Origin of the sequence: Superficieibacter sp. HKU1 (assembly GCF_029319185.1) — a bacterium.
Taxonomy (GTDB): Bacteria; Pseudomonadota; Gammaproteobacteria; order Enterobacterales; family Enterobacteriaceae; genus Superficieibacter.
Map to the genome: position 1 here is coordinate 4200840 of NZ_CP119754.1, position 57671 is coordinate 4258510.

A 57671-nucleotide genomic window follows, 5' to 3' on the forward strand; every position below is an offset into this window, starting at 1 on the left:
CTTGCTGTAAAGTCGGTTGCAATGGTACTGCGAGGACTTCACTTTTACGCCAGTTGGAGCTGTTGCATCCAGCAAGCGTAAGAGCTGTTGCCACGAAACACCAGCGCAAAAAAGGCTTCATTTCCCACTCCCGAAGACAACAAAAGGATGAACGTCCCGTTCCCCAGTTGCAAACAAGGCGTCCAGCCAATGAATTAGCCCTCTGCCGCAGCAGAGGGCAATGGCAACCTTACTCGCCTTGTTCAGCAGCCGGAGCTTCCGGTGCATTCGCAGGCTGAGACTGCTCAGTTGCTTCTTTGATGCTCAGACGGATACGGCCCTGGCGGTCAACTTCCAGAACTTTCACCGGGACTTCCTGATTCATTTGCAGATAGTCGGTTACTTTCTCAACGCGCTTGTCAGCGATCTGAGAGATGTGGACCAGACCTTCTTTACCGCCACCGATGGCAACAAAGGCACCGAAGTCAACGATGCGGGTCACTTTACCATTATAGATACGGCCCACTTCGATTTCTGCAGTGATCTCTTCGATACGACGAATAGCAAATTTCGCTTTTTCACCGTCGGTCGCCGCGATTTTCACCGTACCGTCATCTTCGATTTCGATGGTGGTGCCGGTTTCTTCGGTCAGGGCACGGATCACAGAACCGCCTTTACCGATAACATCTTTGATCTTGTCCGGGCTGATTTTGATGGTATGGATACGCGGAGCGAACTGAGAAATATCGCCGCGCGGAGCGTTGATCGCCTGTTCCATCACGCCCAGAATGTGCAGACGCGCACCTTTTGCCTGATTCAGCGCAACCTGCATGATCTCTTTGGTGATACCTTCAATTTTGATATCCATCTGCAGGGCAGAGATACCTTCGCGGGAACCCGCTACTTTGAAGTCCATATCGCCGAGGTGATCTTCGTCGCCCAGAATGTCAGACAGAACCACAAAGTTGTCGCCTTCTTTCACCAGACCCATCGCGATACCCGCAACGGCCGCTTTGATCGGCACGCCTGCGTCCATCAGCGCCAGGGAAGCGCCGCACACGGAAGCCATGGAAGAAGAACCGTTAGATTCGGTGATTTCAGACACTACGCGTACGGTGTACGGGAATTTGTCCATTTCTGGCATAACAGCCAGCACGCCGCGTTTCGCCAGGCGACCGTGACCAATTTCACGACGCTTCGGCGAACCTACCATACCGGTCTCACCGACGGAGTACGGAGGGAAGTTGTAGTGGAACAGGAAGCTGTCAGTACGCTCGCCCATCAGCTCGTCGAGGTTCTGTGCGTCACGTGCCGTACCCAGGGTCGCGGTAACCAGCGCCTGCGTTTCGCCACGGGTAAACAGCGCGGAGCCGTGAGTACGCGGCAGTACGCCAGTACGCACGTCCAGACCACGGATCATGTCTTTTTCACGACCGTCAATACGCGGCTCGCCTGCCAGCACGCGGCTACGAACCACGTTTTTCTCAATGGCGTGCAGGATTTCACCCAGTTCGTTAGCGTCCAGGGTGTCGTCTTCGGCAATCAGGCTGGCGATAGCGTCAGATTTGATGGTATCAACCTGCGCATAACGTTCTTGTTTGTCGGTGATACGGTAAGCGTCGCTCAGGCGGGATTCTGCCAGGGCGGCTACACGTGCGTTCAGCGCTTCGTTTACCGCTTCCGGCTGCCAGTCCCAACGTGGTTTACCCGCTTCTTTCACCAGATCGTTGATCGCCTGAATAACAACCTGCTGCTGCTCGTGGCCGAAAACCACAGCACCCAGCATCTGATCTTCGCTCAGCAGTTCAGCTTCAGATTCAACCATCAGCACAGCGGCTTCGGTACCGGCAACGACCAGATCCAGTTTGCTTTCTTTCAGTTCGTCCTGAGTCGGGTTCAGTACGTACTGGTCATTGATGTAACCTACACGTGCAGCGCCGATTGGGCCGTTGAACGGAATGCCGGACAGAGACAGCGCGGCGGAAGCGCCGATCATCGCCACGATATCCGGGTTAACCTGCGGGTTAACGGAAACGACGGTGGCAATAACCTGAACTTCGTTGACGAAACCTTCCGGGAACAGCGGACGAACCGGGCGGTCAATCAGACGCGCGATCAGGGTTTCGCCTTCGCTCGGACGGCCTTCACGACGGAAGAAGCTGCCAGGGATACGACCAGCAGCGTAGGTACGCTCCTGATAGTTAACAGTTAATGGGAAGAAGTCCTGGCCCGCTTTGGCTTTTTTCTGCCCTACTACGGTCACAAATACTGCGGTGTCATCCATGCTTACCATAACGGCAGCAGTAGCCTGACGCGCCATCATCCCGGTTTCCAGCGTAACGGTATGTTGACCGTACTGGAATTTACGAACGATCGGATTCAGCAAAATAATATCCTTTCTTAATCAGTGGCAGCACACCCACGGTATGCTGTCGTTAACATCCGATCTTCTGCGCATCCTCGCGACTAATGACAACCCTAACCCACTCTACGGGGTGAAGCCTCTCATTAGCCGCGCGAACCTCTGCGACGGAAGATCATTCATAGCAACAATACATTAGTTTCCAGCGAATTGCTGCGTTCCGGTTGAAAAAAGGGGCCCTGAAGGCCCCTTTTCTGAAACTCGCAAGACTTAGCGACGCAGGCCCAGACGCTCGATCAGCGCGGTGTAGCGTGCAACATCTTTACGTTTCAGGTAGTCGAGCAGTTTACGACGCTGAGAAACCATACGCAGCAGACCACGACGGCTGTGGTGATCTTTTTTGTGCTCTGCAAAGTGACCCTGCAGGTGGTTGATCTGTGCGGTCAGCAGTGCAACCTGAACTTCGGTAGAACCACTGTCGTTAGTACCACGACCAAACTCAGAAACGATTTGTGCTTTAGCTTCAACGCTTAGAGACATTATAGAACTCCAGATTTAAAAGAATGAAAGGGTGCCGATCTCTAATTCAGCAACCCCATAGTCATGCCCACTATCTTGTTAAACAATTTAATGGACATTAAGCGGCAATATTCTACTCGCAGCGCCTTGTTATCGCAAGACGGAGCGAGATTATGCCGGATACTCTACAACCAGACGACGGGGCGCAACGCGACCTTCATCATCAATTTCGCCCATCCCGATAAACTGAGCGTCATCACCTTCCGTCACGCGGACGAGACCTTTTAGCGGTGCGCCAGAAGCGCGCACGGGTTGCCCCTGCTTAAAATAGCCGGCGACAACGGCAGGAATATTGACCAGAGGAAAGTCCGAAGCCGGACTATCCATTGGCATCAGCAGCGGATCAAGAAGATCGGCCGCCGGAATAGCTTGCTGTTCAGCCTGCTCTGCCAGCTGGCGCAGATGCTCAAGCGTCACCATCCGCTCTACCGGGTATTTGCTGACGGCCAGCCGACGCAGAAAGATAACGTGTGCGCCGCAGCCCAGCTTTTCACCGAGATCGTCAACGATAGTACGGATGTACGTGCCTTTTGAGCAGTGCACTTCCAGTTCAAGCTCATTACCTTCATGACGAATGAACTGTAGCTCATAAACGGTGATCGGGCGCGCTTCACGCGGAACCTCAATACCTTCACGCGCATATTCGTACAGTTTCCGCCCCTGATATTTCAGCGCCGAGTACATCGACGGCACCTGCTGGATATCGCCGCGAAAAGTGTCCAGCGCGGCATCAAGCTCTGAGGCACTAAACGTCACCGGGCGCTCCTGCACGATCTGACCGTCAGCGTCAGAGGTATCGGTACGCTGGCCCAGGCGGGCAATAACGCGATAGCGCTTGTCGGAATCAAGCAGGTACTGAGAAAACTTGGTTGCTTCGCCGAGGCAAATCGGCAGCATGCCGGTAGCCAGCGGATCGAGCGCGCCGGTATGCCCGGCGCGGTTGGCGTTATAAATCCGCTTTACCTTTTGCAGCACATCGTTGCTGGACATACCCTGCGGTTTATCCAGCAGCAGTACGCCATGAATGTCGCGACCACGACGACGAGGACGACTCATTAGTCCTCCTTGCTATCGTCCGGGTTCACACGACGCTCATCGTCATGTTTAACCACGCTGGTCACCAGGTTGGACATGCGCATCCCTTCAACCAGCGAGTTATCGTAGAAGAAGGTCAGCTCCGGCACGATACGCAGGCGCATCGCTTTACCCAGCAGAGAACGGATGAAACCAGACGCTTCCTGCAACGCTTTGATGCCCGCTTTAATCGCGGCTTCATCTTTGTCGTTCAGGAAAGTCACAAACACTTTGGCATAGGCCAGATCGCGGGACATTTCGACGCCGGATACGGTGGTCATCATGCCCAGACGCGGGTCTTTGATTTCGCGTTGCAGGATGATTGCGATCTCTTTTTGCATCTCCTGCGCCACGCGCTGCGGGCGACCAAATTCTTTCGCCATAATAAACTCTCCAGACAAAAAAGGGGCTATCAGCCCCTTTTGAAATTATTGCCGGGTGGCGCTTCGCTTACCCGGCCTACGCAAAACAATCTTCTCAGTACGGTAGACCCGGTAAAAACAATGTCACCGGGCCTGACGAAGATTATGCGATGGTACGTTGGATCTCGATGATCTCGAACACTTCGATCATATCGCCAACGCGAACGTCGTTATAGTTCTTCACGCCGATACCACATTCCATACCGTTACGGACTTCGTTAACGTCATCTTTGAAGCGGCGCAGGGATTCCAGCTCGCCTTCATAGATAACCACGTTGTCACGCAGGACACGGATCGGGTTGTGACGTTTAATCGTACCTTCGGTAACCATACAGCCCGCGATTGCACCAAATTTCGGTGATTTGAACACGTCGCGTACTTCAGCCAGACCGATGATCTGCTGTTTGAGTTCCGGAGACAGCATACCGCTCATCGCCGCTTTCACTTCGTCGATCAGATTATAGATGACGGAGTAGTAACGCAGATCCAGGCTTTCAGATTCAATCACTTTACGGGCAGAAGCATCGGCACGAACGTTGAAGCCGACCAGGATAGCATTAGATGCCGCAGCCAGGGTCGCGTCAGTTTCGGTAATACCACCTACACCGGAACCAATGATTCTTACTTTCACTTCGTCGGTAGACAGTTTCAGTAAGGAGTCAGAGATTGCTTCTACAGAACCCTGTACGTCAGCCTTCAGCACGATGTTCACTTCGTGAACTTCGCCTTCGGTCATGTTGGCGAACATGTTCTCCAGTTTCGATTTCTGCTGACGAGCCAGTTTAACTTCACGGAATTTGCCCTGACGATACAGTGCAACTTCACGTGCTTTCTTCTCGTCACGCACAACGGTCACTTCATCACCCGCTGCCGGAACGCCGGACAGACCGAGGATTTCCACCGGAATGGACGGACCCGCTTCCAGCACTTCCTGACCGAGTTCGTTACGCATCGCACGAACGCGACCGTATTCGAAACCGCACAGTACGATGTCACCCTTGTTCAGCGTACCTTCACGTACCAGAACCGTTGCAACCGGACCACGACCTTTATCCAGGAAGGATTCAATGACCGCACCGCTCGCCATACCATTACGAATGGCTTTCAGTTCCAGAACTTCAGCCTGCAGCAGGATAGCGTTCAGCAGATCGTCAATACCGGTACCCGCTTTCGCAGACACTGGAATGAACTGCGCTTCGCCGCCCCACTCTTCCGGCATAACGCCGTACTGAGACAGTTCGTTTTTAACGCGATCGAGATCGGCTTCAGGCTTATCGATTTTGTTCACGGCAACCACCAGAGGCACCTGCGCCGCTTTCGCGTGCTGGATAGCTTCAATGGTCTGCGGCATCACGCCGTCGTCTGCTGCAACCACCAGAACAACGATATCCGTTGCCTGCGCACCACGAGCACGCATGGAGGTAAACGCGGCGTGGCCCGGGGTATCCAGGAAGGTGATCATCCCGTTGTCGGTTTCAACGTGGTAAGCACCGATATGCTGGGTAATGCCACCCGCTTCGCCAGAGGCCACTTTCGTTGAACGAATGTAGTCAAGCAGCGAGGTTTTACCGTGGTCAACGTGACCCATGATGGTCACAACCGGTGCGCGCGGTTCAGCCGCAGCGCCGGTATCACGGTCGCTCATTACCGCTTCTTCCAGTTCGTTTTCACGACGCAGGATCACTTTGTGGCCCATTTCTTCAGCCACCAGCTGTGCAGTTTCCTGATCGATAACCTGGTTGATGGTGGCCATTGCACCCAGTTTCATCATCGCTTTGATGACCTGAGAACCTTTGACCGCCATTTTGTTAGCCAGATCGCCAACGGTAATGGTTTCGCCAATCACAACGTCGCGGTTAACGGCCTGAGCCGGCTTCTGGAAGCCCTGCTGCAGAGAAGAACCTTTACGGTTTTTGCCACCTTTACCACCGCGAACCGCTGCACGCGCTTCTTCACGATCGGCTTTGGATTCGGCATGCTTGTTGCCTTTTTTAGCCGGGCGCGCCGCTTTCGCAGTACGTGTGCGGCTACGGCCACCTTCAACTTCACGGTCATTGTCATCTTCAGCCTGACGAGCATGCTGAGAGGTAGTCACGTGATAGTCGCTGGAGTCCTCAGGAACTTCAGTTACCTGAACACCGTTTTTCTCGTTTTCTTCAGCCATACGACGAGCTTCTTCAGCTACGCGACGCGCTTCTTCTTCCAGCTTACGACGAGCTTCTTCTTCAGCTTTACGCTTCAGTTCCGCAGCTTCGTTCTCACGACGGGCTTTTTCAGCCTGGGCAGTTTTAGTCATATCGTCTTGTTGATTGCTCACTTTGTCTTTTTCCGCAGCTTCACGTTTCGCTTTGTCAGCGGCTTCACGCTTAGCTTGTTCTGCGGCCTCGCGCTCAGCTTTCAATTGCGCCTCGCGTTTGGCTGCTTCTTCAGCCTCACGCTGGGCTTGCTCTTCCGCTTCACGCTGCGCCTGCTCTTCCGCTGCGAGACGTTCTGCCTCTTGCGGGTCACGTTTCACAAAGGTGCGCTTCTTGCGGACTTCGATTTGTACCGATTTACTTTTCCCACCGGTACCGGGAATGTTTAAAGTACTGCGCGTTTTACGCTGCAATGTCAACTTGTCCGGGCCTGCACCCTGGTCACGGCTCAGGTGGGCCTGTAAGGTTTGTCTTTCTTGTGCGGACACAGAGTCTTCAACAGACTTCCGGATCCCTGCATCAGCGAATTGCTGTACCAGGCGATCCACGGAAATCTGTTTCTCTGCGGCCAGCGCTTTTAAAGTTACATCTGTCATGCTGTTCCTTCCTGCTACAGTTTATTACGCTTCGTCACCGAACCAGCAAATATTACGGGCAGCCATAATCAGCTCACCGGCTTTCTCGTCGGACAGACCTTCGATATCAGCCAGATCATCAATGCCCTGATCGGCGAGATCTTCCAGCGTACAAACACCACGGGCAGCCAGTTTGAAGGCCATTGCGCGATCCAGTCCTTCCAGATTCAGCAAATCGTCAGCCGGTTTGTTATCACCAAGGCTGTCTTCCTGAGCCTGTGCCAGAGTGGCCAGTGCGGTTTTAGCACGCTCACGCAGTGCTTCAACGGTCGATTCATCAAGGCCGTCAATTTCCAGCAGTTCTTTCATTGGCACGTAGGCCAGTTCTTCCAGCGTTGAGAAGCCTTCTTCAACCAGAACGGTGGCAAACTCTTCATCAATATCGAGATGGCGGGTGAAGGTTTCAATCGCGGCGTAGGTTTCAGCCTGATGCTTCGCCTGGAGGTCATCAACGGTCATCACGTTGAGCTCCCAACCGCTCAGCTGTGAAGCCAGACGCACGTTTTGACCGTTACGGCCAATCGCCTGGGCCAGGTTACCCGCTTCAACGGCGATATCCATCGTGTGTTTGTCTTCATCGACAACGATAGAAGCCACGTCTGCCGGTGCCATGGCGTTAATCACGAACTGCGCCGGATTATCATCCCACAGCACGATATCAATACGCTCACCGCCCAGCTCGGTAGACACCGCCTGAACACGCGCACCGCGCATACCTACGCAGGCACCGACCGGATCAATACGCTTGTCGTTGGTTTTCACCGCAATTTTTGCACGTGAACCTGGATCGCGAGCTGCCGCTTTGATCTCAATAACTTCTTCGCCAATTTCTGGCACTTCAATGCGGAAAAGCTCAACCAGCATCTCTGGCTTCGAACGCGTCACGAACAGCTGAGCACCGCGCGCTTCCGGACGTACGGAGTACAGTACGCCACGAATACGGTCGCCGGGGCGGAAGTTTTCACGCGGCAGCATGTCTTCACGCATGATCACAGCTTCAGCATTGTTGCCGAGATCCAGAGAGATGTTGTCACGGTTTACTTTCTTCACCACGCCGGTGATGATTTCACCTTCATGCTCGCGGAACTGATCGACAACCATCGCGCGTTCAGCTTCACGCACTTTTTGCACGATAACCTGTTTAGCGGTCTGGGTAGTAATACGGTCAAAGGTGACAGATTCGATCTGATCTTCAACGTATTCCCCTACGTTCAGGCTTTCGTCTTCAAAACGCGCCGCTTCCAGGGTGATTTCTTTAGTCGGCTGGGTGACTTCTTCTACAATCACCCAGCGACGGAAGGTGTCAAAATCACCGCTTTTACGATCGATTTCAACGCGAACATCGATCTCTTGTTCATATTTTTTCTTTGTTGCCGTTGCCAGTGCACTCTCCAGCGCTTCGAAAATTTTCTCGCGTGGCAGCGATTTTTCGTTGGAAACGGCTTCAACAACAGCCAAAATTTCTTTATTCATCGGGGCCTTTCACCTCAATCCAGACTGTTAAAAGTGGGGAACCAGGTTCGCCTTCTGGATGTTACTCAGCGCGAACACTTCATCTTTGCCATCAACCGTAACCGTGATCATCTCACCGTCTACTGCTTTAATAACGCCCTGCCACTTACGACGGTTCTGTACCGCCATGCGCAGGACCAGCGCCACCTCTTCACCCAGGAAACGCGTATAATGCTCAGCAGTGAACATAGGACGATCGAGGCCAGGTGAGGAGACCTCCAGGTTGTAGGCCACGGTAATGGGATCTTCGACGTCCATTACGGCACTCACCTGATGGCTCACATCAGCACAATCATCAACATTGATGCCATCTTCACTATCAATATAGATGCGCAGTGTCGATGTGCGACCGCGAATAAATTCGATGCCGACCAGCTCAAAGCCCAATGCTTCAACCGGTGCTGTAATCATCTCTGTTAATTTTTGCTCTAATGTGGACAAGCCCACCCCCAAGACATAAAAAAAGGGCGTAAAGCCCAGTTATTCTGTAGTCAGATAACAAAAAACCCCGATAAATCGGGGCTTTAGATAACTGAACCCTATAGCCGCAACTGCGGCCTGGAGAACCTTCCGAAAGAATTTTTTTCAAACTCAGCTACGAAGGCCAACGTCTTCACAGACTATTTGAAAAAGAACTCTAAGGGAAAGTGGTTGCGGGGGCCGGATTTGAACCGACGACCTTCGGGTTATGAGCCCGACGAGCTACCAGGCTGCTCCACCCCGCGCCTGAAACGTGGCAAATTCTACGCGTTTTGAGTAGAAAATGCAAATAATGCTGGGATTTGGTACCGAAGACGGGACGTAAAACCGGCCTGTATTATGAGGAAAAAAGCGGTTTGTGTCAAGGCGCGCGGGCGCTTGCCGACGATCACCTTCTGACTGGCATAAAAACGCGTAGCCGGTGCATAGAGTAAGAGGATCTTTACAGGATTTTTTGCTGAAATCGTTATGAATCACTTTCGGTATGCAGTAAAAGGTGTTTAAATGAAAACTCATTTATTTTGCATAAAAATGCATTTAGCTTCAGAGATGATTTCTCCATAGTCTACCAGGCAGGGTTTATTTTATGACGACGATTCTCAAACATCTTCCGGCAGGTCAACGTATTGGTATCGCTTTTTCTGGCGGTCTGGACACCAGCGCAGCGCTGCTGTGGATGCGACAAAAAGGGGCGGTCCCCTATGCCTATACGGCAAACCTGGGCCAGCCGGACGAAGAGGATTATGATGCCATTCCTCGCCGCGCGAAAGAATATGGCGCAGAAAACGCTCGCCTGATCGACTGCCGTAAACAGCTGGTTGCCGAAGGTATCGCTGCCATTCAATGCGGCGCGTTTCATAATACCACCGGCGGCCTGACCTATTTCAACACCACCCCGCTGGGCCGGGCCGTCACGGGCACTATGCTGGTTGCGGCAATGAAAGAAGATGGCGTAAATATCTGGGGCGACGGCAGTACCTATAAAGGTAACGATATCGAACGTTTTTACCGTTATGGCCTGCTGACCAATGCTGAACTAAAAATCTATAAGCCGTGGCTGGATACCGACTTCATTGATGAGCTGGGCGGACGTCAGGAGATGTCTGAATTCATGATCGCCTGCGGCTTTGACTACAAAATGTCAGTCGAAAAAGCCTATTCCACCGACTCTAATATGCTGGGTGCGACGCACGAAGCGAAAGACCTTGAATTCCTCAACTCCAGCGTGAAAATCGTTAACCCCATCATGGGTGTGAAGTTCTGGGATGAGAACGTCAAAATTCCGGCGGAAGAAGTGACGGTACGCTTCGAACACGGTCATCCGGTGGCGCTGAACGGCAAAACCTTCGCTGACGATGTTGAACTAATGATGGAAGCAAACCGCATTGGCGGTCGTCACGGTCTGGGCATGAGCGATCAGATTGAAAACCGCATCATTGAAGCGAAAAGCCGTGGTATCTATGAAGCGCCGGGGATGGCGCTACTGCATATCGCCTATGAGCGTCTGCTGACCGGTATTCATAATGAAGATACCATCGAGCAATATCATGCGCACGGTCGCCAGCTGGGTCGTCTGCTGTATCAGGGCCGCTGGTTCGACTCCCAGGCGTTAATGCTGCGTGATGCCCTGCAACGCTGGGTCGCCAGCCAGATCACCGGCGAAGTAACCCTGGAACTGCGTCGCGGTAATGACTACTCCATCCTCAATACGGTTTCGGACAATCTGACCTATAAAGCAGAACGTCTGACTATGGAAAAAGGTGATTCTGTCTTCTCGCCTGACGATCGTATTGGTCAGCTGACCATGCGTAATCTGGACATCACCGATACCCGTGAGAAGCTGTTTGGCTATGCCCAGTCCGGACTGCTCTCGGCGTCGTCTACCAGCGGCGTACCGCAGGTGGAGAATCTGGAGAATAAAGGGAAGTAACCGGAATCTATCTGAAAGGCCGCGCAAGCGGCCTTTTTTATGGTTGCCTGAATACCTTATCTGACGACTACGGTCACTCCAAAATACAGACGAAAAAAAAGACGCTTTTCAGCGTCTTTCTTTCGGAATATTGGTACCGAGGACGGGACTTGAACCCGTAAGCCCTATTGGGCACTACCACCTCAAGGTAGCGTGTCTACCAATTCCACCACCTCGGCACGATGACTGCTTACTGCGGGATATCGCTGGTCGGCTGAGCCGGAGCTGCTGGCTGAGTTTGCTCGGTTTTCGCCGGCGCATTCAGGTTTTCCCACTCGCTTCCTTTATTGGCCTTGTTACTATTGATATTACCAAGCACCAGGCTAAGGATGAAGAACAACGTTGCCAGCACAGCCGTCATACGGGTCATGAAGTTACCAGAACCACTTGAACCAAACAGCGTACCGGAAGCGCCAGCTCCAAAGGAGGCTCCCATATCAGCGCCTTTACCCTGCTGCAGCATAACCAGACCCACCAGGCCGATTGCTACAAGAAGGAAAACTACCAAAAGAGCTTCGTACATAATTAACCTGTTCCTTGCGGAGTTGCCGCATACCAATTGCTTCGACCAATATCGCGGGAGGCTTTACGCTTTCCCACTGAAGCGGGTGTGAATACTAACCAAAGCGAATGACCTTCGCAAGGGCAATTTCAACGCATTGTATCGAATGCGGAAAAAAACAGCAAAGCGGAGTTAAATCGACCAAAAACAAGGTTATAAAGCCCACCGGCCTTAGTGTCCTTCATCTGCCACTGGCGGTTGTACCTTCAGTAGCTTGTATTTGCCAAATTTTTTAACAATCCGCCACTTCCCCTCATCGGTTTCAATCATCTCTTGAGGATTGTACATCGACACGGTCTTGCCAATGCGGACGCCAATTTGTAGATCGCTGCCTTCTCCTGACACTACCGCTATTTTGGGCGTCATATCGATAGGCTCAGGTGCGGTAACAGGCGCTGGCGCTGAAACCGGTGAAGATGACTGACGTTGTTCGAATAACACCGTCATAGGATCCAGCAACCGATCGTTATGACTGATCTCCAGATGCAGATGCGGGCCATTTGTTCGCCCTGTATTCCCGGAAAGTCCGATCACGTTGCCTTTTTTGACGTACTGATTTTTGAAAACCTTTAGCTGATTTAAGTGCAGGTATCGGCTGCTCCAGCCGTCTGCGTGGCGAATGGTAATATAGAAGCCGGTTACGGGACCGTAACTTGCTTCTACTACCTGCCCATCAGCGATGGACATAACTTCGCTATTGTTAGCGGCGCGGAAATCGGTCCCTTCATGACGCATGAACGAATGAATAACGGGATGATAACGAAGCCCGTAAGGCGATGTTACGTTCAACGGCGTTGTTAACGGAAAAATGAAGCGGCCGGATTGCGCCTGCTGGCTTAATAACGGCTTCCAGACGGGCGGCGGCGCGCTCATCGTCGGAATCGTCGCGTTCATGACGCTGAAAACACTGCTTCCCACGTCTTCATCACTGGGGCCGACGGTCAGGTCTTGATTGTTTACCGGGGACTCTGCCTGTGCGATGGCGTCTGCATCTTCCTCGGTTGCCTCCGCCGTAACGCTCTCTTTGGTTACAAAGAGCCGTGCAGCGTCAAAGGATGGCTCATCTTCATCTAAAACAGGTATCAGAGAGTGAGGCATCCTGAAAGCGGCCTGATAGTCGGCCAGCGTGGCGAGTGTGATCTCTGTAGCGTCGCGATGACATGTAACGGAATCAGGCGGTGGCAGTATGCCAAGCCCCGTGCGAAAAGTATCCGCTTTTTTCGCGTGCATCAGTGCCGCATAAGTGGAGTAATAACATTCAGGCTCAATGCGATAAACAGGATTTGCGGTCAGCAGCGCACCAGATAAAAGTAAAAAGGACATTAACGCAGCACCTCCATGTGCATAATAAGGAATGCAGTTATTGCGATCGCCGGACCGAAAGGCAAATAGCGTTCGCCCTCGGCTGGTTGGTGAACGCTATTCCTTTGCATCAGCAGGCGAAGAATAAAGAATATCACTCCCAGCACGGCTGAACCTAGCATCAAATGTCCGACATAATCATTGCCCACCCAGACCGCGCAGGCGGCAAATAATTTCACGTCGCCGTAGCCAAAGCCTTCACGGTGGGTGATCCAGGTGTAGCCTTTCGCCATCAGCCATGTAAATCCCCAGATGAACACGGCGCCGATAACGCTATCGCGCGGCGAAACGGGAATGATGTTTCTTACCGAGGCGATTAACCCTGCCCACAGCAGTAAAAAAACCAGACTGTCAGGCAGTAAAAAGGTTTTCAGATCGATCATCGCCAGCGTGTAAAGCAGACTACCGAAAAGCGCCAGAAATGCCAACTGCGCCAGACTATGCTCAGGATAGTACAGAAACACTAATAAAAAATAGCCGATGCCGATCAGCGCTTCACTTAACGGATACTGAAAAGGAATAGCACAATGACAGTGCCGACACCGGCCCCGGAGAAAAATCCAGCTCAATACCGGGATATTATCCCAGGGTTTAATATTAGTCCTGCATACCGGGCAATGCGAAGATGGCCACCAGAGATTGACATTGGGTAGGGTCTTCAACGCATTATCATCAGCCGATTCGCGTAATAGCATAATGGGCAGCCGATAAATAACCACATTTAAGAAACTACCTATCAGCAACCCTAGCCCCAATGCCAGCCAAGGATAATAGGGTGAAAAAAACGCCTCCATGCGCATCTTATTTATCCCCTTATAAACAACCGGCAGGAATACGTTTTTGTTGTTCCGCGGTCAGTGGATCAATATGTGCCTTAGGCGTAATTCCCTGAAGTGCGAGGGCTTTGTCTGTACGCTGGAACCAGACCTGAATATCGGATGTTTTTACAGGATCAAACAGGTCAGGAAGACTTATAAAAGACTGATTCTTGGCTGTAGACTTCTGGTCGACTTTTTTTAACTGACTCTTCCCATTACCCGATGGACGGTATTCAAAAGAAATAGGTTCAACGAACCCCTTATGAACTCCCACACCACCTTGATAGGGGTTGAATACCTCAATACGTAGCATCTTTAATTTACGAACTGGCAAATATATCCAGTACAATCTACCATCACCCCAAGGTTGTCCTGATTCGACTTTCAATTTGTCACCAAACTCCTGAAGAAGCGTTTTATACGCGGAGATACCGCCCCCCACATATCCAATTCCTGGAGTGACACACTCCGTATCACCGATACAAAAAGGCGTATCGGTCCCTACCGCAACGCCTGCGGGCCAGCCATCCTGCCCATAAGGGGTCGTAAAAAAATCATAATACTCATCAATACCGGTTACACCATCATCCGCAACCCACATGACATTGAATTGATATTCCGCAGGTTCATCATTAGGTTGTTGAATAGTAATAGGTAATAGCATATTCCAAAAACTACAGGCGCCTGCTCCTCCACCAAAGCCATAGGTAGCACTTGTTGCCAACGAACCTGAGGACGTCAATAATGCCGCTGTAACAGCCAGCGCCCTGGTTGTTTTTACACAGAATGTTCTGACCATCATCTTCCTGCCGTTTTCGACAATGTGTCCATGAGTGCAAAGAGGGCAATAAACACCCAAATAACGCACCCCCCCAGAACTATCGTAGCGAGGTTCTTTAATAACCCAGAGAGTTTTTTAATATATTCCTGTATGCGTTCCCGTGAACGTTCCGATACGGAACGCAGCACATCATTAAAAGAGGGCAATTCTGCATACAGACTGATATTTAATAACTCTTCGACCCCCAGCAGACCTGACGCCAATGCTTTACTGTAATGGATACCTTTTGCCATATTGTCGATCATTACATCCAGATGCCAGCGCAACCAGCGATTAGCATTAAGACTTATGATAGCTAATGCATCGGTAAGGGGGATATTATTACTCAGCATTAACGATAAATTATTAAGAAATATTGAAGAGGTAAGCTGCCGATAGGTGGAAAATGGCAAAATCTTATCAACAACTTTATTCCTGACAGGCCCACTAAAATTCGCCATAATGATTTTAACGGCAAATACAGTTACCACAAAACCAATCAAAATCTTTAACCACAGGCCCTGGTATAATGCAGTACCAAAACTATACAAATTTCGCGTCACGGCAGGCCAGGTTTCTACGGGTACAACAGAAGCAAATGCCGGGAAAACTTTCTGCGAGTATCCAGCAATGACCACCAGCGACAGGGAAATCATGATTAACGGAAAAACCATTGCGCCGATAATTTTTTTGCGTAATTCATCATTATAGTGAATAACTGCAACCAGCGTTAAAAAACCATCGGCCAGACTACCACTTTTTTCAGCCGCAGTAATAACGCTCAATTCCGAATTAGGTACGACACCGGAAAAAACCGATGAAACAGAGGTTTCCTGTTTCATCTTCATGAGAATACCTGCCAGCTTATTACTGAAACCTTTTCCCAGTAAAGGACGGCCTTCCTGCTGCAATTTTTGCAAAGAGTCAAAAAGCGGCAAACCAGCTTTAACCATATCAGCGCAAAACTGGTATATATAGATACGCTGTTTTTTACCGAATTTTCTCAACGAGCACCTCCAGATCCTCTTCCGCTAATGTTCCGAACTCCATGGCGTACCAGTTGGCGTCAACACGCCCTTTCAGGACATGCGCCATTACTTTTTCACGGATTTCAAACCCTTCCGCCAGGCCTTTCGCTGCCTGCCGTTTATTGCGCCACAGCGTATAGGTGTTCAACCATTCCTGTTTTGCAATAGCAGCCAGTTCCTCATAGGTCGGCAGGAAGTATTCCATTGCCAGTTGTCTGCCTTTAATTCCGCTGTTCTTGCACTCGTGACATCCTTTATCACCTGCGGTATAGAGCGTAAATACTCTCCCCGCAATGGTGCGTTTTTCCATCTCGACCTTACAGTTATCACACAGTACAGGCACAAGTTTCTGACATTGCAGACCTGCGATAAAGCCCGGCGTGGAAAGTTTGTCACTACCAATCCCTAATGCCGACATACGCTGTAACAATGAGACAATGTTTCCGGCGTGTACCGTAGTGAAACAGTAGTGTCCGCTCTCAACCGCGCCAGCAAGCGCATTAGCCGAAATATTGTCACGGATTTCCCCCACCATCAGTACATCAGGGTCACGGCGTAATGCTGATTTAATCGCGGCATGGAACCCGCCCCCCTCAACACTGACGACCGAACTCTGTTTAGCGCCATAAATCTGATATTCAACCGGATCTTCTACCGTCAAAAAGCAGCCGCGATCGTCATAACGATTTATCTGCAACCATTCCATCAGGTTTTTCAGCGTCGTGGATTTACCAGAGCCTGTGGTTCCGGCAATAACATAGGCACCATAAGGGTTAGAAAGGATCTTCTTGAGATCTTCAATTTCTTCAGCAGAAATGCCTATCTTATCCAGAGAACCAATATTCCCCTTTTGCAGACCCGATGGAATGATACGCAATACGGCATGATAACAATCCGGCGTTTCGCCAAAGATCGGGAAGTGCGCATAGCGAAAACGGTAAGGTCTACCGCTCAGGCTATAAAGTATATTGGCGCTTTGTGGTATCGCCCGGTTCCAGGTGGTATCACGCGTTGTCGCTTCTACGTTATATAATACGAAAACCAATTCATCGCATAACTGAGATTTTATTTGCATAAAGGGCATCAGCACGCCGTTAATGCGTGCTTCAAACTGCGCCAGCACATCATTTCGGGTGATGTGCAGGTCGCTTGCGCCCATGCTGACTGCTCGCTGTAAGATGGCGGCCAGTTGTTTTTGCGTATCCGTGATATCAATGTTTTTATTCGCTTCATCGAGTTGCTTTAGCGAAACATGCTCAATCACACGATAAAAATCATCTTCCTGCACCAGCGCCAGGCCAATGACCCGCCGCTTGTGTTGAGAAATCAGCCTTGCTATCTGAATCTGATACGTAAAAAGATCGCCGATCTGAATATGAGAAATTAACAAATACTCAGCGTCTTCAGTCATGGCCGTAAAGCCAACGCCCTCAAATTCGATATACGTCCATTTGTCATTTAACAGTTCATCGGACGAAATGCGTACAAAATTCAGGCTCACTGCGTAGCGCCTTCAACAAGCGTGACCGTTCTCTTGTCACTCGCGAGTTTGAATTTATTTTCTCCCATAGAGAAGATTTCGCCGGTTCGAACATAACGCAACGTTTTGCCGTCCGTAACGGCGACACGCCGGGAACCCCCAATTTCAGCCTCAAGCACGACACGCGGCATATCGATAACCTTTGGTTCTGCCTTTGCGGTCGTCTCACTGGGCTGCGTCTGAACAGGCTGTGGACGCACCTTATCTTCGCCACGTAGTTTGCGAAGTTCACTGCGCATCTTTTCCAGTTCGACTTCATTCGCCAGCCGCCGGCGCGCCTGCTCAAACGTAAAGTCATCTTCGACAATCGATGCAAGGCGATCCTGAACAAACAGGCTGTTAATATCTTCTACGTCACTCTCAGCCGGCATAACCGTGCCAGATGCAGATGGCTTGTCTTTTGATGCTGTAGCGACAACTGGCGCCGTTTTATCTACAGCCTTAGCTGAGCCTGCGGCACTATCAGCGGATGCGGAACGATTTCCAGCCGCATCCGTTTTAGCCTGGCTATCAGAGACAGGCGCCTGCGGCAGGTTCGTTGTCGGCGCAGCATTAGCCGTCTCTATGACAAGTGAAAATACACTCGTTAACATCACTAACTTTAGGATTTGCATACCAGACCTCCTGAAACCTTAATTCCTTTATCTGTCGATTCAATCCGTTTAATAAGAAAAGCATCACGGTATGCCTGCTTCAACAGCAATTTCTGCATATCTACTATGATTCCGTGAACCTCGCCCCCCGAGCTGGAGACTTCAAGCTCCCATTTACCGGTCATTAATCCATAAGGTTTGACTTTGCCAGTTAGCTGAGACTCAAGGGCGATGACTGAACTTTTAGGCATCCCCTTGATCACAAATTCACCTGTTTTTCCTTTACTTTCTCTATTTCCTGTACGACCACCCTGTGTACTTTTAACAAATGAGTTATAAGTTAAAATATATGAAACAACATCTTTACAGGGGCGCAAATTTAATGCTTTCTTATTTTTATAAGGCTTTTGCAAAGGGTTGACGTTGAGTTTTGAAACGACATTCTTAAACTCAAAATCATTTTTATTCTTACTATTTTTCTTGTTCGCCGGTACAGAAGGCATGTATGTTTTATCCCAGAATATTTTCTGTGGCAACACAAGCACTTGCCCCTTATCAAACTGATAACCAAAAGAGCAGTTTTTAGTATCGCATTTAAACCGTTGATACTTCAGATTGAGGACCTCTAAACGTTGAGCACTCTCCAGCACCTCGGTCAAAAATTTAATGGTCTGATCAATGCTTGCGCCTTCCAGTGAAGTTGTATAGAACTTGTTAACTGATGCAATATCATCCTGCAACTTTTGTGCTGCCTGGCGCTTACGCGCAAGCATCTCTTCACGTGCCTTTTCCGCTGGCAGCATCACGAAATAATACCAACCGCCCGCGCCAGCAGCGCCTATTAATAATAAAGAAATGATAATAATAAGCCAGGTTTTACGTCCTGACACGCCATTACCTCTACGTTTCCAGAAATAGAGATTTTCCAGCATAAGTTATCCTGCCACAATAAAATGAAGCACCAGTGCCAACAGGAGCAAAAGCACAATGCCCCCCAGGAAAATAGAAGCTATAATAAAACGACGACGTCGTTTCATGGCCAACTGCCGGGCAACACAGCGTTCAACTATGGTGTTGATCTGCACTTCTTCCAGGGGCGTTACTTCAAGGTGCTCATAACCCGTCTGATGTTTCATTAGCTCGTCAAAAAGCACCTTACTAATAAAACAATCAGTTCCGCTAATAATCCTGCCTTCGTTAATTATCAGGAAGTAAGTGGAGCAACTGTCTTCATGAAAGAAATAAATTCCGTCACCGTACAGCTCCTTGACATAAAGTGCAAATGGCTCGTACAGGGTCGACACTTTAGTACTGTAACCCAGTGCAGGCATACCCGCAGCATCAGAGTAGGTCAAACGACGGTTAGCTTTCATCATTCCGCGAAATGAAGCCTGCTCAGCAGGCTGCAAATAACTTAAACTTTCCGGCTCCCAGTAAAGTCCAGTTAATATATTATTTTTCAACAGAATGTTATTCATAATAAAACCATTTAATTATCAATAGATGTAATGGGTTGACGATAATAATCCACACCGACTACCATCAGTACCGTAGCAGATCCTTCATTGTTTCCATCCTCAGCCCCTAATATCTGGTACTGTACGCTATCTTTTGATTCTTTTATTTCAAACTTGCCCACCACCAACAGATCACCGGGTTTAATAATTGAGGAGTTAAAGGATTCTGTCGTACTCACATTAGGCAACTGCACATCATCGTACTCATTAATGGAATTGAGGAAGCGTTTTGTAAATCCACTCACGACTTCAATTCGACCATCAGAAAGCACACGCGGTGTAATGATAAAGCTTGTGCCGGTCACGATTTCAGAAGTTTCAACATCCACATTTACTTCACCATTCTCATCAGTAGTACGAGTCCGGCTTGACACATAAAATTGTGACTGGGTCATATTCACGGGAACAGCCATATTATTCCGGGTGATAAACGACCCGCTTTGCAATGACTCACTGCCGGTAAGCTTGTAAAGGGCATCCAGTCCTGCGCTGATGTCTACATGACTATTTTTCCACCCGGCAGAAAGCCCACCAGCCAGATTATCAAATATACTACTACTAATGTTAATCGTGTTATGGGCGTCAGCAAAGGAGAAATCCAGGCCGCCGCCTAAATTCTTCTCTTTTGTTTTATCAAGAATATAGATACGGTAAGTAACAATAAACTGACGAGTGTTATCTGCTTTGTATTTATCCAGCGCTCTACTCAATGCCTCATATTCTGATGGGCGGGAATTTACCATCAAAATTGCGGAATCTTTGAATAAATTATAGTTGCCGGAGGTTACATAGTTTTCGGCCATGTCTTCAACATCATCCCAGAACGAGGATTCAAACTTCGTTTCAGATTTACCTGTTAACCCCCCGCTGGACGTTGCTTCGTTACCAGAAAGGTCAAGCGTCGTTTCTGATTTGTTATTCTCACCATAAAAATCCAGGCGAATAACATAAGTTTCGTAAACGTTAATTTTCAGAACGTTATTATTATCCAGGGTTGTACTGACATCATAAAGTGAGCTAATATAACTCATAAAATCTTCAAAGGTGCCGTCAAACTGAACGGAACGCGGAATATCCCATGCGTTATCGTTTGCTGCCGATTTACCACCGATGGCCGAAGCATTTATACGGAAACTAATCCCGGTTTGCGCGGATACGGCTTCCATAATCGTGGATAACGAGGAGGGTTCATATGAAGCGATTTTCACATGCTTACTCATGATTTTTTGCTGCTCGACGCTATACTGAACTTTTTTGCCAAGAAATGCAGAATCATACTTTATATAAGGTTTTATCTTAGCTGAGTCCGAAGTGATGGCATCATTGTTCTGCTGCGCTACTTTTTTATCAATATCATACTTTTTATTAAAATCGCTTACGCATCCCTGCGCCAGAAACGCCAGCAATAACATACTTGTTTTAAGTTTCATGAGTTTGTCCACTTACATTTCATCAACAACGATTACGCGATTTTTTTCGTACTTTTTCACGACTAAGCCATAATTTTCGGAGAAAAAGAGATCACCCAGTGCCTGTAATATTTCGTCATCCGTTTTCCCGGCTATGCTTATCGTATTGTAAATAAGATAATCTTTTTTACTATTCCAAAAAAGTTTATAGCCATTGCCCGCAACCCAATTTTTTACTTCCTGACTTAGCAACTGGTTTTCATGCAATATCAGGCCTTTGGCATATGGAGCAGGGGTAGGGGCAGGCGAAGAAGTATAACTGCCGCTAAAGGGATTTACGGGTGTTGACGATACAGCCGGTTGCGATGAGGACGGCGTAATCTGAGCGCTGGCAAAAACGGCACCGCTTAAGGAACCCGTGACCGCCATCAGGCAAACATATAATAGACAATATTTTTTTATCATCATTTTTCCATCCTTTAAACAAAACATCCCTATTTATATTGGTAAGTATCTAATAAATCCGCTGGCGAGCCAGGTTGTGGAATAGAGCTACACCACCTTGAAATGGTATACCCAACGGTCGGCGGGTTAACGAGTGTCACTCCACTACCCGTATTGCCGTCATAGAACCCAACAGAAGCACTAATGATCCAGAGATATTTCGTATCTTCATAAATGACATGTTCAGCCGTATTGATACCATTTGAACCAGGACGATAGGTCTCATTATTCAATGTAAATTCAATCTGGGTTGCAACGCCACCAAGCTGGCCCACAATGTGTGAGTTATCAAGTTTGTTACGTGTCTGAGAGGGATCATCTGATAAAGTGCCACCGTTAAGGCCATAAGTCGCAATCGACGATACCGAAGCACTCAGACGTGGATATAGTTTTCGAACCACTTCCACTTTTTTAGGATTTCCCTCCCCGTCAAGCATGACGTCTCCATTTTCGTCCCTCAATGTGACAAATTGCTTCACTTGCGGGCAGCTCTGCACTGGAATTCGAATCGCGCCAAAATCATTATCTGTCTGAGCCAGCTTATCGTCATACGAGGGAACGTAATCCTTATCGTTTGTTACGTCCCTTCCTCCCTCTCTGAAAGCATGATATTCGCTTGTAGCAGGCGTTAATAATTCAAATGCGTCATAGGTTCTGGTGGTATAGTATTCGTAATTGGTATGATAAGGATCATCTGGTACGGTATCTTTAGCACTATCATCATCCATAACGAAATCACCTTCATAGGTTTTACCGTCTTTATCGGTATAGGTATAACGCTGTGGATTACCGTCTTTATCTAGTTCAAAATCGCTGCCGTATCCGGTACGTTTAAATACATAAACCCGCCGTGACGTATTTTCCATGACAACATTGGCTTTAAGGGTCCCTGTCATCTCATTATTATTAGTGTTGTTTTTATCCGTCATGTCCAGCGAGAGTATCGCATCTTCACCGTGTTCGCCTTGCCCTTCATCTTTGTTATAGCAAAGCTTAACGTCGCCGGAATCCCAGCAGGCTACACCGCCACCACCACCGCCGCCACCGCCGCCATTGGTGTTATCATTTAAATCGAATGTAAAACGTACACCAAATTCGCCGCTGGTGTATTGCGTTACTGCATCCATATTATTGGCCACGGAGTTCAGCTCAACTGGCGTTTTATTGTCTTTTTTCTTAACCACAAGCTTCCAGTTGTCTGTCGTCGCGTTGCGATGAACAACAATAGCATGAGTTGCACTTATATTTGACGAGGCCAGTGCATCAGAAAAATTCGGAGCAAAATCCGCAAACTGATAATCACCATTTTTCTCTTCTTTCTTAAATTTAACAATAACGTCAATACGGTTAACATCTCTGTCATGCTCGGCACTTGTTCCACCAGCAAAACCTATCCGCTCAATAACAGCCGAAGAGTGAGTCGCTTTACTGGACATAAAACAAGGAAGATATTCTTTATCAAAGGCATACTCAGATTTTAAGGTGGTGTTACATTTGCTGCTTAAAAAGTAATAACGTTGTTGTTTAGATTTACTATTTTCTTCACCCCATAAAAAATAGTCATTCACACTACCGGTATCAACAGTATTGATTTCATTCGTTATACGCCAGGCATATGCGGGGTCTACTGAACTTGAATCATCATAGAGAGGATTCGTTATATCCTCATCTTTAGGTTGAGAACCTTTTACAAGCGCAATTTTGTCCTCTCGGGCAAAATTAATAACTCCCTTCATCTCCGCAACTAATGCATTAGCCACGTTCTGTCGGGCAGTGCTTACTGCTTTTTTACGTGCGTAGTAGGTATAGCTCACCAAAATGCCGCCAATAATGGCAAGCACAATGATGATCTCGAGTAAACTGAAACCAGAATCCTTTCTACTGCGCATTTTCAAGGCCTTTAAAATGATTCATAAAGCCCCCGTGACTAAAGGGGGCTGTTTAATGGACTTAGCAACTAATTAATCTAAAATTACTTACTACCGAAGATAACGCCGTTCTCTGCGCCAGCAGCATCACAGATACCATCTGTTGTAATTTCAGCAGCGGTGATCTCTCCTGAAGTCAACGTTTTCAGAATCACAGTGCCCTTATCCGCGCTCAAGTTTCTACCATCAATAGTAGCGACATCTTTGCCTGCAGGAGCACCGCCTTTCAGAGCCTCAACATAATCCCACTGGTTGCCCATTTGAGAGATCAGGTTACGGCATTCTTCAGTCTCCAGACCGTTAACAACCAGCACAAACCCTTTATTCTGAGATGCAGAAGGGTCCAGTTTCGCGTTGCCTAACTGGAATGCATCGTTAGAAATACCGTTGAAGGATTCGTCCGGGGAAATTTTACCCAGTTTAACCAGAGTAACGATTGGTGCTTTAGAAGAGGAGGCTGCGATATTTGACTTGGTCAGTTTCTCAATAGTATCTGATTCCGGGTAGCTGCCTTCATCTTTAAACGCTTCAACCATTGAGGTACGGATGCTGTTGGCATTATTCTGGATGTCAGACAGATCCTGCGCGGTAAACGCACGCTGCGCCAGAATAACCACACCTGCTGCAATAATACCGATAATCCCCAGAACGATGATGATTTCCAGCAGGGTGACACCGCGCTGTTTTTTCATCTCTTGTAATTTTGCCGCTTTGCGGTTCATTTTACTCTTCAAGTTCCAAACTAAAGTGTTCATTCTTTTTTCCTTAAAAATATACGCCGGGTAACTTCCCGGAGGGCATAAGTTTAGGTAGTTAAGAAACACTTTGAAAGATTGCACAGTTTTTTTAGGAATAAATTTATATTCGCTTAACGGATGTTATTTATAGCATAATATTGAAACAAATATCGTGATTTTAATTTAATATGTAATTAAGCACAGCTAACACGTCAAAGCATTTGCGATATGAATTATATAAAAAAATAAAAGATGCATTTTTATTTATTAAAAATCATTACACCCAGCGGATACCTGCCATAGTGAGGATGGGAGAACGGTTATTTTTTAATGCATTAATTTTCATGCAGTTACCATTCGGACAACGCTGAGGAAATGCAGCGGGCGAGGTGTGACGACCCGCTATTACGATCCTTAAAAATTAAGACACCATACCATTATGAGAGAGGGTAATTCCGTACAACCAGGCAATAACCCTCATTAGAAAAGGTAATAAAACTGTAAAAATTAGTTTAATGAAACCACATTGAAGAAGCAGAAACCATAGCAAAAAAATTCATTTTAAAAATAGTATTCATGTTTTCTATTGAAAAAAAATCCATGCACAGCATGGACTCTTGAGGTTGACAACAAACTTTTTTTGCTATTGTATTTGCCGGGTGGCGGCTTCGCTTTACCCAGCCTACCGCACAATATCAATGTGTTAGTGCAAATCCAGGCCGGTGCAAGCGCAGCGCCGCCGACGTGATCCCACGGTATAACGTTTGTCAACAGTCTCAAGCGTCCATGCACAGCATGGATGCTTATAAATACTCATCGAATGCAATAAATGCGTATTGACATTAATGTGTCAGACAGCCTTCACCGCATCCGCAATGCGATGGGCAAACTCAGTCACCTGCGCTTCGTTCTCCCCTTCCACCATAACGCGAATGAGAGGTTCCGTACCCGATTTACGTAGCAGGACGCGTCCTCGATTGCCCAGCGCCGCCTCAACCTCCGCCAGCGCCGCTTTTACCGTCTCATGCTCAAGCGGATCGCTGGCACCCGCGGTAAAACGAACGTTCACCAGGATCTGCGGGAACATTTTCATGCCGCTACACAGATCGTGCAGGCTCATATGGTTACGCACCATCGCCGCCACAACCTGTAGCCCTGCCACAATGCCGTCACCGGTGGTGGTTTTATCCAGCAGGATCACGTGGCCGGAGTTTTCCGCGCCAATACGCCAGCCTTTTTCCTGCATTTTTTCCAGTACGTAGCGGTCGCCCACTTTCGCGCGGGTAAACGGAATGCCAAGCTGTTTAAGCGCCAGCTCCAGCCCCATATTGCTCATCAGCGTCCCGACGGCGCCGCCGCGAAGCTGGCCCTGACGCAGCGCTTCACGGGCGATGATATACATAATCTGGTCGCCATCAACGCGATTACCTTCATGGTCAACCATGATCACGCGGTCGCCGTCGCCATCAAAAGCGATACCGAGATGGGCCTTTTCCGCCAGCACGCGCGCTTGTAACGCGCGAACATCGGTGGCGCCCACTTTTTCGTTGATGTTCACGCCATCAGGCTCACATCCCATGGCGATCACTTTAGCGCCCAGTTCGCGGAAAACATTCGGCGCAATGTGATAAGTTGCGCCGTTGGCACAGTCGACGACAATTTTTAAATCATTGAGACTCAGTTCGTTCGGAAACGTCCCTTTGCAAAATTCGATATAGCGTCCGGCAGCATCTACAATGCGGCTGGCTTTACCCAGTTCAGCCGAGTCTACGCAGGTGATCTCTTTCTCCATTTCCGCTTCAATAGCTTCTTCGACGTCGTCCGGTAGTTTGGTGCCGTCGATGGAAAAAAATTTGATGCCGTTATCGTAATAAGGGTTATGCGATGCAGAGATAACAATACCGGCTTCAGCGCGGAAAGTGCGCGTCAGGTACGCGACGGCGGGCGTTGGCATGGGGCCGGTGAACGAGGCTGAGAGTCCTGCGGCGGCAAGCCCTGCCTCCAGCGCCGATTCCAGCATATAGCCAGAAATACGGGTGTCTTTACCGATAATAATTTTACGCGAACCGTGGCGCGCAAGCACTTTGCCCGCGGCCCAGCCGAGCTTAAGCACAAAATCAGGGGTGATTGGTGCGTCGCCTACACGGCCACGGATCCCATCGGTACCAAAATATTTACGTTCACTCATAACGTCTGTTTTCCTTAGCTGATAATGTCGCTTCCACCACACGCATCGCGTCAACGGTCTCTTTTACATCATGTACGCGGATAATTTGTGCCCCCTGCATTGCTGCAATCACCGCACAGGCCAGACTACCGCTCAGTCGCTCAGAAGGCCCAGTATTCAGGAGCTGGCCTACCATCGATTTACGCGACATACCGACCAATAGCGGCAGACCAAAATGATGCAGTTCAGATAAACGTGCAAGAAGAGTGTAATTGTGTGTGAGATTTTTACCGAAACCAAAGCCCGGGTCGAGCAACAATTTCTCTTTTGCGATCCCTGCGGCTTCACAGCGGGCAATGTGCTCCACAAAGTAGCGATTAACGTCAGCAAAAACATCCTCGTAATACGGCGCATTCTGCATTGTCTTTGGTTGACCCTGCATATGCATCAGACAAACCGGCAGACCGGTCTCTGCCGCCGCTTCAAGCGCCCCCGGCTCGCTCAGGGAGCGGATGTCATTAATAATGTGAGCGCCCACTCTCGCCGCTTCACGGATCACTTCTGGTTTGGAGGTATCTACTGAGATCCACACTTCGAAACGCTGCGCGAGAGCTTCTACCACCGGGATCACACGGGTGAGTTCTTCCTCGACGCTTACGTCCGCCGCGCCAGGCCGCGTTGACTCTCCGCCAACATCGATAATCGTGGCCCCGGCATTAATCATCAAATTGGCATGTTTAACTGCCTCCACCAGCGAATTATGCGTGCCGCCATCCGAGAAAGAGTCAGGCGTAACGTTAAGAATGCCCATCACATGAGGCCAGGCCAGATCGAGCGTCGAGCCTTGCGCAACGAGTTTCATGAAAACTCCTGTTATTGTTTGTCTGCTTGCTGAAAAGAAAAAGCCCCGGAGCAATGCTTCGGGGCTTTAGAGTACTACAGTGGGCGACTTATTTGTCGCCCGAATGCGCTTACATGGTATTACCCGGGTTCGGCGTACGGGGTTCATCTACCGGACGCGGCGCGCGAGGCGTACCATTATTATCAGAATTACTGGAGCTACCGGCATCTTCCCACCCGGCTGGCGGACGCACATCGCGGCGCGCCATCAGATCGTCAATCTGCGGTGCATCGATGGTCTCATATTTCATGAGCGCATCTTTCATCGAATGCAGGATGTCCATATTGTCATTCAGAAGACGGCGAGCACGGTCGTAATTACGTTCAATCAGCGACTTCACTTCCTGGTCGATGATACGTGCCGTTTCATCAGACATATGCTTCGCTTTCGCAACGCTACGGCCAAGGAATACTTCACCTTCTTCTTCTGCGTACAACAATGGACCCAGCTTCTCAGAGAAGCCCCACTGGGTAACCATGTTACGTGCCAGGTTGGTCGCGACTTTAATGTCGTTCGACGCACCGGTAGAAACATGTTCGACGCCGTAAATAATCTCTTCTGCCAGACGACCGCCATACAGCGTGGAGATCTGACTTTCCAGTTTCTGACGGCTGGCGCTGATAGCGTCGCCTTCCGGCAGGAAGAACGTCACGCCCAGCGCACGGCCGCGCGGAATAATCGTCACTTTATGCACCGGATCGTGTTCCGGTACCAGGCGACCAATAATGGCGTGACCTGCTTCGTGATACGCGGTGGATTCTTTCTGCGCTTCTGTCATCACCATGGAGCGACGTTCCGCACCCATCATGATTTTGTCTTTCGCTTTTTCGAACTCAACCATGGAAACGACACGCTTGTTACCGCGAGCAGCAAACAGTGCCGCTTCGTTCACCAGGTTTGCCAAATCCGCACCGGAGAAACCCGGCGTACCGCGCGCGATGATTGCCGCGTCGATATCGGGTGCCAGCGGCACGCGACGCATATGCACTTTCAGGATCTGCTCACGGCCACGAACATCTGGCAGCCCTACTACAACCTGACGGTCGAAACGGCCTGGACGCAGCAGCGCAGGGTCCAGTACGTCCGGACGGTTAGTCGCGGCGATAACAATGATACCTTCGTTACCTTCAAAGCCATCCATCTCAACCAGCATCTGGTTCAGCGTTTGTTCACGTTCATCGTGACCACCGCCCAGACCTGCGCCACGCTGGCGACCGACGGCGTCGATTTCATCGATGAAGATAATGCACGGGGCCGCTTTCTTGGCCTGTTCGAACATGTCACGCACACGGGATGCACCGACACCGACGAACATTTCCACGAAGTCAGAACCGGAAATGGTAAAGAACGGTACCTTCGCTTCACCCGCAATAGCTTTCGCCAGCAGGGTTTTACCGGTACCCGGAGGACCGACCATCAGGACGCCTTTCGGGATCTTACCGCCCAGTTTCTGGAAGCGGCTCGGCTCACGCAGGTATTCAACCAGCTCACCCACCTCTTCCTTCGCTTCGTCACAGCCCGCAACGTCAGCAAACGTGGTTTTGATCTGATCTTCCGTCAGCATGCGCGCTTTACTCTTACCGAACGACATGGCACCTTTGCCACCGCCGCCCTGCATCTGACGCATAAAGAAGATCCAGACCCCAATCAGCAGAAGCATCGGGAACCAGGAGATAAAGATAGAAGCCAGCAGGCTCGGCTCTTCAGGCGGTTCACCGACCACTTTCACATTTTTGGTCAGCAGGTTATCAAGCAGTTTAGGATCGTTAACCGGAATGTAGGTCGTATAACGGTTACTGTCTTTCTTGGTAACGTTGATTTCACGTCCGTTTATACGAGCTTCGCGAACCTGGTCCTGGTTGACCTCTTGCAGGAAGGTAGAGTAATCCACCTTATGTCCGTTAGACTCGCTGGGCCCAAAGCTCTGGAATACTGACATCAGCACAACGGCAATGACCAGCCAGAGAATTAGGTTTTTCGCCATGTCACTCAAGGGATTAACCTCTTATTACAACTGTGTTAAAAACAGCGTCAGGATACTCTATATCCAGCGTCTTTCAAACTTTCGCCTGAAATCAACCGGCTATTACTTTCGCCCGGTCGCTACAATGTACACTTCGCGTGAACGTGCTCGCGAAGAGTCCGGCTTACGAACTTTCACTTTCGTAAACAGAGAACGAATTTCCCGAAGATACTCATCGAAACCTTCGCCCTGAAATACCTTCACTACAAAACCGCCGCCTGGCGCTAAGACGTCACGACACATCTGTAACGCCAGTTCTACCAGATACATTGAGCGTGGGATATCTACTGCAGGTGTCCCGCTCATGTTTGGTGCCATATCGGACATGACTACCTGAACCTTTTCGTCACCGACACGTTCCAGTAACGCCTTCACTACAAGTTCATCACGAAAATCGCCCTGAAGGAAGTCCACACCAACGATAGGATCCATAGGTAAAAGATCGCAAGCAATGATGCGGCCTTTGCCACCAATTTGGGTGACCACATACTGTGACCAGCCTCCCGGGGCAGCACCGAGATCGACTACCGTCATTCCCGGCTTAAAAAGTTTGTCACTTTGCTGTATTTCATCAAGTTTAAACCAGGCACGGGAACGTAACCCCTTTTTCTGTGCCTGTTGAACATATTTATCGCTAAAGTGTTCATGAAGCCAGCGACTTGAGCTGGCAGAACGCTTTTTACCTGTCATTTAACATTCCCGTTGGGAGAGCTCATCGTAGCCTGAAGCGTAAATTTCTACGCTGCAATTTGGCGATATATGGGAGATGGCGGTAGAATGACCCGTTTTCAATCCCAACGTAAGTAAAAATATACGATGAATCTTAGTACTAAACAAAAACAGCACCTCAAAGGTCTGGCGCATCCGCTCAAGCCCGTCGTTCAGCTTGGCAACAATGGTTTGACCGAAGGGGTACTGGCCGAGATTGAACAAGCGTTAGAGCACCACGAACTGATTAAGGTGAAGATCGCATCGGAAGATCGCGAAACGAAAAACCTGATCGTGGACGCTATCGTGCGCGAAACCCGTGCCTGTAATGTACAGGTCATCGGTAAAACGCTGGTACTCTATCGCCCGACCGCAGAGCGTAAAATCTCGCTGCCTCGTTAATAGTATCCTGATTTAGGCACAATTTCTGTGTAAAACGAGGGATTTAACGGGTAGACGAGCAAAATGCCATGCTCTTCACGTTGATAAAAGGCCGCTATGCGGCCTTTTTCTTATCTTTACAATACGTCAACATACAGATGTTGATAGCGCGCTTAAAGATATTCTACGTTGAGAATTTCGAATTCGACTTCGCCGCCCGGCGTATGGATGACCACGACATCATCCTGCTCTTTGCCCACCAGACCACGAGCAATCGGCGAATTCACTGAAATCAGATTTTGCTTAAAATCAGCTTCGTCATCGCCTACGATTCGATAAGTCAGTTCTTCATCGCTATCGAGGTTCAGAACCGTCACCGTGGCGCCAAAGATCACCCGGCCATTGTTAGGAATTTTAGTAATATCGATAACCTGCGCATTAGACAGTTTAGCTTCGATATCTTTGATACGGCCTTCACAGAAGCCCTGTTGCTCACGCGCCGCGTGGTACTCTGCGTTCTCTTTCAAATCGCCGTGTTCACGCGCGTCGGCAATCGCCGCGATAATCTCAGGACGGCGGACAGACTTCAGGAAATCCAGTTCTTCGCGCAGTTTTTCTGCGCCTCGTAAGGTCATCGGAATAGCTTGCATTATTATACCTCTTCATCGTTCCTTCAGGAGACCGCAAACCGCCGTCTCCTCTTGCCCGGCCTCATGACTGCGGGGCAGAAGCAAAAGAAAACTGACCCGGAAACAAAGTTCCAGGTCAGCAGCAATTTTTCAATTTGATAGTCATTTTACCCTGAAGTTCACTATGGGTCATCGTTTACTTTGCAGGGTGTTGCACCGTAGTATGACGGCTTGTTTCCAGGTTGTTAGCGCGAGATTATGCGATTTTCCAGATTTATCATCGGATTGACTACCAGTATAGCGTTCTGCGTACAGGCGGCGAATGTCGAGGAGTATGTAAACCAGCTCCCGGCAGGTGCTAACCTGGCGCTTATGGTACAAAAAGTCGGCGCCTCGACGCCAGAGATTGACTACCACGGGCAACAGATGGCGTTACCGGCCAGTACCCAGAAAGTCATTACGGCGCTGGCAGCCCTGTTACAGCTTGGACCAGACTTCCGCTTTACCACTACGCTTGAAAGTAAGGGTAACGTAGATAACGGCGTATTGAAAGGTGACCTGATTGCCCGTTTCGGTGCAGATCCTACCTTAAAACGTCAGGATCTGCGCAATATGGTCGCTGTTCTGAAAAAGTCAGGCGTGCAGAAAATTGAGGGCAACGTCCTGATCGACACCTCAATTTTCGCCAGCCATGATAAAGCGCCAGGCTGGCCGTGGAACGATATGACCCAGTGCTTTAGCGCGCCACCCGCCGCCGCCATCGTCGATCGGAACTGCTTCTCCGTGTCACTTTACAGCGGTCAAAAAGCGGGTGATATGGCGTTTATTCGCGTCGCCTCGTTCTATCCGGTAACCATGTTCAGTCAGGTGCGCACCCTGGCGCGAGGCTCCGCTGACGCGCAGTATTGTGAGCTGGATGTCGTGCCCGGTGAGTTAAACCGCTTCACGCTGACCGGCTGTCTGCCGCAGCGTGCCGAGCCGTTACCGCTGGCGTTCGCGATTCAGGACGGCGCAAGTTATGCCGGAGCCATCCTCAGAGACGAACTAAAACAGGCCGGGATCACCTATAGCGGGAATTTGCTTCGCCAGACTCAGGTCAATGAACCGGGTACGGTAATTGCCAGTAAACAGTCGGCCCCGCTGCATGACCTGCTTAAGATTATGCTGAAAAAATCGGACAATATGATTGCGGATACGGTATTCCGCATGATCGGTCATTCGCGCTTCAATGTGCCAGGCACGTGGCGTGCAGGATCCGACGCGGTAAGGCAGATCCTGCGTCAGCAGGTGGGCGTCGATATTGGCAACACGATCATCGCCGACGGATCCGGACTGTCACGTCATAACCTGCTTGCCCCTGCCACCATGATCCAGGTTCTGCAATACATCGCCCAGCACGACACCGAGCTGAATTATATTTCGATGCTCCCGCTGGCAGGCTATGACGGATCGCTCCAGTATCGTGCCGGTCTGCATCAGGCAGGCGTCGACGGTAAGGTCTCGGCAAAAACGGGATCGTTGCAGGGGGTGTATAACCTGGCAGGCTTTATTACCACGGCCAGCGGACAACGTATGGCATTTGTGCAATATCTTTCAGGTTACGCGGTAGAACCGTCGGATCAGCGCAATCGTCGCATCCCGCTGGTACGGTTTGAAAGTCGGTTGTATAAGGATATTTACCAGAATAACTGATTATCAGCATGTTATTGAAGGCATGCAACCGGGACGCCAGCACATTGATTAAGGATAAATATGTTGGCTCCCGGCAATCTTCATTTTTTTAGCGATTTTTACAGCACTGGTACAATTTTTATCTCTATAAGTCCTACCCCTAACTTACGGACAGGAGAAACGCTAGACGATCCCAGTATGCTTCCCTCACGACTTAATTGCGGTTCTGGCGGAGTAATAGTCATTAAGCGTGTATACATATCACCGGTAAAATGAAGTGTAACTTTTGTAGGTTCGCTGCCAAAACTCGCATAGCGTGTCTGCTCGCCAATTTTTACTGCGATTGGTTTGTTCACATTATTACCAAACGCTTTAGCTTCAATCATCACATCAAATTCCTGGGGGAATGGATATCTATAAAGCAACAGGACCGAAGGTGCCATTAATCCATCTGACCAGCGCCCCCATGGCTCCTGCCTGCTTAATCCCATCATATTTTCAATAAAGTGAGGTTGCCCTTCAAGTGCAAGTTTAAATGAGTCAGATGTGTATCTAATATCTTCTGGCGCAACTTGCAGTTGCATTTGCTCCCTACGGTAACGTGCCGTGCTCGTAGGTTGACGATCGGTAGTAACGATTCCTTTATATATCTCACTATCGATTTTCTCGACGCTGACATTACCACCTGTCCGACCCTGAGTAACACACCAGTCTGTAGAAAGCGCAAGACTGGATTTCCAGATATTGCCAGCAAGGAAACACTTATCAACCCACAGGAATTGTGCCCCCTCAGGTAAATACGCCAATGCTGTACGTAGTGAACTTTTTTTACCTTCATCATCAACGACAGGAAAAACTTGATTCGGCTTAATTTCGAACACTACCGGTAAATTGTAAGAAAAGCCGTCAAAGGAGAATTTTTTCTTGCTAATATCAACAACAAAATGATCGATATGTTCAGGGTTCCCCCACAGAGCACGAATACTGTCACCCCATGCGTAAAGTTTACTCTGGAAATCGTTAATAGTTTCAAAGAGTGACTTTTCACTTAATGAACTTCGCCCTAAACCAATCGCGCGTGCCCCCCCCAATACTTCCAGAACGGTGGCACCATTATCAAGCGGGCTTCGCCCTTGGTTTTGAATAGCTGGTTTTATACCATCACCCAAAATGAAGAAAAGATCGCGACGGTTATGCTTATTCAAATAATCAACCGAGACAGCCATATTAGGCATGGCCAGATGATCGGAGGAAACTACGATGATGGTGTTTTTCGCCCAGGGCGATGACTGAATCCTGTTAACAAAACGTGCAATATCCTCCTGGCTACAGAGCACTGCGCTAAGCGCATCTACTTTATTGCCACCCATGCGATAGTCACTTTTTTTACAACCAGGAGAAATATAACCTTTTGGCGGATGCGTATCGAGAGTTAGAGTAAAGAGCGCAAAACGTTTACCAGAAGCCGCCAGCTCTTTATATTTATCCCAGGCTTTATCCAATACGATATTATCATAGAGGCCCCAATTGTTTTGAATTGAGAAATCATCCTGCATACCAGACTCAGCTAGTCCCCAAGTGTGACTAATTCCATGCGTTCTGAAAAATGCATCTTTATCTGCGAAACGTAGGTTTGCCCCCTGATAAAACCAGTTTTCATAACCCGATTTTTTTAAAATATCTCCAAGGCAAATAGCCGTTGGATAAAAGCTACTCACCACATTGGTATCGCTAAAAGCCGTAGGTTTAAATAATGGTATACCGCATTGAGAAGCGACAATTCCAGCAATCGTAAAATCTGTGGCAGGCATTTGTTGTGTATTTGAATAATCCAGACTACTTTTTCTTATAGCATTTAAATCGGGAAGCAAATTAGGGAAAATCGTTTCATCAAAGTATGTTCTTTCCAGACTCTCCCCATATATATACACTAAATTATATTTAGGATTATCAATAATGGACTCTTGTTTAACATAGAATTTGTTGAAATCAGAACCATCTATCTTTTTTAATGACAGGGTGCTACCACTGATCTGTGGAATAGTTGGCGAGGTGAGCACGGAAATCACAACGAGTAAACAGGCAAGCAGAGAGTACAGACTATGTCGTTTTCGTATCGGAAGCTTGTAACAAAGCAGAAAGTAAAGCAGAACAAAAACAGCCCCACTACCAATGACTGCCAGCGTTATGGGCATAACAAAGTCACTGAAATCAGCACCTTCCAGTGAGTTACCTAATGTATAAAGTACTGACTGATTAACGCCGTCGCCTGTGAATCGCTGACATACGATCCAAAACGAATTTAAGAGAACGGTCAAAGCAGCTGCTAAAAAAACAAGCATAATAAAACAATAGTCCGTTTAGCCTTGTAACGTAACACGATAACAGACAATACCAGACAGAGAAAAGAGAAACTGAGTAAATAAAAAGACATTATTCTTTCTTCCTTAAAAATATCCGACGTATTGCTTACGTCTGGACAAGAAAGAAATTTTACTGCTAAATATCAACGTATCATACTATGAAAAAATTTTTTAGGATTTTATTAATAAATAGCGGTTATGTCACTCTTGTATTTATTCAAATCAATAATAATTAATCAAATCCAATGCATTACGTGAATGATTTATAAAATACACCTCAATAAAGTGACGCTATTTTTATTACTACCAGCAGCTGAGAATTATAAGCTATTTAACTGCCCTTCCCATAAGCAGATTTACAGGAAGGGTTTAAAGCATTAATAATTAACGCTTATAAATGAACTCAACGCCTTCTTCGTCGTCTTCGTCCCAGTCGTCATCCCACTCTTCGTCATCGTCCTCAACAGCGGCTTCTTCAAGCTGCTGGCGGTGGTAGTCATCCCACATGAACTCGACTTTTTCCGGCTGCTTCTCTTCCTGCGCCTGTGTAACTGGATTTTCGATGATAAAGGTCATTACATCCCAGCAGAGATCTTTTACGCCGGTCTGGCTGGCAGCAGAAATAAGATAGAATTTATCATCCCAGCCCAGCGCCTCGGCGATTGCTTTCGCTTTCTCTTCGGCTTCCGCTTTATCCATCAGGTCAATTTTGTTAAATACCAGCCAGCGCGGTTTAGAGGCCAGGCTCTCGCTGTATTTCTCCAGCTCGCCGATAATGATGCGGGCATTCTCTACCGGATCGGAACCGTCAATCGGATCGATATCAATGAGGTGCAGCAATACGCGGCAACGCTCAAGATGCTTCAGGAAGCGAATACCCAGACCGGCACCTTCCGCTGCGCCTTCAATAAGCCCTGGAATGTCAGCCACCACGAAGCTTTTTTCAGTATCCATTCGGACCACACCAAGGCTCGGTACCAGCGTGGTAAACGGATAGTCTGCGACTTTCGGCTTCGCTGCGGATACCGCGCGGATGAAGGTCGATTTACCGGCGTTCGGCATACCCAGCATGCCCACATCCGCCAGCAGCATCAATTCGAGCTGCAAATCACGCTTGTCGCCCGGTGTCCCCATCGTTTTCTGACGTGGCGTACGGTTGACCGAGGATTTAAAACGGGTATTACCGAGACCGTGCCAGCCGCCTTTGGCGACCATCAGACGCTGACCATGTTGGGTCATGTCGCCCATCGTCTCGCCGGTGCCCTGATCGATAACGCGCGTACCAACCGGCACTTTAATCGAGACGTCTTTGCCTCGTTTACCGGTACAGTCGCGGCTCTGACCATTCTCGCCACGCTCAGCGCGAAAAGACTTTTCAAAACGATAGTCAATCAGCGTGTTAAGGTTTTCGTCCGCTTCCAGCCAGACATCGCCACCGTCACCGCCGTCACCACCGTCCGGGCCACCTTTAGGAATATATTTTTCGCGGCGGAAGCTTACGCAACCATTGCCGCCGTCACCTGCAACTACCAGGATGGATGCTTCATCAACAAACTTCATTTTACTCTCCGTAAATCATTCGCCTGAGCGGGATAATCACGCTTACGCCACCGCCCCCATAGACGATGACCAATGGCGGAATACATCGCGCCCGCAACCACGACAAACGCACCGAGATAACCTAAAAGGTTTAACATCGGTCTGGCGAAGAAATCGGGCCAGGCCAGTGATAATAAATCTGAAAATAACAGGGTAAATAACGGCGTCAGGGTAATCAATGCGCTAACCTGTGCCGCCTGCCAGCGCGCCATGGCTTCTGCCAGCGCACCATAGCCGACCAGCGTGTTAAGCCCGCAGAAGAGCAGACACAGCAGTTGCCAGTGGCTTAATTGCGTTATCACTCCAGGCCTCGCCAACGGCAATAGCACCATTGTACACAAAATGTACAACAAAAGCAGGATCTGCGGTGATGCCAGCCGACGTAATAACACTTTCTGCGCCACGCCATAAGTGACCCATACTGAGGCCGCTGCCACGCCGAAAATCACGCCCCAGGTGTAGTCCGTCAGGCGGGTAAAGATTTCTACCAGGCTGGTATTAAAAAACATGCCCAGTCCGCTTAGCAGCATAATTGCGCCAAAAACCTGCGTGCCGCGCATTTTCTCTTTCAGGACCACCACGCTGGCGACCATCATGCCGACGGGAGAAAGCTGGCCGATCACCTGTGAAGCCGTCGGACTTAAATATTGCAGGGAAGAACTGAACAGGATGAAATTGCCCGCCAATCCGCAGGTCGCGATAATCAGCAGTAGCAGCCAGCGTGGTTTACGGAATAACTGCACCGAAGGCAATCTTCCCTTACTGGCCAGAATGATGCCCAGCCCTATTGCCGCCATCAAAAAGCGATAGAACACCACGGTGGGCGGCTCCATCACTTCCAGCACCTGCTTCATTGCTATCGGTAACGCTCCCCAACACATGGCTGTGGTGAGCGCCAGAACAATACCAATGCCTGCCTGTTGCTTCATGCCCGTTTTCCCTGCAATGGCTCGTTATCCGTCGATGCGGCTTTACGAGCATATTTACCGGCCGTCGAATGTAAAAAGCCCCGCAACACGTTGCGGGGCTTTAATCCGTTACCGGACCACGAGAAACTTACTCAGCAACGATGCTGATGTATTTACGGTTTTTCGGGCCTTTAACTTCGAATTTCACTTTACCGTCAGCTTTAGCAAACAGGGTGTGGTCACGGCCGCAACCAACGTTGGTGCCAGCGTGGAATTTAGTACCACGTTGACGAACGATGATGCTACCTGCCAGAACTGCTTCGCCGCCGAAGCGTTTTACGCCCAGACGTTTAGCTTCTGAATCGCGACCGTTACGAGTCGAGCCGCCAGCCTTTTTATGTGCCATTTAAATCTCTCCTCAGGTCTTAGGCGCTGATGCCAGTAATTTTCACATCAGTGAACCACTGACGATGGCCCTGCTGCTTACGATAGTGTTTACGACGACGAAACTTAACGATTTTAACTTTCTCGCCACGACCGTGAGCAACAACTTCAGCTTTGATTACGCCGCCATCAACGAAAGGAACGCCGATTTTGACATCTTCACCGTTTGCGATCATCAGAACTTCAGCGAACTCAACAGCTTCGCCAGTTGCGATGTCCAGCTTTTCCAGGCGAATGGTTTGACCTTCGCTTACTCGGTGTTGTTTACCACCACTTTGGAAAACCGCGTACATAAAAAACTCCGCTTTCGCGCACATCTTTGTGTGATGCAGAGTGCGCTATAAATATTCACAATAGGGCGCGAATATTACGCAAAACGCGAGCCTTTGACAAGTACGATCATCACTCCATGCAGAAAAAAAACACAACAATCACTACAACCTTTATCTGGCGCATTTTTACAGTACAATCCACACTACTATTCCATCATTAAACCTTTGTTATCCCATTTTGACATGTGGTAAACAGGACATTAAGCCCGGCTTTTGCGATGAATTTAGTTAAAATCAATGAGTTAACCGCGCAGGATATGGCGGGTGTCAATGCGACCATTCTTGAGCAGCTCACCTCAGATGTACTGCTGATTAACCAGTTGGGACATTACATCGTCAGCGGCGGTGGAAAACGCATCCGTCCGATGATTGCTGTCCTGGCCGCACGAGCCGTGGGCTATCAGGGCAATGCCCACATCACGGTCGCGGCATTAATCGAGTTTATCCACACCGCGACCCTGCTTCATGATGATGTGGTGGATGAATCCGACATGCGCCGGGGCAAAGCGACGGCCAATGCCGCGTTTGGTAACGCTGCCAGCGTCCTGGTCGGTGATTTTATCTATACCCGCGCCTTCCAGATGATGACCCGCCTCGGCTCTCTCAAAGTGCTGGATATCATGTCCGAAGCGGTTAACGTTATCGCTGAAGGTGAAGTGCTGCAATTAATGAACGTCAACGATCCGGACATCACCGAAGAAAATTACATGCGTGTGATATACAGCAAAACCGCCCGCCTGTTCGAAGCGGCATCGCAATGCTCCGGTATTCTGGCAGGTTGCACGCCGGAAGAAGAGCGTGCATTGCAGGACTATGGCCGCTATCTCGGAACGGCCTTCCAGTTGATTGACGATCTGCTGGATTACAGCGCGGATGGCGAGACGCTGGGGAAAAACGTTGGCGACGATCTCAACGAAGGTAAACCTACCCTACCGCTTCTGCACGCCATGCAACATGGTAATGCCGAGCAGGCAGCGATGATCCGTTCCGCCATCGAACAGGGCAACGGTCGTCATCTACTTGAGCCAGTGCTGGAAACCATGGCGGCCTGTGGATCGCTGAAGTGGACCCGGCAGCGTGCGGAAGAAGAAGCGGATAAGGCGATTACCGCTCTCCACGTTATTCCTGACAATCCATGGCGTGAAGCGCTTATTGCCCTGGCGCACATGGCTGTTCAACGCGACCATTAATCTCTCCCGCGCAGAAGCGCGGGAAAATTCCAATAAACACTTAAAACCCCTAATACCCGCCAGAAATCTAAATATATTCTGAATTAAACATTGTTTACTCGAACTTTTTAGAACTTTATCTTACCTGAAGTTATAGTAGCCCTGTCGCTGATCGTGTTGATGCTCAGACGGCATTTACAGGGAGATATTATGGAGAAGTTCATTGACTGGCATCCGGCAGACATCATCGCCGGACTGCACAAAAAAGGGACATCAATGGCGGCGGTATCGCGCGAAAATGGGTTAAGTTCTTCCACGCTTGCCAATACGCTGGCGAGGCCATGGCCGAAGGGAGAGTTGCTTATTGCTAAAGCTTTGGGCACAGAGCCGTGGGTAGTATGGCCTTCCCGCTATCACGATCCCGTTACGCACGCATTTATCGACAGAACCACCCTGATGCGTCGACCAAGGCGCAAAAAGTAATCTTGCCGCAGCCCCCACAGGGGCTGCGCAGGATAGTGCGAACTACTCGCCCTTCACTCGTTCAATCTTCGCGCCCAGCGCGCGCAGTTTGTCTTCAATGCACTCATAGCCACGATCGATATGATAAATACGATCGACAACCGTTGTGCCTTCAGCAATACAACCTGCCAGTACCAGACTTGCTGACGCGCGAAGATCGGTTGCCATCACCTGCGCACCGGAAAGCTGCGCCACGCCATGACAAATAGCGGTATTACTCTCGATTTCCGCCCGCGCGCCCATACGAATCAGTTCCGGAATGTGCATGAAGCGGTTTTCGAAGACCGTTTCGGTGATCACCCCCGTACCTTCGGCCACCAGGTTCAGCAGCGTAAACTGTGCCTGCATATCAGTCGGGAAACCCGGATGAGGCGCGGTACGCACGTTAACACCCTTCGGGCGCTGACCGTGCATGTCCAGGCTAATCCAGTCTTCACCGGTTTTGATGTCCGCACCTGCTTCACGCAGTTTCGCCAGCACTGCATCCAGCGTTGCTGGTTGCGCGCCGCGGCAAACAATTTTGCCGCCGGAAATCGCCGCCGCCACCAGGAACGTCCCGGTTTCGATACGGTCCGGGAGAACGCGGTACACGCCGCCACCGAGACGAGCGACGCCTTCGATGGTGATCCGATCGGTGCCCTGGCCCGTAATTTTCGCGCCCAGGGTGTTGAGGAAATTAGCGGTATCAACAATTTCCGGCTCGCGCGCAGCGTTTTCAATTACCGTCGTGCCTTCTGCCAGGGTAGCCGCCGACATAATGGTCACGGTCGCGCCGACGCTCACTTTGTCCATAACAATGTGCGCGCCTTGCAGACGACCCTCAACGGAAGCCTTCACATAGCCTTCTTCCAGTTTGATGGTTGCGCCCAGCTGCTCCAGGCCGGTAATGTGCAAATCGACCGGACGTGCCCCGATGGTACAGCCGCCTGGCAAAGAAACCTGACCCTGACCAAAACGCGCCACCAGCGGCCCCAGCGCCCAGATGGAAGCGCGCATGGTTTTCACCAGATCGTACGGTGCACAGAATACATTGACGTCACCTGCATCAATATGCACGGAGCCGTTACGCTCCACTTTAGCTCCCAGCTGGCTGAGCAGCTTCATTGAGGTGTCGACGTCTTTCAGCTTCGGTACGTTCTGGATCTCAACCGGATCTTCCGCCAGCAATGCGGCAAAAAGGATCGGCAGCGCCGCGTTTTTGGCACCGGAAATGGTGACCTCGCCCTGAAGCCGGGTAGGCCCCTGAACTCGAAATTTATCCATTAATCGTGTCTCTTTTAAATTCGTTGATAAGGCTGGTAACACCGCTATGCTTTTTGCCGGGTGGCGCTGCACTTACCCGGCCTACTCGCCCATAGCTTAAAAACCGTTTAGTTTACGATCGCGCGCCCATTCCTGCGGCGTATACGCTTTGATCGACAGCGCATGGATACGGTTATCCGCAATATATTCCATCAGCGGCGCGTAAATCGTCTGTTGCTTCTTAACCCGGCTCATGCCGTCAAAAAGCTCGCCCACAGCAATCACCTGAAAGTGGCTGCCATCGCCGGAAACGTGGACTTCTGTAAGAGAGAGTGCGTTCATCAGCACGGTCTGAATTTCATGATTTTCCATGGGCTCTAGTATCATCTGGTAGTAAAACAGCCCAACATCTTAGAGCAAAGTGGCGCTGTCTTAAATAGCAAAAAGCCTCGCGAGTAAAACTGGCGAGGCTATCGGATTTAACGGACTGATAATGCTAACGAGGAAGAACATCGGCTGGCAGATTATAAAGCTGTGCCAGGGTGTAAACCTTCTCGTTAACGCCGTCGAGTGAAACGGTGTTGCCCTGATGTTTTGCCAGAGCAACCAGGTGGATGAGTAGCGCAAGTCCACCGGTATCGACGCGGGAAATCTGGCTCAGGTCGATGCGCGTAACGCCCCGCATCGCCTCCTCGCGCGCTTCCCATAACGGATTAAGCACGTCCTGATCCAGTTCACCCGCTAACGCCAGCCTGTCACCTTCCCGTGTCCAGCTGAGTACCTGCGTCATTATTTCTTCTCATCCAGGGTAATTTTCTGGCGAGAAATCGACTGAAGCTGGGCAGTCAGACCATCAATACCTTTGGTGCGCAGCAGATCGCTCCATTCATTCTGTTTGGTGGTAATCATGCTCACACCTTCAGCAATCATGTCATACGCCTGCCAGTTACCGGTCTGGGAGTTTTTACGCCACTGGAAATCCAGACGTACCGGCGGACGGCCATTCGGATCGACGATGGTCACGCGGATAGGCACGATTGTCGCATCGCCCAGCGGCTTTTCCGGCGCGATCTGATAAGACTGGCCGTGATACATCGCCAGCGCCTGACCGTAAGCCTGTTTCAGGTATTCACGGAACGCGGCAAAATAAGCCTCACGCTGCGCAGGCGTCGCGTCTTTGTAATAGCGGCCCAGCACCAGCGCACCGGCATATTTTACCTGCACATAAGGCAGCAGTTCCTGATCGACGACATCGCGCAGGTAATCCGGGTTCGAGCGGATTTTAGGCTGCTCATTTTTCAGGCGGTCAAAAGTTTTCTTCGCGGCCTGGTCCATCAGCTTATAAGGATTAGACTGATCGGCGGCGGTAGCGGCCGTCAGAGGTGCAATTACCAGCATTGCGACCATGAGTAAACGTTTGAACATATCGTGTTTCTCCTGAAATTAATTCGTCGTACCTGCGGGGGTAGCGGCATCAGTATGGCCGTCAGCTGCTGCCGGTGCATCGGGGGTATTCTGATTGTCGCTGCCTTTACTGTTGTAAAGAAATTGTCCGATCAGATCTTCCAGCACCATCGCGGACTTCGTATCCTGAATCGTGCTGCCTTCTTTAAGCATAGACGTTCCCAGCTCCGGGTCTTCAAAACCCACGTTCAGCGCCAGGTACTGTTCCCCCAACAGGCCGGAAGTGCGGATAGCCAGCGAGCTGGTATCCGGGATCTCGTTGTAACGATCTTCGATATCCAGCGCGACGCGCGGCAGATACGTTTTTGGATCGAGGGTGATGTCCGCCACACGGCCAATGACTACGCCGCCAATACGTACCGGCGAACTGGCTTTCAGACCACCGATGTTATCGAAGGTAGCGAAGACGCGATACGTGGGCTCGGTGCGCAGCGAGGTGACGTTCGCCGCTTTCAGGCAAATAAACAGCCCCGCCAGCAGCGCAACCAGCAAAAAGATACCAACCCAGATTTCACTCTTTTTCGTTTGCATGAACTCAATTCCCAAACATCAGTGCAGTCAGCACAAAATCCAGACCAAGAACGGCCAGCGAAGCATGAACAACAGTACGCGTCGTTGCCCGGCTTATCCCGGCGGAAGTGGGGATGGCGTCGTAACCGTTAAATAACGCAATCCATGTAACCGTGATAGCGAACACGACGCTTTTAATCAGGCAGTTGATCAGATCGAGACGCAGGTCGACGGCGTCATGCATTGCTGACCAGAAAAACCCGGCGTCAATGCCCTTCCAGCTTACCCCGACCAGCGATCCGCCCCAGATGCCCACCGCGACAAAAATAATGGTCAGCAGCGGCAGCGAGATCACTCCAGCCCAGAAGCGCGGCGAGATCACCCGGCGCAGCGGATCGACCGCCATCATCTCCAGACTGGAGAGCTGTTCAGTGGCGCGCATCAGGCCAATTTCCGCCGTCAGCGCAGATCCGGCGCGACCGGCAAACAGCAACGCAGCGACGACCGGCCCCAGTTCGCGCAGCAGCGACAGCGCCACCAGCATCCCAAGGCTGGTTTCCGCGCCGTAGGTGGTGAGCACCAGATATCCCTGAAGCCCCAGCACCATACCGATAAAAACACCTGACACCAGAATAATCACCATCGACAGCACGCCAACGTTATAAAGCTGGCGCACCAACAACGGCGCATGTTTGCGGAACTCTGGCTTGCCAACCAGAGCATTAAATAACATTAACCCGGCGCGCCCGAAGGTGGATATCGTCTTGATACCGCGATGTCCGAGCGCAGCCAGTGCGTTTAACAGCATGAGCAGCTTAACTCCCTGTGCCGAGTAAATCGTGGTGATAGTCGCCTGCGGGATAGCGGAACGGCACCGGGCCATCGGCTATCCCGTCCAGAAATTGTCGCACTCTGGGGTCAGCGTTATCCTGTAGCGCCTGTGGGCTACCGTGAGCAACAATCTTTTTATCCGCCACGATCCAGGCATCATCAGCAATGCTCAACACTTCCGGCACATCGTGTGAAACGACGATACAGGTAATGCCAAGCGCGCTATTCAATTCAGATATCAATTTTACCAGTACGCCCATGGTAATAGGATCCTGGCCGACAAAAGGCTCATCGAACATGATCAGGTCTGGCTCCAGCGCAATCGCACGGGCCAGCGCCGCACGGCGCGCCATACCGCCCGACAGTTCTGATGGCATCAGTTTAGCCGCTCCGCGTAATCCTACTGCCTCAAGTTTCATCATCACCGTACTTTTCAGCAGGGAGGCAGGCAAATGCGTATGTTCGCGTAGCGGATAGGCGACATTATCGAATACGTTCATGTCAGTAAACAGTGCGCCGGACTGAAACAGCATACTCATGCGCTTGCGCACGGTATAAAGACGCGAACGAGACATATCCGGCACATTTTCGCCGTCAAAGAGGATCTCCCCGGAATCAGGGGGGATCTGGCCGCCGATCAGCCGTAGCAGCGTCGTCTTGCCGATCCCTGACGGTCCCATGATCGCAGTGATCTTCCCGCGAGGCACCGACAGCGAGATATTGTCGAAAATCAGGCGGTTGCTACGAGAAAAGCTCACGCCCTTGATGTCGACCAGATTCGCCATAGTCTGACTCATCGATTGTTCCTTTCATTAGACTCCCCGAAGGAAGCATGAAGCTTAATAAAACCGCAACCCCAGCATTTTTACAGAATCTTAACTGCTGAAGGAGTGAAAGCTGATATGCGTTTTACATTGACGGCACATAACGTCAAAACCGCTAAACCTTTCCATCTTTCCATGCTGCTTCCGTTCGATGCAGCAAGCCGGGGATTATACCTGAAGAAAGCCGATAAGATGCTTTTCACATCACCGCGGTTAAGAATCGGTTTACTCCTGGTCATTAACCGCTCCGTTGTCAGGGCGTTACTCCACCTATTTACCGTGCATTCTGATATCCTGCGACACAAATTGCCGCTACTGTTAATAGTATGTTTGCGGACAAAGACGGTAAATGATGGCAGCAATCCCTTCAGAATAGACGGCATTTTCATGTCGGGGCTGGCTGTATTCCGCTATTCATTGTTAAAATCGCCCGTCTGCCGGGAAAATGACAGACAGGCAGAGCCTTTTAACGGGCGGATTTTACTCCATGGTCAGCTTGCTGTATGGCCGCCGCCGATTTTTATGGATTAAAACGGACACGTACTATGTCGCAATTAGCGTTACCGCCGGAGTTTGACTTTCAGCAAGCCGGTAAAGAGGTGCTGGAGATTGAACGCGAAGCCCTGACCGAACTTGATCGCTTCATTAATCAGGATTTCAGTCGGGCCTGCGAAAGCATTTTTCACTGTACGGGCAAAGTCGTGGTGATGGGCATGGGTAAATCCGGCCACATCGGCAGGAAGATGGCGGCAACGTTCGCCAGCACCGGCACCTCCTCATTCTTTGTTCATCCAGGAGAAGCGGCTCACGGTGATTTAGGCATGGTGACGCCACAGGATATCGTCATTGCCCTGTCAAACTCCGGCGAGTCGAACGAGATCCTGGCGCTGATCCCGGTGCTCAAGCGCCTGCGCGTGCCGTTAATCTGCATGACCAGCCGCCCGGAAAGCAGCATGGGCCGTGCCGCGGATATCCATTTATGCGTCAAAGTACCGCGTGAAGCCTGTCCGCTGGGCCTCGCACCGACAAGCAGCACGACCGCCGCGCTGGTGATGGGCGATGCGCTGGCCGTAGCGTTACTGAAAGCACGTGGTTTTACCGCCGAAGACTTTGCGCTCTCCCACCCCGGAGGCGCACTGGGTCGCAAACTGCTGCTACGGGTGAACGACATAATGCACACCGGCAATGAGATCCCGCGCGTGGCGAAATCCGCCTCCCTGCGCGATGCGTTGCTGGAGATTACGCGTAAAAACCTCGGCATGACGGTCATTTGCGGCGATGATATGAAAATCGAAGGCATCTTTACCGATGGCGACCTGCGCCGCATTTTTGATACCGGCGCAGACTTACGTAGCCTGAACATTACTGACGTGATGACGCCGGGCGGTATCCGTATTCGTCCTGGCACGCTGGCGGTGGATGCGCTGAACCTGATGCAGTCACGGCACATCACCTGCGTCATGGTTGCCGATGGCGAGCAGTTGCTGGGTGTGATACATATGCATGATCTGCTGCGCGCAGGCGTAGTGTAAGAAAGGATAAAAGAATGAGTAATGCTGGTGCCTCTGTGGCAACCTGCTATGGGCCGGTGAGTTCACAGATGCTGGAGCAGGCAAAAAAAATCCGCCTGCTGATCCTTGATGTGGATGGCGTGCTTTCCGACGGGCTCATTTATATGGGCAATAATGGCGAAGAGTTAAAGGCGTTTAACGTGCGCGACGGCTACGGCATTCGCTGCGCCCTCACCTCCGGTATCAATGTTGCCATTATTACCGGGCGAAAAGCTAAACTGGTAGAAGACCGTTGCGCCACGCTTGGCATTACGCATCTTTATCAGGGGCAGTCGGATAAACTGCTGGCCTATCGCGAACTGCTGGAAAAACTGGCGCTGTCGCCGGAGCAGGTCGCCTATGTCGGTGACGATCTTATCGACTGGCCAGTAATGGCTGAAATTGGGCTGAGCGTTGCCGTGGCGGATGCCCACCCGTTGTTGCTGCCGCGGGCGGATTATATCACGCGCATTAACGGTGGACGCGGAGCGGTACGTGAGGTCTGCGATTTGTTACTATTGGCGCAGGGCAAGCTTGATGAAGCCAAAGGGCAATCGATATGAGTAAAACCAGACGTTGGGTTATCATTCTGCTGTCGCTGATCGCACTGATTTTAATCGGCGTGAATCTGGTGAGCAAAGATGACACCGGAGAAAGCGTGGTGTCGTCAAATGACCCAACCTACCGGAGTGAGCATACTGATACCGTGGTGTACAGCCCGGAAGGCGCGCTCAATTATCATCTCATCGCGCAGCACGTTGAGTATTTTTCCGACCAGGCAATTACCTGGTTTACGCAGCCGTTGCTGACGACGTATGACACGACTAAAACCGAAACCTGGTCAATTAAAGCGGATAAAGCAAAGCTGACGAATGACCGGATGCTGTATCTTTACGGCCACGTTGAGGTCAACGCCCTGACACCGGACGCTCAACTGCGCAAAATTACGACGGATAACGCCAAAATCAACCTGATCACGCAGGATGTGACCTCTGATGATTTAGTGACGTTATACGGTACGACATTTAATTCCAGCGGCCTGAAAATGCGCGGAAATTTACGCAACAAAACCGCCGAGCTGATTGAAAAGGTTAGAACCTCATATGAAATTCAAAACACACAAACTCAGCCTTAAGCTTGTACTGGCCAGTACGCTTCTGGCCGCCAGCCTGCCCACGCTGGCGAAAACGGGCGATACCGATCAGCCTATTCATATTGAGTCCGATCAGCAGTCGCTGGATATGCAGGGCAATGTGGTGACCTTCACCGGTAACGTTATCGTTACTCAGGGGACGATCAAGCTTAATGCCGAAAAAGTGGTCGTTACCCGTCCTGGCGGCGAGAAAGGCAAAGAAGTGATCGACGGCTATGGTAATCCGGCCACCTTCTACCAGATGCAGGACAACGGCAAACCGGTTAAAGGCCGCGCGTCGCAGATGCACTACGAGCTGCAAAATGATTTCGTGGTTCTCACCGGCAACGCGTTCCTTGAGCAGGTCGACAGCAATATCAAAGGCGACAAAATCACCTATCTGGTGAAAGAGCAGAAAATGCAGGCGTTCAGCGAAAAAGGCAAACGCGTCACCACCGTTCTGGTACCGTCGCAACTGCAAGATAAAAGCAACAATCAGGCCCCGGCTCAGAAAAAGAGTAACTAATCCAATATGGCAACATTAACTGCAAAGAACCTTGCGAAGGCCTATAAAGGCCGTCGGGTGGTGGAAGACGTTAGTCTCACCGTCCAATCTGGCGAGATTGTCGGATTACTTGGCCCTAACGGTGCGGGCAAAACCACTACGTTCTATATGGTCGTGGGCATCGTCTCACGCGATGCGGGCAATATCATTATCGACGATGAAGACATCAGCCTGCTGCCGCTTCATGCCCGTGCGCGTCGCGGCATCGGTTACCTGCCTCAGGAAGCCTCCATTTTTCGTCGCCTCAGCGTGTTTGACAACCTGATGGCCGTCCTGCAAATCCGTGACGATCTGACCTCAGAACAGCGGGAAGACCGTGCGAACGAGCTGATGGAAGAATTCCACATCGAGCATCTGCGTGACAGCCTCGGCCAGGCCCTGTCCGGGGGCGAACGTCGCCGCGTGGAAATCGCCCGCGCGCTGGCAGCGAATCCTAAGTTTATCCTGCTGGACGAACCCTTTGCGGGCGTTGACCCGATTTCCGTTATTGATATCAAACGTATTATTGAGCATCTGCGCGACAGCGGCCTCGGCGTGCTGATCACCGATCACAACGTGCGTGAAACGCTGGCCGTGTGTGAACGAGCCTACATTGTGAGCCAGGGCCATCTGATTGCCCACGGTACGCCAGACGAAATCCTCAAAGACGAACAGGTTAAGCGCGTGTATCTTGGGGAAGACTTCAGACTCTGATACGGTGTAAACACTTCATCCTTCATGGCGCGGCCTGAAGAGTGGAGTGTAAAAACGTCAGTGATCTCAACTCGGGAGAAAATCGCTCTGAATATGAAGCAAGGTTTGCAATTAAGGTTTAGTCAACAGCTTGCCATGACGCCGCAACTGCAACAGGCCATTCGCCTGCTGCAACTGTCGACGCTGGAATTACAGCAGGAACTCCAACAGGCGCTGGAAAGCAATCCACTGCTTGAGCAAACCGATCTTCACGATGAGATAGATACCAAAGAATCGCCGGATAACGAATCGCTGGACAGCGTTGATGCGCTGGAACAAAAAGATATGCCGGAGGAGCTTCCTCTGGACGCCAGCTGGGATGAAATCTATACCGCCGGTACGCCTTCCGGTAACGGCGTGGATTACCAGGATGACGAGCTGCCCGTTTATCAGGGCGAAACCACCCAGTCACTTCAGGATTACCTGATGTGGCAGGTCGAGCTGACGCCGTTCTCCGACACCGATCGCGCCATTGCTACCTCGATTGTCGATGCCGTAGATGAGACCGGTTATCTGACCATCTCCGTTGAAGACATCCTCGAAAGCATGGGCGATGGCGATATCGGGCTGGACGAAGTGGAAGCCGTGCTAAAGCGCGTGCAGCGGTTCGATCCGGTGGGCGTTGCGGCAAAAGATCTGCGCGACTGCCTGCTGATCCAGCTCTCCCAGTTTGCGAAAAACACTCCCTGGATCGCCGAAGCGCAGCTGATCATCAGTAATCATCTCGATCTGCTCGCCAACCATGATTTTCGCACTCTGATGCGCGTGACGCGTCTGAAGGAAGAGGTGCTGAAAGAAGCGGTGAATCTTATTCAGTCGCTGGATCCGCGGCCGGGCCAGTCGATCCAGACCGGCGAGCCGGAATATGTTATTCCGGACGTGCTGGTACGCAAAGTCAGCGGTCACTGGGTGGTCGAGCTGAATTCCGACAGCATTCCGCGTTTGCAGATCAATCAACACTATGCGGCAATGGGCGGCAGCACGCGTAACGATGCTGATAACCAGTACATTCGCAGCAATCTTCAGGAAGCAAAATGGCTGATTAAAAGCCTGGAGAGCCGCAACGATACCCTGCTGCGCGTCAGCCGCTGTATCGTCGAGCAGCAGCAGGCGTTCTTTGAACAGGGTGAAGAATATATGAAACCGATGGTGCTGGCCGATATCGCCCAGGCCGTCGAGATGCATGAATCAACAATTTCCCGCGTGACCACCCAGAAGTATCTGCACAGTCCGCGTGGCATTTTTGAACTGAAATATTTTTTCTCCAGCCATGTGAATACCGAAGGCGGTGGCGAAGCCTCCTCCACGGCGATCCGCGCGCTGGTGAAAAAGTTAATCGCTGCGGAAAATCCCGCCAAGCCGCTGAGCGACAGCAAGCTAACCACAATGCTGTCCGATCAGGGGATTATGGTGGCACGCCGCACCGTTGCGAAGTATCGAGAGTCTTTATCCATTCCGCCGTCTAACCAGCGTAAACAGCTGGTGTGACCCAACCGATAAGGAAGACACTATGCAGCTCAATATCACTGGACACAATGTCGAGATTACTGATGCACTCCGCGATTTTGTCAGCACGAAATTTGCTAAGCTGGAGCAGTATTTTGACCGCATCAATCAGGTCTACATTGTGTTAAAAGTGGAGAAAGTGACTCACATTTCGGATGCCACCCTGCATGTTAACGGGGGTGAAATTCATGCCAGTGCGGAAGGGCAGGACATGTACGCGGCTATCGACGGTTTAATTGATAAACTGGCGCGACAGCTAACCAAACATAAAGATAAACTGAAACAACACTGATTGTCCCGGTGCTCGCCTGATGTCATGTCTTACGTCAGGCGACGCTTAGGTGAAATTATGATAAATAATGATTCAGCTCTACAACTAAGCACTGTCCTTAACCAGGAATGTACCCGCAGTAACGTGCATTGCCAGAGCAAAAAACGCGCGCTGGAAATTATCAGTGAGCTGGCAGCAAAGCAGCTTAGCCTGCCGCCACAGGTGGTCTTCGAGGCGATCCTCACCCGTGAAAAGATGGGGAGTACCGGTATCGGTAACGGCCTCGCCATTCCTCATGGCAAGCTGGAAGAGGACACGCTGCGTGCGGTGGGCGTCTTTGTGCAACTCGAAACGCCGATTGCCTTTGACGCTATTGATAATCAGCCGGTGGATCTGCTGTTTGCTCTGCTGGTCCCTGCCGACCAGACGAAAACACATTTGCATACCCTTTCGCTGGTGGCAAAACGGCTGGCGGATAAAACGATTTGTCGCCGTCTACGTGCGGCACAAAGTGATGAAGAGTTGTATCAGATCATCACCGAAACTGAACATAGTGATGATGTGTAGCAGGGATATTGCTTTGCCCTTCGCTGTACTGAGGAGAAACGGTACATGGTACTGATGATCGTCAGCGGTCGCTCAGGCTCGGGAAAATCCGTTGCCCTGCGGGCGCTGGAAGATATGGGCTTTTACTGCGTCGATAACTTGCCCGTGGTGCTGTTGCCTGAACTGGCGAAAAGTCTGGTTGACCGTCAAACGTCTGCCGCCGTCAGCATTGACGTGCGTAATATGCCGGAATCGCCGGAAATTTTTGAGCAGGCGATGCAAAATCTGCCAGATGCGTTTTCACCGCAGCTTTTGTTTCTTGATGCCGACCGCAACACGCTGATCCGTCGCTACAGCGACACCCGGCGTCTGCACCCTCTTTCCAGCAAAAATCTGTCACTGGAGAGCGCTATCGATCAGGAGAGCGATCTGCTGGAACCGCTGCGTTCGCGCGCCGATCTGATCGTCGACACCTCAGAGATGTCGGTACATGAGCTGGCGGAAATGCTGCGTACGCGGCTGCTCGGCAAACGTGAGCGCGAACTGACGATGGTGTTTGAGTCTTTTGGCTTCAAGCACGGGATCCCGATTGATGCCGACTACGTATTTGACGTGCGCTTTCTGCCAAACCCGCACTGGGATCCGAAACTGCGTCCAATGACCGGCCTCGATAAACCTGTCGCGGCGTTCCTCGACCGGCACACCGAAGTGCATAACTTCATTTACCAGACGCGCAGCTATCTGGAATTATGGCTACCGATGCTGGAAACCAACAATCGCAGCTACCTGACCGTGGCGATTGGTTGTACCGGCGGTAAACATCGTTCCGTCTATATTGCAGAACAGCTGGCCGATTATTTCCGCTCGCGCGGTAAGAACGTTCAGTCCCGCCACCGCACGCTGGAAAAACGTAAATGACCGTCAAACAGATTGTTGAAGTCACCAACAAGCTGGGGATGCACGCCCGCCCGGCCATGAAGCTTTTTGAGCTAATGCAGGGCTTTGACGCGGAAGTCCTGCTGCGTAATGATGAAGGCGCTGAAGCGGAGGCCAATAGCGTTATTGCGCTGCTGATGCTGGATTCCGCCAAAGGCCGCCAGATCGAAATTGAAGCCACCGGCCCGCAGGAAGTAGAAGCGCTGGCCGCGGTTATCGCGCTATTTAATTCGGGGTTTGATGAAGATTAATATCCTGTCCTCGCGGGGACAGATTACCCATCTATTTTATATACATCGCTAACAATAAATTCATATTTAAAATACCCTCCTGAGCTATTTATCCGCTTCCGTACTTTTATTGAAAACAACTGATATTTCCTGAGGTCAGGCATAGAAATACCGTCTCTGTTTGCTTATCCTTCAGGGGCTTCATAAAGAGCAGCGTCAGGGAAGACATATCATATTCACTTTACGGTAGTCACTGGATTGATCCCCCGGAAGGAAACATGTCCGTCTGTTTTCATATCCCGCCTCCCTGGTACATGCCCTGTTTTCGGTATTAATCCTGATGGCATCTGGCTGCCCGTATTCAAAACCAGTCTGTTGTGGTGTAAGGAATTTGTACATTCCGTGCTCTTTTCGCATTCAGAGTGAACCTTAAGAAAACCTTAAACTGCCCGTTGAGGTTTCATTTAAGTCTCTCATCCATACTGATGACGTGTGAGCAAATATTTTCAGGACGGCTTTATGATTTACTTATCTGAACAATCTCCGCTGGGAACCGGACGGCACCGCCAGTGCTATGCGCACCCGGAAAATGCTCAACGCTGCATTAAAATTATCTATAACGCTGACCAGAGCGGACTTAAAGAAATTAAGCGTGAGCTGCGCTACTACGCACATCTTTCACGCTATCTCAAAGACTGGAGCGGCATTCCACAGTATTACGGAACGGTTGAGACCGACCTGGGTACAGGGTATGTCTATGACATCATTACGGATTTCGACGGAAAACCTTCTGTAACGCTGAAACAATTTGCCGATCGGTGCCGCTATGAGCACGATGTTGCCCTGCTGCGCGAAGCATTAAAAACATTAAAGCGTTATCTGCATGATAATCACATCGTTACCATGACCCTGAAACCGCAAAATATTCTCTGCCGTCGGATCAGCGAGTCGGAAATAGTCCCGGTAATCTGCGACAATATGGGTGAAAGCACGTTGATTCCGCTGGCCAGCTGGTCTGCCTGGTTCTGCCACCGCAAGCAGGCGCGGCTGTGGGCGCGTTTTATGCAGCAGCCCGCGTTGGTCGCTGCATTAGGTTCCAGTGACGAAAGTCAGAAAGGTAGTATGCCCATTACGCTTACCTCGCGTCAGGTCTAATACAGCGCGTTGCGGGCCATAAAGTCTTCACCGCCCAGCTGGCGCATCTGGCGCAAAATCCACGCCTGACGGCTGCGCACGTAGCCGGAGGGCGCGTCGACTTTAAAGCGGATCGGGTTAGGCAGTACGGCTGCCAGCAGCGCGGCTTCTGACATGGTTAATTTGCGCGCAGGCTTGTGGAAATAATGCTGCGCCGCAGCTTCCACGCCAAAAATCCCGGTGCCAAACTCAGCTACGTTGAGGTATACCGTCAGGATCCGTTTTTTACTCCATACCGTCTCTATCCCCACCGTCAGCCCCGCTTCCAGCCCTTTACGCAACCAGCTTCGGCCATCCCACAGAAACAGGTTTTTCGCCGTCTGCTGCGAGAGCGTTGATGCGCCGCGGATCCGCGTTTGATGGCGCTGATTGTGGCTCAGCGCTTTTTCAATCGCGGCAACGTCAAAGCCCCAGTGCTGAGGGAAGGTCTGATCTTCCGCTGCAATGACCGCCAGCCCCATAAAAGGCGATATGTCATCCATATCCATCCAGTCAGAGTGAGCCAGATAGCCGAAATCTCCCGTTAGCCAGGCACCGATTTGCCGCTCAGCCATCACAGCAGAAAACGGCACAGGGACGATGCTGAACAGGGCAATGCCCCCTCCCCAGAAAAGAGAGAGAGCCAGCAACGTGCGTATTACAATGCGACGAAGCAATGCAAACGGCGAGGAACGCCCTTTTCTCATTCCGTCAGAACCAGCACGCGCGTGACCAGTTTTTCAATGCCTGCGGCCGCCTCGGCAATATTTTCCGCCAGCATGTAAGCGGGCGTAGTGACCACTTTGTTCTCTTCATCCACGACGATATCGTCCACCGGACACGGCACATGTTCCGCGCCCATCTCTTCCAGCACTTCAGCGGTATCAATGTCGGTACCGATGGTAAGACGTAGCGGAATAGCGAAAATTTTTGGCAGCATGGCAGGGGCGATGCAGATAAAACCCAGCGGTTTGCCGGTACGGTGCATTTCCCGGGCCAGCGCCTGCAGGTCGTGCTCAACCTGGCACGCGGCACCCTGTGCGGCAAAGTTACTCAGATTTTTTGCTGCGCCAAAACCACCGGGCACGATTAACGCATCCAGTTCCGCCGCCTGCGCCTGCGCCAGCGGCCGCACATCGCCTCTGACAAGACGCGCCGCCTCAATTAACACATTGCGGCTTTCTGCCATCGCTTCGCCGGTGAGGTGATTGATCACGTCAGACTGGTTTTTATCCGGCGCAAAGCAGACCGCCTGCGCCCCGTTACGGGCGATAGCCAGCAGGGCAATCACCGCTTCATGGATTTCTGTTCCGTCGTAAACGCCGCATCCGCTCAGAACCACGCCTATTTTTTTCATCGTGCTATTCCTTTTTGCAACCGATTAGTTCTCATTAGAAGATATGATTTAACCGCTGTGCTTCACATATTTAACTGATTCATGTAACAAATAATTTATTATTTGCTATCTTAATGAGCGTGCGGCCCAAGTTTGTCTGCTGTGCCTTGTGTAAGAACGCTAATTAAACAGGCGCAGCCACGATTTCCCTGGTGTTGGCGCAGTATTAGCGCACCCCGGCCAGGCCGGGGTCATTTTTTACCCGCGTTCGGCTACCCACGCTTTTAAGACGCCGACATCGTGCTGCCAGTCCTGCTTCATCTCTTCAATCCATTCCCCGACGTTATCCCACCACGCCGGAAGATCGGAAGACTGGATCTGCTGCCCCAGTTGTTGCAGGTGACGCAGGCCAATGGAACCCGCCGCGCCTTTAATCTTATGCCCCTCTTCCGCGATGCCTTTTTGGTCGCGCGCGGTGAGGTTTGACTCCAGCACGCTCAGGTAGCCCGGCATCATTTTTTCAAAAACAGCGAGGCCGTCGGTGATGAGCTTCGGCCCCACCAGTTCGATGTACTGCTCCAGCATATCGGTGTCTAACAGATTTTGCGTTTTACCATTATCCGTGGAAGTCACTGTTTTCTCCTCGTGGTCAGCGGTGTCCCAGAACTTTTTAATCATGGCAGTTAATGCCGGAACTGCCAGCGGTTTGCTCAGTACATCGTCCATACCGGCAGCAAAATATTCTTGTTTATCTTTCAGGACATTGGCGGTTAACGCCACCAGCGGCGGCAGTTCGTCACGATGATAGCGCTGGGTAAGCTGCCGTGAGATATCCAGCCCGGTCATATCCGGAAGCTGGATGTCCAGCAGCACAAGATCGTATTCATCCGGTTTAAACATTTCCAGCGCCGCCGTCCCCGTCATGGCGACATCCACGCTGTTACCGAGTTTTTCCAGCACCGACCGCGCGACGATGACGTTCAGTTCAATGTCTTCAACCAGCAGCACGTGCAACGCAGGCAGCGGCATGTCGTTATCGTCAAACGCATCTTCGACCTCTTCCGCCACCGCTGGCGCATTCACCGTCAGGGTAAATACCGAGCCTTTACCCGGCTGGCTGGCAACGGTAATATCGCCGCCCATGTTCTTCGCCAGCCGCCGTGATACCGCCAGACCAATGCCGGTGCCGGTTGCCGGTTTGCCGCCATTGCTGCCTTTGACCTGATAATACATGGCAAAGATTTTATCCAGTTCATCCTGCGGAATACCGATGCCGGAATCTTCGACCTCGAAATGGAGCGTTGTGCCGGCATCGTAGCGCACGCGCACCGTTACCTGTCCCTGCTGGGTAAATTTGACGGCGTTACTGATGAGGTTCCACAGGATCTGGCGCAGTCGCGTACCGTCGGTGGTCACCTTATGCGGCAGCGGCAGAGTCGGCTCCATCACGAAGCGCAGCCCTTTCTGGTGCGCCTGGAGGCCGGAGAGGTTCTCCAGATCGGCGAGGAAACCGGTAAAATCCACAGGCTGAATATCAAGCTTGACGTTGCGCCGCTCAATTTTGTCCATGTCGATAATATCGTTGAAAATATTTCCCAACGTAACCGCTGAAACGTGGATGGTTTTGAGGTATTTTTCCTGCTCGCTGGACAGGTCGGTATCCAGCAGAATCCGGCTTAATCCCACGATGCCATTGAGCGGCGTACGCAGTTCGTGGCTGATGGTGGAAATAAAGGTGGTCTTGTCGCGGCTGGCGCGCTCCAGCGCATCCTGATAGCGCTTACGCTCGGTAATGTCGCGGCCAAATCCCATCAGGCCATGTCGTTTACCGACCCGATCGTAATAGGGCACTTTACGGATCTCGAAACAGGCTCTGCGACCATCGGGATAACTCAGCCACTGCTCATAGGTCAGGGAGACGTTATGCCGGAATACTTTCTCATCGGTTTCGAGAACTTTCTCCGCCGTATCGGCCGGGTAAACATCCTGAGGCTTAAGCTTGATGAGCTGTTTTTCGCTTTTCCCGGTCAACAGCTCCATTGCGCGGTTACAGCCGGAAAACTCTTTATCTTCATTACGGTAGAACACCAGATCGGGGGAGGCATCGAGGAAAGAGCGCAGGAAACTTGACTGCTGTTCAAGCTGGATTTGCGTCTCTTCACGCTCTTTCATTTCAATTTTAAGCTGTTCGAAGGTCGCATGACGCTCGGCCTCCGCCTTCTCGCGATCGGTAATCTCCTGGTTAAGCTGGGCGATGTTGTCTTTCATCTGGACGTTCAGTTTGAGATCGCGCTCGCGCATCACCTCCAGTTTTTCCACCAGCCGGGAAAGACGCTGCCGCGATTCTTCCAGTTGCTCAACGACCACCGATAAAAAATAAACCGCCCACGGCGTGATGAGCAGGCCAAAAAAGATTGAGCGGATAACATCAATGCTCTCTACCTGCCCGCGCAGCACCATCGTCACCGCCATCTGCACGGCAATGGCCAGCACCACCAGCGCCAGCGCCAGCAGCAGGGAAAATCGCACCAGCCCCAGCTTCATCATCAGGTCGACGTAGTACTGCGCCAGTAAACGGATTTGTTTCATAAAAGGTTCCTTCACCTCAGCATCGCTCAATCATACCGAATTTTGGGCAACAGGTTGAAGATTGGTTAAAAAATGTGGGCGGGAGTCGCAGGGAAACGGTAAAAATAACGCCGCCCGAAGGCGGCGCGAGGTTTAGTCCTGGTGCCTGTCTAACCAGTCACCGCTATCTATCAGCGTTAAGCCTTCCGTAGGCCGCTGATAGACGTACATCCATGCACTCCCGTACGGGGTCTGGATCAACTGACGTGCGTACTCGCCGCCCTTTGTGCGTAGCGCATCCAGCTCGGCAAGCGTTGCCGCATCGATACGATAAACTTCCCCGAGTACCGTGCCTTCGCCGGGCACCGCGCCTGGATAGTGGCCCAGGCTGTACAACTGGTAATTATCGATGC

At 50.5% G+C, this 57671-nt stretch carries 59 protein-coding genes and 2 tRNA genes (2 of these 61 cut by a window edge); 17 read left to right on the top strand and 44 right to left on the bottom strand.

Annotation, left to right across the window (positions count from 1 at the left end; translation table 11 throughout):
* From nlpI to P0H77_RS20040, 9 genes are all read right to left on the bottom strand, one after another.
* Positions 1-121 carry the start of a lipoprotein NlpI gene (gene nlpI, locus P0H77_RS20000; protein ID WP_276158947.1) on the bottom strand. 764 nt of this gene lie to the left of the window's left edge, so only the first 121 of its 885 coding nucleotides appear in the window; its start codon is at positions 119-121; its stop codon lies off the left edge, out of view.
* Positions 122-229: 108 nt separating this feature from the next.
* Positions 230-2365, bottom strand: coding sequence for a polyribonucleotide nucleotidyltransferase (gene pnp, locus P0H77_RS20005; protein ID WP_276158948.1), 2136 nt, complete (start codon positions 2363-2365; stop codon positions 230-232).
* Positions 2366-2611: 246 nt separating this feature from the next.
* Positions 2612-2881, bottom strand: coding sequence for a 30S ribosomal protein S15 (gene rpsO / locus P0H77_RS20010; RefSeq protein ID WP_176920761.1), 270 nt, complete (start codon positions 2879-2881; stop codon positions 2612-2614).
* A 150-nt stretch (positions 2882-3031) separates the two neighbouring features.
* Complete coding sequence (truB, locus tag P0H77_RS20015; protein ID WP_276158949.1) at positions 3032-3976, bottom strand: tRNA pseudouridine(55) synthase TruB; 945 nt, start codon at positions 3974-3976, stop codon at positions 3032-3034.
* Positions 3976-4377, bottom strand: coding sequence for a 30S ribosome-binding factor RbfA (gene rbfA, locus P0H77_RS20020; protein ID WP_276158950.1), 402 nt, complete (start codon positions 4375-4377; stop codon positions 3976-3978). Before rbfA ends, truB begins: the two co-directional genes overlap by 1 nt.
* Before the next feature lie 142 nt (positions 4378-4519).
* Positions 4520-7207: a translation initiation factor IF-2 gene (gene infB, locus P0H77_RS20025; RefSeq protein WP_276158951.1), complete on the bottom strand. Its 2688-nt coding sequence runs from the start codon at positions 7205-7207 to the stop codon at positions 4520-4522.
* Positions 7208-7231: 24 nt separating this feature from the next.
* On the bottom strand, positions 7232-8719 hold the full coding sequence (nusA, locus tag P0H77_RS20030; protein ID WP_276158952.1) for a transcription termination factor NusA: 1488 nt from the start codon (positions 8717-8719) through the stop codon (positions 7232-7234).
* Positions 8720-8746: 27 nt separating this feature from the next.
* A complete protein-coding gene (gene rimP / locus P0H77_RS20035) occupies positions 8747-9199 on the bottom strand; it encodes a ribosome maturation factor RimP (RefSeq protein WP_276158953.1) in 453 nt (150 codons plus the stop codon).
* Positions 9200-9406: 207 nt separating this feature from the next.
* Positions 9407-9483 (bottom strand) — tRNA-Met (locus P0H77_RS20040).
* Positions 9484-9824: 341 nt separating this feature from the next.
* Between P0H77_RS20040 and argG the strand changes: the two genes are divergently transcribed.
* On the top strand, positions 9825-11168 hold the full coding sequence (gene argG, locus P0H77_RS20045) for an argininosuccinate synthase (RefSeq protein WP_276158954.1): 1344 nt from the start codon (positions 9825-9827) through the stop codon (positions 11166-11168).
* Between the two features lie 131 nt (positions 11169-11299).
* Here the strand turns inward: argG and P0H77_RS20050 are convergent.
* The 18 genes from P0H77_RS20050 to rlmE form a co-directional block, all read right to left on the bottom strand.
* Positions 11300-11386: transfer RNA gene (locus P0H77_RS20050), tRNA-Leu, on the bottom strand.
* 11 nt (positions 11387-11397) lie between these two features.
* The gene (gene secG / locus P0H77_RS20055; RefSeq protein WP_276158955.1) at positions 11398-11730 is read right to left on the bottom strand and encodes a preprotein translocase subunit SecG; all 333 of its coding nucleotides are present in this window, start codon (positions 11728-11730) and stop codon (positions 11398-11400) included.
* Positions 11731-11940: 210 nt separating this feature from the next.
* A complete protein-coding gene (locus P0H77_RS20060; RefSeq protein ID WP_276158956.1) occupies positions 11941-13092 on the bottom strand; it encodes a M23 family metallopeptidase in 1152 nt (383 codons plus the stop codon).
* Positions 13092-13931 (bottom strand): A24 family peptidase, encoded by an 840-nt coding sequence (locus tag P0H77_RS20065; protein WP_346429441.1) that lies wholly within the window; start codon positions 13929-13931, stop codon positions 13092-13094. Before P0H77_RS20065 ends, P0H77_RS20060 begins: the two co-directional genes overlap by 1 nt.
* Before the next feature lie 13 nt (positions 13932-13944).
* Positions 13945-14751, bottom strand: a complete 807-nt coding sequence (locus P0H77_RS20070; protein WP_276158958.1) for a hypothetical protein — start codon at positions 14749-14751, stop codon at positions 13945-13947.
* On the bottom strand, positions 14748-15776 hold the full coding sequence (locus tag P0H77_RS20075) for a type II secretion system F family protein (protein WP_276158959.1): 1029 nt from the start codon (positions 15774-15776) through the stop codon (positions 14748-14750). The genes P0H77_RS20070 and P0H77_RS20075 overlap by 4 nt, the downstream gene beginning before the upstream one ends.
* Positions 15760-17298: an ATPase, T2SS/T4P/T4SS family gene (locus P0H77_RS20080; protein ID WP_276158960.1), complete on the bottom strand. Its 1539-nt coding sequence runs from the start codon at positions 17296-17298 to the stop codon at positions 15760-15762. The genes P0H77_RS20075 and P0H77_RS20080 overlap by 17 nt, the downstream gene beginning before the upstream one ends.
* Positions 17295-17951: a hypothetical protein gene (locus P0H77_RS20085; protein ID WP_276158961.1), complete on the bottom strand. Its 657-nt coding sequence runs from the start codon at positions 17949-17951 to the stop codon at positions 17295-17297. The genes P0H77_RS20080 and P0H77_RS20085 overlap by 4 nt, the downstream gene beginning before the upstream one ends.
* Entirely contained in the window at positions 17939-18862 is a 924-nt protein-coding gene (locus tag P0H77_RS20090; protein WP_276158962.1) for a hypothetical protein, read from the bottom strand. Before P0H77_RS20090 ends, P0H77_RS20085 begins: the two co-directional genes overlap by 13 nt.
* Positions 18863-18865: 3 nt before the next feature.
* The gene (locus P0H77_RS20095) at positions 18866-19408 is read right to left on the bottom strand and encodes a pilus assembly protein (RefSeq protein WP_276158963.1); all 543 of its coding nucleotides are present in this window, start codon (positions 19406-19408) and stop codon (positions 18866-18868) included.
* A gap of 11 nt (positions 19409-19419) precedes the next feature.
* Positions 19420-20877 carry a type II and III secretion system protein gene (locus P0H77_RS20100; RefSeq protein ID WP_276158964.1) on the bottom strand — a complete coding sequence of 486 codons (1458 nt, stop codon included), beginning with the start codon at positions 20875-20877 and terminating at the stop codon, positions 19420-19422.
* A 12-nt stretch (positions 20878-20889) separates the two neighbouring features.
* Positions 20890-21324, bottom strand: a complete 435-nt coding sequence (locus tag P0H77_RS20105) for a TcpQ domain-containing protein (protein ID WP_276158965.1) — start codon at positions 21322-21324, stop codon at positions 20890-20892.
* Positions 21325-21350: 26 nt separating this feature from the next.
* A complete protein-coding gene (locus P0H77_RS20110) occupies positions 21351-23249 on the bottom strand; it encodes a type II secretion system protein (RefSeq protein ID WP_276158966.1) in 1899 nt (632 codons plus the stop codon).
* A gap of 83 nt (positions 23250-23332) precedes the next feature.
* Positions 23333-24043, bottom strand: coding sequence for a type IV pilus major pilin (locus P0H77_RS20115; protein ID WP_276158967.1), 711 nt, complete (start codon positions 24041-24043; stop codon positions 23333-23335).
* Between the two features lie 832 nt (positions 24044-24875).
* Positions 24876-26213, bottom strand: coding sequence for a phosphoglucosamine mutase (glmM, locus tag P0H77_RS20120; RefSeq protein WP_276158968.1), 1338 nt, complete (start codon positions 26211-26213; stop codon positions 24876-24878).
* Positions 26206-27054 (bottom strand): dihydropteroate synthase, encoded by an 849-nt coding sequence (gene folP / locus P0H77_RS20125; RefSeq protein WP_276158969.1) that lies wholly within the window; start codon positions 27052-27054, stop codon positions 26206-26208. The genes glmM and folP overlap by 8 nt, the downstream gene beginning before the upstream one ends.
* Before the next feature lie 109 nt (positions 27055-27163).
* Positions 27164-29077: an ATP-dependent zinc metalloprotease FtsH gene (gene ftsH / locus P0H77_RS20130; protein ID WP_276158970.1), complete on the bottom strand. Its 1914-nt coding sequence runs from the start codon at positions 29075-29077 to the stop codon at positions 27164-27166.
* A 102-nt stretch (positions 29078-29179) separates the two neighbouring features.
* Positions 29180-29806 (bottom strand): 23S rRNA (uridine(2552)-2'-O)-methyltransferase RlmE, encoded by a 627-nt coding sequence (rlmE, locus tag P0H77_RS20135; protein WP_176918049.1) that lies wholly within the window; start codon positions 29804-29806, stop codon positions 29180-29182.
* A 126-nt stretch (positions 29807-29932) separates the two neighbouring features.
* On the opposite strand from rlmE, the gene yhbY reads away from it, so the two are divergent.
* On the top strand, positions 29933-30226 hold the full coding sequence (yhbY, locus tag P0H77_RS20140; RefSeq protein ID WP_103676718.1) for a ribosome assembly RNA-binding protein YhbY: 294 nt from the start codon (positions 29933-29935) through the stop codon (positions 30224-30226).
* A gap of 152 nt (positions 30227-30378) precedes the next feature.
* Here the strand turns inward: yhbY and greA are convergent, their stop codons facing one another.
* Entirely contained in the window at positions 30379-30855 is a 477-nt protein-coding gene (gene greA, locus P0H77_RS20145) for a transcription elongation factor GreA (RefSeq protein WP_276158971.1), read from the bottom strand.
* Between the two features lie 237 nt (positions 30856-31092).
* On the opposite strand from greA, the gene dacB reads away from it, so the two are divergent.
* The gene (gene dacB, locus P0H77_RS20150; RefSeq protein ID WP_276158972.1) at positions 31093-32526 is read left to right on the top strand and encodes a serine-type D-Ala-D-Ala carboxypeptidase; all 1434 of its coding nucleotides are present in this window, start codon (positions 31093-31095) and stop codon (positions 32524-32526) included.
* A 98-nt stretch (positions 32527-32624) separates the two neighbouring features.
* Here dacB and opgB read toward each other — a convergent pair whose 3' ends face one another.
* The 5 genes from opgB to rplU form a co-directional block, all read right to left on the bottom strand.
* Positions 32625-34847: a phosphatidylglycerol--membrane-oligosaccharide glycerophosphotransferase gene (gene opgB / locus P0H77_RS20155; protein ID WP_276158973.1), complete on the bottom strand. Its 2223-nt coding sequence runs from the start codon at positions 34845-34847 to the stop codon at positions 32625-32627.
* Between the two features lie 405 nt (positions 34848-35252).
* On the bottom strand, positions 35253-36428 hold the full coding sequence (gene cgtA / locus P0H77_RS20160) for an Obg family GTPase CgtA (RefSeq protein WP_276158974.1): 1176 nt from the start codon (positions 36426-36428) through the stop codon (positions 35253-35255).
* Positions 36425-37396 (bottom strand): DMT family transporter, encoded by a 972-nt coding sequence (locus P0H77_RS20165; protein ID WP_276158975.1) that lies wholly within the window; start codon positions 37394-37396, stop codon positions 36425-36427. Before P0H77_RS20165 ends, cgtA begins: the two co-directional genes overlap by 4 nt.
* A gap of 127 nt (positions 37397-37523) precedes the next feature.
* Positions 37524-37781 (bottom strand): 50S ribosomal protein L27, encoded by a 258-nt coding sequence (gene rpmA, locus P0H77_RS20170; protein ID WP_000940593.1) that lies wholly within the window; start codon positions 37779-37781, stop codon positions 37524-37526.
* A gap of 19 nt (positions 37782-37800) precedes the next feature.
* Positions 37801-38112, bottom strand: a complete 312-nt coding sequence (gene rplU / locus P0H77_RS20175; RefSeq protein WP_176918055.1) for a 50S ribosomal protein L21 — start codon at positions 38110-38112, stop codon at positions 37801-37803.
* A gap of 257 nt (positions 38113-38369) precedes the next feature.
* Here rplU and ispB point away from each other — a divergent pair, with 257 nt between their 5' ends.
* Together ispB and sfsB are read left to right on the top strand one after the other, a co-directional pair.
* On the top strand, positions 38370-39341 hold the full coding sequence (gene ispB / locus P0H77_RS20180; protein WP_276158976.1) for an octaprenyl diphosphate synthase: 972 nt from the start codon (positions 38370-38372) through the stop codon (positions 39339-39341).
* Between the two features lie 186 nt (positions 39342-39527).
* Positions 39528-39803 (top strand): DNA-binding transcriptional regulator SfsB, encoded by a 276-nt coding sequence (gene sfsB / locus P0H77_RS20185; protein WP_276165185.1) that lies wholly within the window; start codon positions 39528-39530, stop codon positions 39801-39803.
* Between the two features lie 42 nt (positions 39804-39845).
* On the opposite strand, the gene murA is transcribed toward sfsB, so the two are convergent.
* From murA to mlaF, 7 genes are all read right to left on the bottom strand, one after another.
* A complete protein-coding gene (gene murA, locus P0H77_RS20190; RefSeq protein ID WP_276158977.1) occupies positions 39846-41105 on the bottom strand; it encodes a UDP-N-acetylglucosamine 1-carboxyvinyltransferase in 1260 nt (419 codons plus the stop codon).
* Between the two features lie 96 nt (positions 41106-41201).
* Positions 41202-41456 carry a BolA family iron metabolism protein IbaG gene (ibaG, locus tag P0H77_RS20195; protein WP_103676726.1) on the bottom strand — a complete coding sequence of 85 codons (255 nt, stop codon included), beginning with the start codon at positions 41454-41456 and terminating at the stop codon, positions 41202-41204.
* A gap of 124 nt (positions 41457-41580) precedes the next feature.
* Complete coding sequence (mlaB, locus tag P0H77_RS20200) at positions 41581-41874, bottom strand: lipid asymmetry maintenance protein MlaB (RefSeq protein ID WP_276158978.1); 294 nt, start codon at positions 41872-41874, stop codon at positions 41581-41583.
* Entirely contained in the window at positions 41874-42509 is a 636-nt protein-coding gene (mlaC, locus tag P0H77_RS20205) for a phospholipid-binding protein MlaC (RefSeq protein WP_276158979.1), read from the bottom strand. The genes mlaB and mlaC overlap by 1 nt, the downstream gene beginning before the upstream one ends.
* A gap of 18 nt (positions 42510-42527) precedes the next feature.
* The gene (mlaD, locus tag P0H77_RS20210) at positions 42528-43079 is read right to left on the bottom strand and encodes an outer membrane lipid asymmetry maintenance protein MlaD (RefSeq protein WP_276158980.1); all 552 of its coding nucleotides are present in this window, start codon (positions 43077-43079) and stop codon (positions 42528-42530) included.
* A 4-nt stretch (positions 43080-43083) separates the two neighbouring features.
* Positions 43084-43866, bottom strand: a complete 783-nt coding sequence (gene mlaE / locus P0H77_RS20215) for a lipid asymmetry maintenance ABC transporter permease subunit MlaE (protein ID WP_176918061.1) — start codon at positions 43864-43866, stop codon at positions 43084-43086.
* Positions 43867-43873: 7 nt separating this feature from the next.
* Positions 43874-44686, bottom strand: a complete 813-nt coding sequence (gene mlaF / locus P0H77_RS20220) for a phospholipid ABC transporter ATP-binding protein MlaF (protein WP_276158981.1) — start codon at positions 44684-44686, stop codon at positions 43874-43876.
* Between the two features lie 105 nt (positions 44687-44791).
* Here mlaF and P0H77_RS20225 point away from each other — a divergent pair, with 105 nt between their 5' ends.
* The 12 genes from P0H77_RS20225 (at position 44792) to yrbL (ending at position 53336) form a co-directional block, all read left to right on the top strand.
* Complete coding sequence (locus P0H77_RS20225; protein WP_276158982.1) at positions 44792-45244, top strand: hypothetical protein; 453 nt, start codon at positions 44792-44794, stop codon at positions 45242-45244.
* Between the two features lie 14 nt (positions 45245-45258).
* Positions 45259-46245 carry an arabinose-5-phosphate isomerase KdsD gene (gene kdsD, locus P0H77_RS20230; RefSeq protein WP_276158983.1) on the top strand — a complete coding sequence of 329 codons (987 nt, stop codon included), beginning with the start codon at positions 45259-45261 and terminating at the stop codon, positions 46243-46245.
* 14 nt (positions 46246-46259) lie between these two features.
* Positions 46260-46826: a 3-deoxy-manno-octulosonate-8-phosphatase KdsC gene (gene kdsC / locus P0H77_RS20235; protein WP_276158984.1), complete on the top strand. Its 567-nt coding sequence runs from the start codon at positions 46260-46262 to the stop codon at positions 46824-46826.
* Positions 46823-47398 carry an LPS export ABC transporter periplasmic protein LptC gene (lptC, locus tag P0H77_RS20240; protein WP_276158985.1) on the top strand — a complete coding sequence of 192 codons (576 nt, stop codon included), beginning with the start codon at positions 46823-46825 and terminating at the stop codon, positions 47396-47398. The genes kdsC and lptC overlap by 4 nt, the downstream gene beginning before the upstream one ends.
* Positions 47367-47921 carry a lipopolysaccharide ABC transporter substrate-binding protein LptA gene (gene lptA / locus P0H77_RS20245; protein ID WP_276158986.1) on the top strand — a complete coding sequence of 185 codons (555 nt, stop codon included), beginning with the start codon at positions 47367-47369 and terminating at the stop codon, positions 47919-47921. Before lptC ends, lptA begins: the two co-directional genes overlap by 32 nt.
* Before the next feature lie 6 nt (positions 47922-47927).
* The gene (gene lptB / locus P0H77_RS20250; RefSeq protein WP_276158987.1) at positions 47928-48653 is read left to right on the top strand and encodes an LPS export ABC transporter ATP-binding protein; all 726 of its coding nucleotides are present in this window, start codon (positions 47928-47930) and stop codon (positions 48651-48653) included.
* Between the two features lie 93 nt (positions 48654-48746).
* Positions 48747-50180 (top strand): RNA polymerase factor sigma-54, encoded by a 1434-nt coding sequence (gene rpoN, locus P0H77_RS20255; RefSeq protein ID WP_276158988.1) that lies wholly within the window; start codon positions 48747-48749, stop codon positions 50178-50180.
* A gap of 22 nt (positions 50181-50202) precedes the next feature.
* Positions 50203-50490 carry a ribosome hibernation promoting factor gene (hpf, locus tag P0H77_RS20260; RefSeq protein WP_176918068.1) on the top strand — a complete coding sequence of 96 codons (288 nt, stop codon included), beginning with the start codon at positions 50203-50205 and terminating at the stop codon, positions 50488-50490.
* A gap of 57 nt (positions 50491-50547) precedes the next feature.
* Entirely contained in the window at positions 50548-51036 is a 489-nt protein-coding gene (gene ptsN, locus P0H77_RS20265; RefSeq protein WP_176918069.1) for a PTS IIA-like nitrogen regulatory protein PtsN, read from the top strand.
* Positions 51037-51081: 45 nt separating this feature from the next.
* A complete protein-coding gene (rapZ, locus tag P0H77_RS20270) occupies positions 51082-51933 on the top strand; it encodes an RNase adapter RapZ (protein WP_103676740.1) in 852 nt (283 codons plus the stop codon).
* Entirely contained in the window at positions 51930-52202 is a 273-nt protein-coding gene (npr, locus tag P0H77_RS20275) for a PTS phosphocarrier protein NPr (RefSeq protein WP_276158989.1), read from the top strand. The genes rapZ and npr overlap by 4 nt, the downstream gene beginning before the upstream one ends.
* A gap of 498 nt (positions 52203-52700) precedes the next feature.
* Positions 52701-53336: a PhoP regulatory network protein YrbL gene (gene yrbL / locus P0H77_RS20280; protein ID WP_276158990.1), complete on the top strand. Its 636-nt coding sequence runs from the start codon at positions 52701-52703 to the stop codon at positions 53334-53336.
* Here yrbL and mtgA read toward each other — a convergent pair.
* From mtgA to P0H77_RS20300, 4 genes are all read right to left on the bottom strand, one after another.
* Complete coding sequence (gene mtgA / locus P0H77_RS20285; protein WP_276158991.1) at positions 53333-54061, bottom strand: monofunctional biosynthetic peptidoglycan transglycosylase; 729 nt, start codon at positions 54059-54061, stop codon at positions 53333-53335. The genes yrbL and mtgA overlap by 4 nt on opposite strands.
* The gene (gene elbB, locus P0H77_RS20290; protein WP_276158992.1) at positions 54058-54711 is read right to left on the bottom strand and encodes an isoprenoid biosynthesis glyoxalase ElbB; all 654 of its coding nucleotides are present in this window, start codon (positions 54709-54711) and stop codon (positions 54058-54060) included. Before elbB ends, mtgA begins: the two co-directional genes overlap by 4 nt.
* 237 nt (positions 54712-54948) lie before the next feature.
* Entirely contained in the window at positions 54949-57279 is a 2331-nt protein-coding gene (gene arcB, locus P0H77_RS20295; RefSeq protein ID WP_276158993.1) for an aerobic respiration two-component sensor histidine kinase ArcB, read from the bottom strand.
* Positions 57280-57411: 132 nt separating this feature from the next.
* Positions 57412-57671: the 3' portion of a gamma-glutamylcyclotransferase gene (locus P0H77_RS20300; protein WP_276158994.1), read on the bottom strand. It continues 85 nt past the right edge of the window; 260 of the gene's 345 nt are visible here — the last part of the coding sequence; the start codon falls outside the window, past its right edge; the stop codon is at positions 57412-57414.

What these genes read in the sequence shown, in the direction of transcription:
- P0H77_RS20065 (WP_346429441.1), bottom strand. Translation starts at nt 13,931, where the DNA reads ATGCGCATGGAGGCGTTTTTTTCACCCTATTATCCTTGGCTGGCATTG.
- P0H77_RS20165 (WP_276158975.1), bottom strand. Translation starts at nt 37,396, where the DNA reads ATGAAGCAACAGGCAGGCATTGGTATTGTTCTGGCGCTCACCACAGCC.
- lptC (WP_276158985.1), top strand. Translation starts at nt 46,823, where the DNA reads ATGAGTAAAACCAGACGTTGGGTTATCATTCTGCTGTCGCTGATCGCA.
- rbfA (WP_276158950.1), bottom strand. Translation starts at nt 4,377, where the DNA reads ATGGCGAAAGAATTTGGTCGCCCGCAGCGCGTGGCGCAGGAGATGCAA.
- dacB (WP_276158972.1), top strand. Translation starts at nt 31,093, where the DNA reads ATGCGATTTTCCAGATTTATCATCGGATTGACTACCAGTATAGCGTTC.
- rlmE (WP_176918049.1), bottom strand. Translation starts at nt 29,806, where the DNA reads ATGACAGGTAAAAAGCGTTCTGCCAGCTCAAGTCGCTGGCTTCATGAA.
- mlaC (WP_276158979.1), bottom strand. Translation starts at nt 42,509, where the DNA reads ATGTTCAAACGTTTACTCATGGTCGCAATGCTGGTAATTGCACCTCTG.
- mlaD (WP_276158980.1), bottom strand. Translation starts at nt 43,079, where the DNA reads ATGCAAACGAAAAAGAGTGAAATCTGGGTTGGTATCTTTTTGCTGGTT.
- P0H77_RS20070 (WP_276158958.1), bottom strand. Translation starts at nt 14,751, where the DNA reads ATGATGGTCAGAACATTCTGTGTAAAAACAACCAGGGCGCTGGCTGTT.
- rpoN (WP_276158988.1), top strand. Translation starts at nt 48,747, where the DNA reads ATGAAGCAAGGTTTGCAATTAAGGTTTAGTCAACAGCTTGCCATGACG.
- greA (WP_276158971.1), bottom strand. Translation starts at nt 30,855, where the DNA reads ATGCAAGCTATTCCGATGACCTTACGAGGCGCAGAAAAACTGCGCGAA.
- rpmA (WP_000940593.1), bottom strand. Translation starts at nt 37,781, where the DNA reads ATGGCACATAAAAAGGCTGGCGGCTCGACTCGTAACGGTCGCGATTCA.
- P0H77_RS20095 (WP_276158963.1), bottom strand. Translation starts at nt 19,408, where the DNA reads ATGAATAACATTCTGTTGAAAAATAATATATTAACTGGACTTTACTGG.
- arcB (WP_276158993.1), bottom strand. Translation starts at nt 57,279, where the DNA reads ATGAAACAAATCCGTTTACTGGCGCAGTACTACGTCGACCTGATGATG.
- P0H77_RS20105 (WP_276158965.1), bottom strand. Translation starts at nt 21,324, where the DNA reads ATGATGATAAAAAAATATTGTCTATTATATGTTTGCCTGATGGCGGTC.
- ispB (WP_276158976.1), top strand. Translation starts at nt 38,370, where the DNA reads ATGAATTTAGTTAAAATCAATGAGTTAACCGCGCAGGATATGGCGGGT.
- P0H77_RS20225 (WP_276158982.1), top strand. Translation starts at nt 44,792, where the DNA reads ATGCGTTTTACATTGACGGCACATAACGTCAAAACCGCTAAACCTTTC.
- infB (WP_276158951.1), bottom strand. Translation starts at nt 7,207, where the DNA reads ATGACAGATGTAACTTTAAAAGCGCTGGCCGCAGAGAAACAGATTTCC.
- cgtA (WP_276158974.1), bottom strand. Translation starts at nt 36,428, where the DNA reads ATGAAGTTTGTTGATGAAGCATCCATCCTGGTAGTTGCAGGTGACGGC.
- rapZ (WP_103676740.1), top strand. Translation starts at nt 51,082, where the DNA reads ATGGTACTGATGATCGTCAGCGGTCGCTCAGGCTCGGGAAAATCCGTT.
- rplU (WP_176918055.1), bottom strand. Translation starts at nt 38,112, where the DNA reads ATGTACGCGGTTTTCCAAAGTGGTGGTAAACAACACCGAGTAAGCGAA.
- mtgA (WP_276158991.1), bottom strand. Translation starts at nt 54,061, where the DNA reads ATGAGAAAAGGGCGTTCCTCGCCGTTTGCATTGCTTCGTCGCATTGTA.
- kdsC (WP_276158984.1), top strand. Translation starts at nt 46,260, where the DNA reads ATGAGTAATGCTGGTGCCTCTGTGGCAACCTGCTATGGGCCGGTGAGT.
- P0H77_RS20085 (WP_276158961.1), bottom strand. Translation starts at nt 17,951, where the DNA reads ATGCAAATCCTAAAGTTAGTGATGTTAACGAGTGTATTTTCACTTGTC.
- P0H77_RS20100 (WP_276158964.1), bottom strand. Translation starts at nt 20,877, where the DNA reads ATGAAACTTAAAACAAGTATGTTATTGCTGGCGTTTCTGGCGCAGGGA.
- kdsD (WP_276158983.1), top strand. Translation starts at nt 45,259, where the DNA reads ATGTCGCAATTAGCGTTACCGCCGGAGTTTGACTTTCAGCAAGCCGGT.
- ibaG (WP_103676726.1), bottom strand. Translation starts at nt 41,456, where the DNA reads ATGGAAAATCATGAAATTCAGACCGTGCTGATGAACGCACTCTCTCTT.
- murA (WP_276158977.1), bottom strand. Translation starts at nt 41,105, where the DNA reads ATGGATAAATTTCGAGTTCAGGGGCCTACCCGGCTTCAGGGCGAGGTC.
- rpsO (WP_176920761.1), bottom strand. Translation starts at nt 2,881, where the DNA reads ATGTCTCTAAGCGTTGAAGCTAAAGCACAAATCGTTTCTGAGTTTGGT.
- yhbY (WP_103676718.1), top strand. Translation starts at nt 29,933, where the DNA reads ATGAATCTTAGTACTAAACAAAAACAGCACCTCAAAGGTCTGGCGCAT.
- ptsN (WP_176918069.1), top strand. Translation starts at nt 50,548, where the DNA reads ATGATAAATAATGATTCAGCTCTACAACTAAGCACTGTCCTTAACCAG.
- P0H77_RS20090 (WP_276158962.1), bottom strand. Translation starts at nt 18,862, where the DNA reads ATGCTGGAAAATCTCTATTTCTGGAAACGTAGAGGTAATGGCGTGTCA.
- nusA (WP_276158952.1), bottom strand. Translation starts at nt 8,719, where the DNA reads ATGAATAAAGAAATTTTGGCTGTTGTTGAAGCCGTTTCCAACGAAAAA.
- P0H77_RS20060 (WP_276158956.1), bottom strand. Translation starts at nt 13,092, where the DNA reads ATGTCCTTTTTACTTTTATCTGGTGCGCTGCTGACCGCAAATCCTGTT.
- argG (WP_276158954.1), top strand. Translation starts at nt 9,825, where the DNA reads ATGACGACGATTCTCAAACATCTTCCGGCAGGTCAACGTATTGGTATC.
- npr (WP_276158989.1), top strand. Translation starts at nt 51,930, where the DNA reads ATGACCGTCAAACAGATTGTTGAAGTCACCAACAAGCTGGGGATGCAC.
- lptB (WP_276158987.1), top strand. Translation starts at nt 47,928, where the DNA reads ATGGCAACATTAACTGCAAAGAACCTTGCGAAGGCCTATAAAGGCCGT.
- truB (WP_276158949.1), bottom strand. Translation starts at nt 3,976, where the DNA reads ATGAGTCGTCCTCGTCGTCGTGGTCGCGACATTCATGGCGTACTGCTG.
- P0H77_RS20115 (WP_276158967.1), bottom strand. Translation starts at nt 24,043, where the DNA reads ATGAACACTTTAGTTTGGAACTTGAAGAGTAAAATGAACCGCAAAGCG.
- opgB (WP_276158973.1), bottom strand. Translation starts at nt 34,847, where the DNA reads ATGCTTGTTTTTTTAGCAGCTGCTTTGACCGTTCTCTTAAATTCGTTT.
- ftsH (WP_276158970.1), bottom strand. Translation starts at nt 29,077, where the DNA reads ATGGCGAAAAACCTAATTCTCTGGCTGGTCATTGCCGTTGTGCTGATG.
- mlaE (WP_176918061.1), bottom strand. Translation starts at nt 43,866, where the DNA reads ATGCTGTTAAACGCACTGGCTGCGCTCGGACATCGCGGTATCAAGACG.
- secG (WP_276158955.1), bottom strand. Translation starts at nt 11,730, where the DNA reads ATGTACGAAGCTCTTTTGGTAGTTTTCCTTCTTGTAGCAATCGGCCTG.
- yrbL (WP_276158990.1), top strand. Translation starts at nt 52,701, where the DNA reads ATGATTTACTTATCTGAACAATCTCCGCTGGGAACCGGACGGCACCGC.
- mlaF (WP_276158981.1), bottom strand. Translation starts at nt 44,686, where the DNA reads ATGAGTCAGACTATGGCGAATCTGGTCGACATCAAGGGCGTGAGCTTT.
- lptA (WP_276158986.1), top strand. Translation starts at nt 47,367, where the DNA reads ATGAAATTCAAAACACACAAACTCAGCCTTAAGCTTGTACTGGCCAGT.
- mlaB (WP_276158978.1), bottom strand. Translation starts at nt 41,874, where the DNA reads ATGACGCAGGTACTCAGCTGGACACGGGAAGGTGACAGGCTGGCGTTA.
- folP (WP_276158969.1), bottom strand. Translation starts at nt 27,054, where the DNA reads ATGAAACTCGTTGCGCAAGGCTCGACGCTCGATCTGGCCTGGCCTCAT.
- glmM (WP_276158968.1), bottom strand. Translation starts at nt 26,213, where the DNA reads ATGAGTGAACGTAAATATTTTGGTACCGATGGGATCCGTGGCCGTGTA.
- elbB (WP_276158992.1), bottom strand. Translation starts at nt 54,711, where the DNA reads ATGAAAAAAATAGGCGTGGTTCTGAGCGGATGCGGCGTTTACGACGGA.
- P0H77_RS20110 (WP_276158966.1), bottom strand. Translation starts at nt 23,249, where the DNA reads ATGCGCAGTAGAAAGGATTCTGGTTTCAGTTTACTCGAGATCATCATT.
- hpf (WP_176918068.1), top strand. Translation starts at nt 50,203, where the DNA reads ATGCAGCTCAATATCACTGGACACAATGTCGAGATTACTGATGCACTC.